The following is a 47642-nucleotide window of genomic DNA, read 5'->3' on the forward strand; positions in this document are numbered from 1 at the left end:
CACACGAACGTGAGCCCTCCATCGATCGTGTTCCCCCTCTGGGAACACACCCGGAGCGGGATTCACGAACACCTCCGTTCGAAACAAGAAAGCAGCACAATAGTGACGCGCACTTATACCCCCAAAGCAAGCGAAGTCCAGCACGACTGGGTCGTCATCGACGCCACAGACATCGTGCTCGGTCGTCTTGCCAGCCACGCCGCCATTCTCCTTCGGGGAAAGCACAAGGCCACGTTCTCTCCCCACATGGACATGGGAGATTTCGTCATCATCATCAACGCCGAGAAGATTGCCCTCACCGGCAAGAAGCTCGACCTGAAAATGGCATACCGCCACTCCGGTTACCCGGGCGGCCTCACGGCCACCAACTACTCGGAGATGCTCGAAAAGCACCCGACCCGTGCGGTCGAGAAGGCCATCCGCGGCATGCTGCCGAAGAACACGCTCGGCCGCGCCCAGCTGGCCAAGCTCAAGGTCTACGCCGGCCCCGAGCACCCGCACGCCGCGCAGCAGCCCAAGCCGTACACCCTCGCCCAGGTCGCTCAGTAGCGCCGGCCTCCAGACTTTTCGATTCTAAGAAAAAAGGATTCACACCATCGTGGCGAAAATCGCAGATCAGATTGACCAGGCTCCGGAGAGCTACTCGACCGAGACTCCGGCCGAGACTGAAACCAAGGCGCCCCGCGCCATTCTCAACGTTCCCGGCGCAGCCGTCGGCCGTCGCAAGCAGGCCATCGCCCGCGTGCGCATCGTCCCCGGCTCGGGAACCATCACGGTCAACGGCCGCGAGTTCTCGGACTACTTCCCGAACAAGCTGCACCAGCAGCTGATCAACGACCCGTTCAAGGTGCTCGACCTCATGGGCAGCTACGACGTCATCGCGCGCATCACCGGCGGTGGCCCCTCCGGCCAGGCCGGCGCCCTGCGTCTCGGCATCGCGCGTTCGCTGAACCAGATCGACGAAGAGAACAACCGCGCCATCCTGAAGAAGAACGGCTTCCTCAACCGTGACGCTCGCGTCAAGGAGCGCAAGAAGGCCGGACTCAAGAAGGCCCGTAAGGCTCCTCAGTTCTCCAAGCGTTAAGTCGATCGGCACCGTAGAAAAATGCCTCGACTATTTGGCACGGACGGCGTCCGAGGTCTGGCCAACCGTGATCTCACGGCTGGACTGGCCCTGGACCTCGCCCAGGCCAGTGCGGCGGTCCTGACTCAGGGCCGCCGCGCGGAGTTGCGTCGCGCAGAGGGCCGTCGGCCCGTCGCGGTGCTCGCCCGGGATCCCCGAATCTCCGGTGAATTCATTTCGGCCGCGGTTGCGGCCGGCCTGGCGAGTTCCGGCGTGGACGTGCTCGACGCGGGCGTCATCCCGACGCCCGCCGCAGCGTTCCTGATCGCCGATATCGGCGCTGACTTCGGCGTGATGATTTCCGCCTCGCACAATCCCGCCCCCGACAACGGCATCAAGTTCTTCGCCTTCGGGGGAACCAAACTTCCCGACGACGTCGAGGATCGGATCGAAGAGCACCTGTCGTTCGGCAAGCTCACGCCGATCGGCGGCGACGTCGGTCGCATCAGCCGCTTCGCGGATGCCGAAGACCGTTATGTCGTGCACCTCCTCGGCACGCTGCCGCACCGCCTCGACGGCATCCACGTCGTGCTCGACTGCGCACACGGCGCCGCCGCCGGCGTCTCGCCGCAGGTCTTCACGGATGCCGGAGCCACGCTCACGGTCATCGGCGCCGACCCGGACGGCAACAACATCAACGACGGCGTGGGCTCCACCCACCTCGACAACCTGGCCCGAGCCGTGATCGCAGCCGGCGCCGACGTCGGCATCGCCCACGACGGCGACGCGGACCGGTGCCTGGCCGTCGACCGCGACGGCAACATCGTCGACGGCGACCAGATCATGGCGATCCTCGCCGTCTCGATGGCCGAACGCGGCGTGCTGAAAGACCGCACCCTCGTGGCCACGGTGATGAGCAACCTCGGCTTGCGCAAAGCCATGGCGGCCCACGACATCCGCATGATCGAGACCAAGGTCGGCGACCGCTACGTACTCGAAGCGCTCAACATCGACGGGCTGTCCCTCGGCGGCGAACAATCGGGCCATGTGATCATGACCAAGTTCGCCACGACCGGTGACGGCATCCTGACCGGGCTGCACCTGGTCGCCGAGATGGCCCGCACCGGCAAGACCCTCGCCGAGCTCGCCTCGGTGATGACGGTCTTCCCGCAGATCCTGGTCAATGTGCGCGGCGTCAACCATCACGGGCTGAACTCGAACGAGATCATCGCGGAGGCCGTCCGGGCAGCCGAGGCCGAACTCGGTGACACCGGCCGGGTGCTGCTGCGCCCGTCGGGCACCGAGCCCATGGTGCGCGTCATGGTCGAAGCGGCCGACCAGGGCACCGCCGACCGGCTCGCGAACCAGCTGGCCGACACCGTCCGCCTGCAGCTCGCTCTCTAGGCCCTTCCGAGCCCGACGGCGCCCCGCCCCGCGCCGAGGCCGTCGCGTGTGCCCGTTCCCGGTCACACCTTGCGCAGCAGCACCTTGGACACGGCGTGGTTCGGGTCCTTCCGCAGCACGAGGGTCGCCCGGGAGCGGGTCGGCCGGATGTTCCGCAACAGGTTGGGTTCGTTGATCTCGGTCCAGATATCCCGGGCCCGGCTCCGTGCCTCGGCCTCGGTCATGCTCGCATACCGGTGGAAATACGACTTCGGGTTGCTGAACGCACCGCGCTGCAGTTTGAGGAAGCGCTCCTCATACCAGCGGGCGATGTCCTGCGTACGGGCGTCCACGTACACGGTGAAGTCGAACAGGTCGCTGACGGCAAGCCCGTGGCCCGGCCCGGGCGGCTGCAGCACGTTGAGGCCCTCGACGATCAGGATGTCCGGCTGCCGCACCACGATCTGCGCATCCGGAACAATGTCGTAGCTGAGGTGTGAATAGAACGGCGACCGCACCTCGGCGGCGCCGCTCTTGACCGCGGCCACGAAGCGCAGCAGGGCACGCCGGTCGTAGGACTCGGGGAACCCCTTCCGGTCCATCAGTCCCCGGCGGGAGAGTTCCGCGTTGGGCAGCAGGAAGCCGTCGGTGGTCACCAGCTCCACCCGCGGCGTGTCTTCCCAGCGGGCCAGCAGCTCTCGCAGCAGACGGGCGATGGTGGACTTGCCCACCGCGACAGACCCGGCGACCCCGATCACGAACGGCGTGCGCTGGGCGCGCTCCCCGAGGAAGTCGCTCGTGGCACGGTGCAGCTGCCGTGCACCGGCGGCGTACAGGTTGAGCAGGCGGCTCAGCGGCAGGTAGACATCCGTGACCTCATTGAGGTCCAGCGGCTCTCCCAGCCCCCGCAGCTGCACGATCTCCGTCTCCCGCAGCGGAAGCCGGGTGGTCGGCGCGAGGGCGGCCCAGTCTGCCCGGTCCAATTCGACGAAGGGAGTGCTGTGGTCGTTGTTCCAGGGACTCGCAACCGGATCGGACATTTCACCGAGCTTACTCGGACTAAAATCGGAACCATGTGTGGAATCGTGGGATACGTAGGAGACAACAAGAGCGTCCAGGTCCTGATGGGAGGGCTGCGGCGGCTTGAATACCGGGGGTATGACTCCGCGGGGATCGCCGTCATCGACGGCGAGGGCACCCTCAACACCGCCAAGCGAGCGGGCAAACTGGCCGTTCTGGCCGCCGAACTCAAGGCGAACCCGATCAACAACGGGAACACCGGGATCGGGCACACCCGGTGGGCGACCCACGGGGCACCGAACGACCTGAACGCTCACCCGCACCTGGGTGACAACGGCAAGCTCGCCCTGATCCACAACGGCATCATCGAGAACTTCTCCGTGCTCAAGGACGAACTCCTCGCCGAGGGTTTCACCTTCGAGAGCGAGACCGACACCGAGGTCGCGGCCATCCTGCTCGGTCGTGAGTACCAGCGCGTCGGCGACCTGGGCGACGCGTTCCGCGCCGTCGTGTCCCGCCTCGACGGCGCCTTCACCCTGCTTGCCGTGCACCAGGACCAGCCCGGCATCGTCGTCGGCGCCCGCCGCAACTCCCCGCTCGTGATCGGCCTGGGCGACGGCGAGAACTTCCTCGGCTCCGACGTCGCGGCGTTCGTCGAGTACACCCGCCGGGCGGTGGCCATCGGCCAGGACCAGATCGTCACCATCACGCCCGACCTCGTGACCGTCACCGACTTCGCCGGCAACGCCGTCGAGGTGGAAGAGTTCGACATCGCCTGGGACGCGTCGGCGTCCGAGAAGGGCGGCTGGTCCAGCTTCATGGCCAAGGAAGTCTCCGAGCAGCCGGATGCCGTGCGCAACACCCTGCGCGGCCGCATCCACGAGGGCCAGGCCGTCGTTCCCGAGCTGACCGAATTCGGAGACGACGTACTCGCCGGCATCCGTCGCATCGTGGTCGTCGCCTGCGGCACCGCCGCCAACGCCGGCTACGTCGCCAAGTACGCCATCGAGAAGTGGACCCGGGTTCCGGTCGACATCGAACTCAGCCACGAGTTCCGTTACCGCGACCCGGTGCTGAACGCCGAGACCCTGGTCATCTCGATCAGCCAGTCCGGCGAGACCATGGACACGCTCATGGCGGTCAAGTTCGCCCGGGAATCGGGTGCGAAGGCCATCTCGATCTGCAACACCCAGGGTGCCACCATTCCCCGCGAGTCGGACGCCGTCATCTACACCCACGCCGGCCCCGAGGTCGCCGTGGCGTCGACGAAGGGCTTCACCGCCCAGATCGCCGCCCTGTACCTGTTCGGCCTGCACCTCGCCCGGGTGCGCGGCAGCCTCAGCGAGGCGGAGTGCGCCGTGCAGATCGCCGAACTCCAGGCCATCCCGGACAAGCTGGCGACCACACTGCTGCAGGAATCGACCGTGCACGAGCTGGCCACCTGGATGGCCGACACCCGCGCCGTGCTGTTCCTCGGCCGCCACGTGGGCTTCCCGATCGCGCTCGAGGGCGCGCTCAAGCTCAAGGAGCTCGCCTACATCCACGCGGAGGGTTTCGCCGCCGGCGAGCTCAAGCACGGCCCGATCGCGCTGATCGAGCCCGGCCAGCCGGTCTTCGTCGTTGTGCCGAGCCCGCGCGGCTCCGCGCACCTGCACCCCAAGGTGGTCTCCAACATCCAGGAGATCCGGGCCCGCGGCGCCCGCATCATCGCGATCGCCGAAGAGGGGGATGTCGCGGTGCTGCCGTTCGCGGACACCGTCATCCGCATCCCGCTGGCGGCGCCGCTGTTCGAACCGCTCCTGGCGGTCGTTCCCCTGCAGATCTTCGCCATGGAACTCGCCACGGTGAAGGGACTCGACGTCGACCAGCCCCGCAACCTGGCGAAGTCCGTCACGGTCGAGTAGCTCGAGCCGCGAGTCGAAGTAGCCGGAGGATGCAGCACAGGGTGCACAGGGTGACCGGATGATCCGGGGCATCGGGGTCGACATCGTCGACCTCGCCCGCTTCGAACGGCAGGTCCTGCGCACGCCGGGGCTCATTCCCCGGCTCTTCACGGAGGCGGAGCGTGGGCTGCCGGTGCACTCCCTGGCCGCGCGCTTCGCGGCCAAGGAGGCCCTGATCAAGGCGCTCGGCGACAGTGCCGGCACCAGTTGGCAGGAGATGGACGTCGTCACCGACGCCCACGGCAACCCCGGCTTCGTGCTGGCCGGAGCCACCGCGGCGGCCGTGACGGCCCGCGGCATCGACACGGTGCACCTGACCATGACCCACGACGCCGGCGTGGCCTGCGCGTTCGTCGTCACGGAGGGCACCGCATGACCGGTTACCGGGAAGCCGTCGTCGACCTGGGCGCGGTCTACGCCAACGTTGGGCACCTGCGGCAGGTGGCCGGCACCCCCCACCTGATGGCCGTCGTCAAGGCGAACGCCTACGGGCACGGGGCCGTGCCGGTCGCCCGCACCGCGCTCGCCGCCGGCGCCGACTGGCTCGGGGTGGCCGACATCGACGAGGCACTCGAACTGCGGGACGCCGGCATCGACGCGCCCGTCCTGGCCTGGCTGCATGATCCGGATGCCGATTTCGCCGCCGCCCTCGCGCGGAACATCAGCCTCGGGCTCTCGTCGGCGCGGCAGCTGCACCAGGTCGCAGGCGCCGCCGCCGCTCTCGGCCGCGTGGCGGACGTACACCTCAAGTTGGAGACCGGGCTCAACCGCAACGGCGTGGACGAACCGGACTGGGCCGAGACGTTCGCTCTGGCGGCCCGGCTCGAGCGGGCCGGCCGCCTGAGGGTGACCGGGATTTTCAGCCACCTGTCGAACGCGTCCCCCGTCGACGACGCCGAGGCGATCGAGAGCTTCGAACGCGGTGTGGCCCTCGCCGGCACCGCCGGGCTGACCCCGCCGCTGATCCACCTGGCGTCCACCGCTGCGGCGCTCCGCACGCCGGCCGCCCGCTTCACCATGGTGCGGGTGGGCATCGGCATCTACGGGCTGTCGCCGTTCGCCGACCAGACCTCGCACGAGCTGGGCCTCACCCCGGCGATGACGTTGCGGGGGCGCGTCGCCGCGGTGCGCCGCGTGGCCGCCGGTGCCGGGGTTTCCTACGACTACCTCTGGCGGGCGCCCGTCGACGGCTGCCTCGCCCTCGTGCCGCTCGGCTACGCGGACGGCGTGCCGCGCTCGGCCACGGGAACCGCGCGGGTCGACATCGATGGGCACCCGCATCCGCTGGTCGGGCGCATCGCCATGGACCAGTTCGTCGTGAGCGTCGGCCAGCAGAGCGTGGCGGTCGGCGACGACGTCGTGCTGTTCGGCAACCCGGAGACGGGGGTGCCGAGCGCCACCGACTGGGCCGACGCGGCCGGCACCATCAACTACGAGATCGTGACCCGGATCGGCCGCCGGGTTCCCCGCAGCTACCGAGGCGGGGTCGGCGACGAGGCCGGCGGGGGTCCAATCTGATGCGCACCGTCATCCCCGACGCCGCAGCAATGCACGAGTTCGGCCGCACGGTCGCGGGCCTGCTGCGGGCCGGCGACCTGATCGTGCTGACCGGGCCGCTCGGCGCCGGGAAGACGACCTTCACCCGCGGCCTGGGGGAGGGGCTGCAGGTGCGCGGCTCTGTCACGAGCCCCACCTTCGTGCTCGCCCGCACCCACCCGAGCACGGTCGGCGGGCCCCCGCTCGTGCACGTCGACGCCTACCGTCTCGGGAGCGCCCTCGAGCTGGACGACCTCGACATCGATTTCGCCCGGTCGATCGTCGTGGTCGAGTGGGGCCGCGGGATGCTCGACGGTATCGCCGACTCCTGGCTCGACATCGAGATCGAACGGCCGGTCGGGGCCTCGCAGGCGGCAGCATCCGTCACCGCCGACCCGACCGAGGTGCTCGACGCGACCGAGGTGTTCGACCTCGACGAGCCGCGCACGGTCACGGTCACCCCGCACGGCCCCCGCTGGGCTGACTCGGGCGAATTCAGCGAATAGGCTGGTGAGGTGCTTCTCGCCATCGATACTTCCGCCGGAACGAGCGTCGCGGTCGTGGATCTCGCCCGCGGCGTCATCGCCGAACACTCCACCGACGACACCATGCGCCACGCCGAGGTGGTCGGCCGCCTGATCGCCGACTGCCTCACCGACGCGGCCGTTCCGATCAGCGGCCTTTCCGCCGTGGTTGGCGGCATGGGGCCCGGACCCTTCACCGGCCTGCGCGTGGGCATCGCCGCCGCGCGGGTCTTCGCGCTGGGTGCCGGGGTGCCCTTCATGCCCGTCGTCAGCCACGACGCGCTCGCCTTCGGCCGCTACCAGGCCGGCCACAGCGGCCCGCTCGTCGTCGTCACCGACGCCCGCCGCCGCGAGGTGAACTGGTCCGTGTACAGCGGGGCGGATGCCGCGGGTCTCCCGATCCGGGTCGACGGCCCGGGCGTGGCCCGGCCGGCCGTGCTGCAGGAGCCCGACTGGGAGCACGCGCGGGTGCCCCGCTTCGACGCGGTCGCCGTGTCCGCCGGGGAGCTGGGGCTGGTCGCCGAGCTGATGTGGGCCCACCGGCATCCGTTCGCCGCCGACGAGGCGCTCTACCTGCGCTCGCCGGACGTCACCCTGTCCAACGGTCCGAAACGGGTCAGCTGATGACCTGGCAGCTGCGCCGCGCCCGAGCCGCCGATGTGGACGCCATCATGGCGCTCGAGACCCGGATCTTCGTCAACGACGCGTGGTCCGCCGAGGCGATGGCCCAGGACGTGGCCAACCCGAACTGCTACTACCTGGTCGCCTTCCCGCCCGATGAGCCCGACCGGATCGAGGCCTACGCCGGGCTGCAGGCCCCGCGCGGAGCGCACGAGGGTGACGTCCAGACCATCGCGGTCACCGAACAGGCTCGCGGGCACGGCCTCGGCCGAACGCTGATGCTCAGCCTGATCGCCGAGGCCCGGAAACGGGGTGTGCGGGAAGTGTTCCTCGAGGTGCGCGCCGACAACCCGTCGGCCCAGGCGCTCTACCTCCGCCTCGGCTTCGAGGAGCTGGGCCTGCGCCGCGGCTACTACCAGCCCGACAATGTCGACGCGATCGTGATGAGACTGCACGTGCCCGACCCCGAGATGCAGATGACACCGGCAGAGGCCGCAGCGGAGGCCACCGAATGAAGACCCGGAACGACACGACCGATCTGACCACGACCGATCTGCCTACGACCACCCTGAACCGCGTCGACCCGCTCGTGCTCGGCATCGAAACGTCCTGCGACGAGACCGGCATCGGGATCGTGCGCGGCACGACCCTGCTTTCCAACACGATCGCGTCGTCGATGGACGAGCACGCCCGCTACGGCGGAGTCGTCCCGGAGGTGGCCGCGCGCGCCCACCTCGAGGAACTCGTTCCGGCCATCCGAGCGGCGACGCTGGAGGCCGGCATCCGTTTGGAAGAGATCGACGCGGTGGCCGTGACCTGCGGCCCCGGCCTGGCCGGCGCGCTCATGGTCGGGGTCGGCGCGGCCAAGGCGCTCGCCATCTCGCTCGGCAAACCGATCTACGCGGTCAACCACCTCGTCGGCCATGTGGGCGCCGACGTGTTGCGCCTCGGCGCGGACGACACCACGGAGGCACTGGAGTACCCCACGATCGCGCTCCTCGTCAGCGGCGGTCACACCTCTCTGCTCCTGGTGCGCGATCTGGTCTCCGACGTCGAACTGCTCGGCGAGACCATCGACGACGCGGCCGGCGAGGCCTTTGACAAGGTGGCCCGCCTGCTCGGCCTGCCCTACCCGGGCGGACCCCAGATCGACCGGGCCGCTCTGGACGGCGATCCCACCGCCATCCGTTTCCCCCGCGGTCTCAGCCAGACCAAGGACATGGCGAAACACCGTTACGACTTCTCGTTCTCCGGACTCAAGACGTCGGTGGCCCGGTGGGTCGAGCAGAAGCGCGACGCGGACGAGCCGGTGCCGCTGGCCGACGTGGCCGCCAGCTTCCGGGAGGCGGTCGTCGACATCCTTCTGACCAAGGCCGTGGCGGCCTGCGTCGACCACGGGGTGCCGCGGCTCCTGCTCGGGGGCGGCGTGATCGCCAACGCCCGGCTACGCCAGGTGGCCCAGGAACGCACGGATGCCGCCGGCATCGCCCTGCGCGTCCCGCCTTTGTCGCTCTGCACCGACAACGGTGCCATGATCGCCGCCCTCGGGGCGCAACTGATCATGGCCGGGCATGCGCCCTCCTCGCTGGAGTTCGGCGCGGATTCCACCCTCCCGGTCTCCGACATTCAGGTCTGAAACCCCCTCCGACATTCAGGTCTGAAACCCCCTCCGACCGGTATTTCGCCCGGGGGCGAGTATCCTGACTTCGGCAGGCGCCGATCTCCGGCGAACCCAACACACCCAGTCCGGTCGTGAGCCGGTCCGGTAGCCCAGACGCACCATTCTCGAAGGAGCAATCGCCATGACCGACCCCGACCAGACGCCGGTTAACCCGCCCATCTACCAACCGCCGGCTGCGCCCGCGAATCCCGCGGCACCCGGGAGCCCGGCGCAATCCGGCCCGGCCTACGCCGCGCCGGGCTACCAGCAGCCCTACGCGCAGCAGGTTCCCTCCGAGAAGTACAACGTGCTGTCCATCGTGTCGCTGGTGACCTCGATTCTCGGGATCTCCCTGGTCGGCATCATCACCGGCCACATCGGGCTGGGCCAGATCGGCAAAACCGGAGAAAAGGGCCGAGGGCTCGCCATTGCCGGCCTCATCATCGGTTATCTGGGCATCCTGATCTCGATCATCGCCCTGGTCGTCTTGATCCCGATCATGATCGCGATTCTCAACGATCCGGCCATGGTCGACAGCTTCTGACCCCTCTGACCCTGTGGCCGGCGGGCCGAAACCCCGGGCCGCCAGCCGGTGACCCGATACAAATCTGCGACGCACAGCTCGTCGTCCGGAAAGGAATGAATTCGCATGAGCGATTCGAACATCCCCAGCAACCCCGACGTTCCTCAGGTGCCCGACGTGCCGCAGGTGCCTGACGTGCCCCAGGTCCCCGACATCCCGCGCAACGAGGGGGGAACGCCGTCCGCGCCGCCGATTCCGCCGCCCGCGTACGGTGCGCCGGCCGCGCCGCCCGCGTACCGTGCCCCGACCTCGCCGCCCGCGTACAGTGCCCCGACCTCGCCGCCCGCGTACGGCGCGCCGGCCCAAGCCCAGGCTGAGGCCCAGGCGCCGGCCTACGGCACCCCGTATTCGGCGCCCTACGGCGCGCCCGCCGCGAAGCAGCCCATTTTCAGCATCCTGGCGCTGGTCGCCGGCATCCTCGGCGTGCTCGGCTCGCCGATCGTGTTCATCCCGATTGTGGGCGGCATCCTCGGGCTGTTCATTCCCGCCGCCGCCGTCGTTCTGGGCTTCCTCGGCAAGTCGAAGGAGCCGCAGGCGAGGGGCTTCTGGCTGACCGGGATCATCACCGGGTTCATCGGCGTCGGTCTGGCGCTGATCAGCATTGTGATCTGGGCTGTCCTGTTCGCCACCCTGCCCGCCGACTATTCCTCGTTCTGAGCCGGAGGCAGTAGCAGGGATGGCTGGGGAGGAACGGGGCCCGTTCCACGACGATGACTTCCGGGTCGACCTCACCCGGCCGCCGGCGCCCGCCCCGGGCGAATTGGATTACGCGTCGACCTTCACGGCTCCCACGGAATGGGTGCCGTACGTCTACACCGACAGCGAGCTGACCGCGCAGGCGGGTCGGAGGGGGCTGTCCATCGCGTCGCTCGTCTTCGGGCTGGTCGGGCTGCTGATCGCCCTCTTCGGTGTCTGGGGTGCGGCGCTCTCGACCGCCGCAGTCGTGCTGGCCGTGATGGCCCGCATGACCGAGCGCCGGGCCGGCACCGTGTGGGCCTACGGGCTGGTGACCGGGCTGGCCGGACTGGTCCTCGCGGTCGGGTGGGTGTTGATCGTCACGCAGGTGCTGACGATCGTGCCCGACTGAGCACGTCCGACTGAGCACGTCGGGCTGAGCCCTTCGGGCCGAGCCGGTCCGGCCTCAGGCGAGCGGCGGAATCCGCTCCACCAGCAGGGCCACCCGCTGCCCGGCCGCCCGGGTGAGTACGAGCGTCGCCGACTCGGATCCCTTGAGCTTCAGACGTGTGCGCAGCGTGGCCGGATCGACATCCACGCCGCGTTTCTTGATCTCGAGCGTGCCGATGCGGCGCTCCTGCAGTGCCAGCCGCAACTTCTTCTCGTCGACGGGCAGCATCTCGAGCACCCGGAACGCGGTGGCGAAGGGGGTGCGCTGCAGGTCCCGGGAGGTGAGGTAGGCGATCCCCTCGCTCAGCATCCGCGCGTCGAGCGACCGGGCCAGGTCCCCGATCAGGCGGGCACGGATGATCGCGCCGTCGGGCTCGTAGATGTAGTCGCCCAGCACCCCCACCGGGGCGTCCTCGCTATCGCGGGGTGCGGTCAGCTCGTTCGTCCCGGTCCGGCCGAGCAGCAGGGCGGAGCGACGGATGCCGGGGCGCGCGAGGGCCCCGAACCACAGCCCCATCTCCACGAGCTTGCCGTCCACGGACACCCACTGCGCTTCGGCCTCCGCGGGGATCAGGTCGCGATCGTGCCCGGGGCCGAGCTTGACGCCGATGGGCATCCGTTCACTGAGACCGAAGACGAAATCGAGGTGCGGGGAGTAGTCCTCCGGCCGGGTCAGGCGCGAGGTGTTGGAGTGCCCGGCGGTGCGCCGGGCCGGGTCGAGCCAGGCGGCGTCGAAGCCGGACAGGTCGACGTCTTCCGCGGCCGACTGCAGCACGCTCGCGTTCTCGAACGGAGCCAGGTTGTAGCTGGCGACGCTCGCGGTCACCTCGTCGGCGTCCACCCCCGTCACCGTGAGGTCCATGGCGGCCAGGGCCATGGCGTCGCCGCCGATGCCGCAGCCGAGGTCGACGACCCGGTTCAGGGACGCGCCCGCGAAGCGACCGGCGTGCAGCGCCGCCACCCGCAGCCGGGTGGCCTGCTCGAGGCCGGCCTCCGTGAACAGCATGCGGCCGGCGAACTCGCCGAACTTGGGCACGGCCTTGGCGCGGAGCCGCGACTGGCCGAGCACCGCGGTGACCAGGTCGGGGCTGTGCCCGGCCTTGCGAAGTTCGCTGACCACCCGCACGACGTCGGCGGCCGGGTCGTACGGCGGCAACGAGTCCAGCAGGCGCAAACCGCCCGGCGATAACAGCTCGACGAGCTCTGAACGTTCCATCGTGCAAACCTATCAACCCTCCGCATCTGGCACTCACGTTGCGTGAGTGCCAGATGCGCCCTAAACTCGACTTGGCACTCTCGCTGTGAGTCTGCTAACTATGTCTTAGCTAAGAAAGAGGTCAACCGTGTCGGTCTCCATCAAGCCGCTCGAGGATCGCATCGTCATCAAGCAGGTCGACGCAGAGCAGACCACCGCATCAGGTCTGGTCATTCCTGACACCGCCAAGGAAAAGCCCCAGGAGGGCGAAGTTGTCGCAGTCGGCCCCGGCCGCATCGACGACAACGGCAACCGCATTCCGCTCGACGTCGCCGTCGGCGACAAGGTGATCTACTCCAAGTACGGCGGAACCGAAGTCAAGTTCGGTGGCGAGGACCTCCTCGTCCTGTCGGCTCGCGACGTGCTCGCAGTCGTCGTTCGCTAGTCACTTCCACTGATCGGTAGAATCCCGGATGGCCAGGCCATCCGGGATTCGTCGTTAAGAAAGGCCCGCCCGTGGAGCCAAGCCCTTCCTCGCCCGGGAAACCCCGCTCGGCCCGCCCGGAGCGGTCGGAGCAGAGCAAAGGACTGATCTACGCGGTCCTCGCCTACGCCCTCTGGGGCGCGTTGCCGCTCTACTTCCTGCTCCTCGCTCCGAGCGGCGCCTTCGAAATCGTGGCCTGGCGGGTTCTCTTCTCCCTGGTGTTCTGCGTTCTGCTGATCATGGTCACCCGCAAATGGCGGTCCTTTCGCGCCCTGCTGCGACGGCCCCGCATCGTCTTCACCATGGGCCTGGCCGGCCTGCTGATCTTCGTCAACTGGCAGACCTATGTCTTCGCTGCGCTCAGCGGCCACGTGGTCGAGGCTGCCCTCGGCTACTTCATCAACCCGATCGTCACCGTGTTCCTCGGCGTCATCCTGCTGCGCGAGAAGCTGCGCCTGTTGCAGTGGGTGGCGGTGGGCATCAGTCTCGGGGCCGTCGTCGTGCTCACCGTCGGTTACGGATCGCTGCCTTGGGTCTCGCTCATCCTCGCGTTCTCGTTCGGTTTCTACGGCCTGATCAAGAAGCGGGTCGGCCGCGATGTCGATGCCGTCGCCGGTCTCACCCTCGAAACGGTCTGGCTTGCACCCATCGCCGTCGTGCAGCTGATCGTGGTGGCGTCCGTCTCCGGCCTCACCTTCGGCACCGTCTCGACCTGGCACACCGTGGGATTGCTGGCGGCCGGCGTGGTGACCGCCGTCCCGCTGCTGTTCTTCGCCGCCGCGGCCCGGCGCCTGCCTCTGACGTACATGGGCCTGATCCAGTACTTCGCTCCGATCCTGCAATTCCTGGTCGGTGTCTTCGTGCTGCTCGAGCCCATGCCGCCCGAACGGTGGGTCGGTTTCGGCCTGGTCTGGCTGGCGCTGGTCGTTCTCACGACCGATATGGTCCTCACCGGTCGTGCGCCCCGGCGTGATTCCCTGGAACCGGCCTAAACCACCGGCGGTGTCACCGGCCGCGGATCGTAACGATTTGGTCTGCGTTACCCGGATGTAACACGGTTGTCTTGTTTCGCGCCAGTCCTGTCAATAATGTGACAGAACGGCAGTCAATCGACCGCCGGCATTTCTCATTCCTAGTCCCAAGGAGCAACATGAGCGTATTCGCGAAGGCCTCGGCCTCCCGCTCAGTCCGGGCCGTTGTCACTGGAGTCGCCATGGTCGGCGTCAGTGCGCTTCTGCTCACCGGATGCAGCAGCAACGCTGCAGAGCCGGCTGAATCGGAAGCCCCCGCCGCCAGCGGAGACGCGCAGGCCATCACGGCCGGCGACCGCGACCTCACCCTGAAGATCGGCACGATCCTTCCCCAGAGTGGTGCCCTGGCTTTCCTCGGCCCGCCCGAAGAAGCCGGTGTCGCACTGGCCGTGAAGGACATCAACGACGCGAAACTCGGACTCACCGTTGAGGCCATCTTCCGTGACTCCGGCGACACCACGACGGACACCGCGACCGGTTCGGTGACCGACCTCCTCTCGCAGGACGTCTCGGCCATCATCGGTGCGGCATCCTCCGGCGTCTCCAAGACCGTGATCGACCAGATCACCGGTGCGGGCGTTGTGCAGTTCTCCCCGGCCAACACCTCGGCGGACTTCACCAAGTACGCCGACAAGGACCTCTACTGGCGCACCGCCCCGTCCGACCTGTTGCAGGGTGAAGTCCTGGGCACACAGATCGCCGACGACGGCAACAGCACCCTCGGCCTGATCGTGCTCAACGACTCCTACGGAACCGGCCTGGCCGAATCCACCACGACGGCCTTCGAGGCTGCCGGCGGCGAGGTCGTCGCCACGTCGCTGTTCAACGAGGGTGACTCCAACTTCGCCGCGCAGATCTCCGAAGTGACCGCCGCCAACCCCGACGCGATCGCGCTGATCACGTTCGACCAGGCCAAGGTCATCACCCCCGCACTGGTCGGCTCCGGCTACCCGGGCGGCAATCTCTACTTCGTTGACGGCAACCTGGCTGACTACAGCAAGGACTTCGACGCGGGCATCATCACCGGAGCGAAGGGCACGCTGCCCGGGCTCGACGTGGGAACCCTCGGCGACTTCACCGACCGTCTCAAGGAGATCGACCCCACCCTGACCGACTACAGCTACGCGGCCGAGTCCTACGACGCCGTCATGCTCGTCGCGCTGGCTGCCTACGCGGCCAACGACGTCTCGGGAGAGGCCATTTCCAAGTACCTCCGCCAGGTTTCGGGTGGAACCGGCGACGGCAAGGAGGTCACCGACTTCACCGCGGGGGCCGAAGCCCTCGCGGCCGGCGACCAGGTCAACTACGACGGCTTCTCCGGCCCGGTCACGTTCGACGAGAACGGCGACCCGACCGAGGCGACCATCGGCGTTTACGAGTACATCGAAGACAACACGTTCAAGCGCATCAACTAGTCGCTGACCGGTCCGTGACCGGGCACTGATGAGGCAAGGGCCCCGACTTCGGTCGGGGCCCTTCTTCGTGCGCCCGGCGCCCAGTCCAGACCCGGCGACTGTCGTCAAGCGGAGACGTCCCCGGCCGGATGTCGCCCCGGATGCCCGCGGCTCAGGTTGTGGAAGCGGGCGCACGTCAGAGCGTGCGCCACGAGCCGTAGCATGCGCCATGAGCCGCGCGGGAGCCGGGAGCACGCGCCGGGAGCGGCGTGGAGCCGGCGACGTCGCACCGGGCACGCAGAAGCGGCGCCCGAGGATCTCGGGCGCCGCTTCTGCGTGCGGGTCGTGCGGGTCGTGCGGGTCGTGCGGGTCGTGCAGGTGAAGGAGGCAGTCCCGGCTAGTCGTCCTGGCCGAGGGTGCCGAGGTAGAGACCGATCACCTTGGGGTCGTTCAGCAGCTCCCGGCCGGTGCCCGTATAGGCGTCGCGGCCCTGGTCGAGCACGTAGCCGCGGTCACAGATCTGCAGGCAGCGACGGGCGTTCTGCTCCACCATGATCGTGGTCACGCCGGCCTTGTTGATCTCCTTGACCCGCAGGAACGCCTCGTCCTGGCGCACGGGGGAGAGCCCCGCGCTCGGCTCGTCGAGCAGCAGCACGTGCGGGCCCATCATCAGCGCCCGCGACATGGCCACCATCTGGCGTTCGCCGCCGGACAGCGAGCCGGCGCGCTGCTGGAGCCGTTTCCTGAGCTCCGGGAAGATCTCCGTGACGAACTCGAGGCGCTCGGTCAGACCCTTCGGCTTCAGGAACATGCCCATCTCCAGGTTCTCCTGGATGGTGAGCGTGGGGAAGACGTTGTTGGTCTGGGGCACGAAGCCGACGCCCTTGGCCACGAGCTTGTTCGCCCTGAGGTTGGTGATGTTCTCGCCGCGAAGCAGGATTTCTCCCTCCCGCACCTTGACCTGGCCGAAGATCGACTTGAGCAGCGTGGACTTGCCCGCGCCGTTCGGGCCGATGATCCCGATCAGCTCGCCGTCGTAGGCGGTCAGGGAGCACGCGTTGAGGATGTTGACGCCCGGCAGGTAGCCGGCCGTCACCGTCTTGACCTCGACGACGGCCTGCCCGGTGGGGGTGTAGGCCGGCGCAGGGGCAGGGCTAGAGTTCGTCAATCGAGCAGCTCCTTAATGGCTTCGACATGTTCGGTTTCGGCGGTCGGATCCTCGCCGAGGTCCTCGTCGTGGTGCTGGCCCAGGTAGGCGTCGATCACGGCGGGGTTGCGCATCACCTCGTGCGGGTCACCCTCGGCGACCACGCGGCCCTCGGCCATCACGATGACCCAGTCGGCGATGTGGCGCACCATGTGCATATCGTGTTCGACGAACAGAACCGTCATGCCCTCCGCCTTCAGGTTGAGGATGTGGTCCAGCAGCGACTGGGTCAGCGCCGGGTTCACCCCGGCCATCGGCTCGTCCAGCATCACCAGGCTCGGCTCGCTCATCAGCGCCCGCGCCATCTCGAGCAGCTTCCGCTGCCCGCCGGAGAGGCTGGCGGCGTAGTCGTCCTTCTTGGTGTCGAGCTTGAAACGTTCGAGGATGTCGAGGGCCCGCACCCTGTTCGCCTCCTCCTGCTTGCTCCAGAAGAAGGGGAAGACCGCCCGGAACAGGTTCTCGCCCGCCTGGCCCTTGGCGCCGAGCAGCATGTTGTCCATCACGGTCAAAAGCCCGAGCGCCTTGGTGAGCTGGAAGGTGCGGACCTGGCCCATCCGGGCCACCTTGAACGCGGGCATCCCCGACAGGGGGCGGCCCTCGAAGGTCCACGACCCGGTGTCGGGCTTGTCGAAGCCGGTCAGCAGGTTGAACAGGGTGGTCTTACCTGCTCCGTTGGGCCCGATCAGCGCCGTGATGGCACCGCGCGGAATCTCGACGTGGTCGACATCGACGGCCTTGAGACCGCCGAAGGTGCGGCTCACGCCGTCCGCGACCAGGATCGGGTCGCGCTTCTTGCAGCCCGGGGAGGCCTCGCCGAGGTGCAGGTCGGTCGACTTGACCGGCTTGCCGCTGGGAACGGTGTTATTTGACAAAGGCCAACTCCTTCTTGTTTCCGAAGATGCCCTGCGGTCTGAAGATGACTATGAGCATGATCGCCACTCCCACCAGGATGAATCGCAGCTGCCCGGCCTGGATGCTGCTCATGAACGGAATCCAGCCGGCCTCCACCGCACGGGCGATGAACCCGGAGAAGAAGGAGAGCAGGACCCAGAAGACCATCGAGCCGATGACCGGACCGAGGATCGTCGACGCGCCGCCGAGGAGGAGGATCGCGTAGATGAAGAACGTCAGGGACGTCTGGTAGTTCGAGGGAACCACGGCACGGGGGAGCACGAAGATCATGCCCGCGATCGTGCCGAACACGCCGCCGAGGATCAAAGACTGCATCTTGTAGGAGTAGACGTTCTTACCGAGCGCGCGCACGGCATCCTCGTCTTCACGGATCCCCTTGATCACGCGACCCCACGGGCTGCGCATGATCTGCCAGGTGAACAGGCAGGCGAGAACCACGATCGACCAGGCCACGATCCGCAGCCACCAGTCGTACTCGTTGTACTCGAAGGGGCCGAAACCGTAGCGGCCCTCCGGGATCGGGTTGAGGCCCGCGAAACCGCCCTTGTACCCGCTCAGCCCGTTCGCGGAACCGGTCAGGGACTGGAACGTGTTCGTCGTGAACAGGAGGCGCACGATCTCGGCGGCGGCGATCGTCACGATCGCGAGGTAGTCCGCCCGCAGGCGGAGGGTCGGAATGCCCAGGATCAGGGCGAAGATGACGGATGCGCCGATCCCCACCAGCACGGCACCCCAGACGGGGAAGCCGAAGCTGAGGGTGGAGATGGCGAAGCCGTAGGCGCCGAGGGCCATGAAGCCGGCCTGGCCGAAGTTCAGAAGGCCGGTGTATCCGAAGTGGATCGCCAGCCCGAGCGCCGCGAGGGCGTAGGCGGCGGTGGTCGGGCTGATCAGCTCGACGGCTGCGTTGCTAAAGATTGCTCCCCAGTCGATCATCGGATGCCCTTCTAGCCAATTCTCTCTTTGCGACCCAGGATGCCTTGCGGCCGAAGCAGCAGCACCAGGATCAACACGACAAGTGCACCGACGTATTTAAGGTCGGAGGGAAGCCACAGCGTCGACAGCTCGACGAACAGGCCGACGATGATCGAACCGATCAGGGCGCCGAAAGCGGTACCGAGTCCGCCGAGGGTCACGGCCGCGAATACGAGCAGCAGGATCTGGAAACCCATGTCCCAGCTGACGCCCGGCCGGAAGTAGGCCCAGAGGATGCCGCTGAGGCCCGCGAGGGCTCCACCGAGCACCCAGACGATCCGGATGACGCCGTCGACGTCGATCCCGCTGGCCGAAGCCAAGCTGGGATTGTCGGAGACCGCGCGGGTGGCCTTGCCGATGCGGGTGCGCAGCAGGAAGAAGGAGACGGCCAGCAGCACCACGATGCTGATGCCCATGCTGGCCAGGTCGATCAGCGAGAGCCGGATCGGACCGAACTTCAGGTCGGCCAGGCCGGAGCCCGGAAGCTGGCTGGTTCCGCCGCCGACGAAGATCTGGAACAGGTAGCGCAGGGCGAGGGAGAGCCCGATGCTCACGATCATCAGCGGGATCAGACCCACGCCCTTGCGCCGCAACGGTTTCCAGATCACCGCATCGAGGCTCCAGCCGAGGCCCGCGCTGAGCGCGACCGCGACGATGATCGCCAGCCAGATCGGCACCCCCAGGGTGACCGAGAAGAGCAGGGTCATCAACGCACCGAAGGTGATCATCTCCGCGTGCGCGAAGTTGCTCAGCCCGGTGGTGCCGAAGATCAGGGACAGCCCGATGGCGGCCAGGGCCAGCAGCAGGCCGAAGTTCAGCCCGTTGACGAAGCGGTTGATGAACTGGTCGAAGAAGCTGACCGTGGTGCGTGTGCCCTCGCCGAGGAAGAAGTTGACCGACTTCACCTTGGTGAGCGCGAACTCCGCCTCGATGACGCTGCCGCCCTTGGCGACGACAACGCCCTTCGGGAGGGTGTCCTCATCGAGGGTGACGGTGTAGGTGGCCTTTTCGGGCACCCCGACCTTCCATTTGCCGTCGACGCCCGTTTCCACGGATGCCTCATAGCCGGCCCCCTCGACGGTGATCAGCACGTTGTCGAGCGGTTTCTGGTCGAACTGCACATTGCCGGTGAGGACGTAGTCGTACTCGTCGGTTCCGACCTCGTCCGCGTGAGCCGGACCGGCGGACACGGTGGCGAATGTGGACATCGTCAAGGCTGCGAAGAGCAGGCCGAGAAAGATCACCAGCATCCTGGGTGAGAATCTGCGAACAGCTTCAGTGGAATTCACTGCACCTCCATGGCGGCACCGTTGGGTTTGTGACCGAGCGTGCCCCGGGTCTCACCTACCAACATCTTTGTTGACAGTAATTGACGATTATGTCGCAGAAGTCACGACGGCGGTCGGAACTGCCTAGATTCTCTGCCGAGGAATGCGCGGAGCGCAACGTCGCTTAACATTGACAAGCCGGCAATCGAGTTGGTTTGCCGGGTTTTTTCCACTTTCCTGCATCTGTAAAAGGGGTTTCATGGATCAGCCAGATCCGTTCGGTTTCACCGGGCTCACCTACGACGACGTCCTGCTTCTCCCGGGGCACACCGACGTCATTCCCAGTGAAGCCGAGACTATGTCTCGGTTGACGCGCCGGATCAGTGTGGCCACGCCGCTGCTGTCCAGTGCGATGGACACCGTCACCGAGACCCGGATGGCCATCGCGATGGCTCGCGAAGGCGGCCTCGGTGTGCTGCACCGCAACCTCTCGATCGCGGACCAGGCCGAGCAGGTCGACCTCGTCAAACGCAGCGAATCGGGCATGATTACCAATCCGGTAACAACTTCGCCCGACGCCACCGTTGCGGAGGTTGACGCCCTCTGCGGGCAGTACCGCATCAGCGGTCTTCCGGTCGTCGACGCCGACGGCGTGCTCGTGGGAATCATCACCAACCGGGACATGCGCTTCGTGTCGAGCACCAAAAAGCACACGACGCTCGTGCGCGAGGTGATGACGAAAGGCCCGCTGATCACGGGCAAGGTCGGCATGGCGCCGATGGATGCCGTCGCCATTTTCGCCACCCACAAGATCGAGAAGCTTCCGCTCGTCGACGACCGCGGCCGCCTCACCGGCCTGATCACGGTCAAGGACTTCGACAAGAGCGAGGAATACCCCTTCGCCACCAAGGACGACGCCGGCCGCCTGCGCGTCGGCGCGGCCATCGGCTTCTTCGGCGACGCCTGGCAGCGCGCGACCGCCCTGCTCGAGGCGGGCGTCGACGTGCTCGTGGTCGACACCGCCAATGGCGACAGCGCCGGGGTGCTCGAGATCATCCGTCGCCTGAAGTCCGATCCCGCGTTCGAGGCGGTCGACGTGATCGGCGGCAACGTGGCCACCCGCTCCGGTGCCCAGGCCCTCATCGACGCCGGCGCGGACGCGATCAAGGTCGGCGTCGGCCCCGGTTCCATCTGCACCACCCGCATCGTCGCCGGCGTCGGCGTGCCGCAGATCACCGCGGTCTACCAGGCGTCGCTCGCCGCCAGGGAAACCGGCATCCCGGTGATCGCCGACGGCGGACTGCAGTACTCCGGTGACATCGCCAAGGCGCTGGTCGCCGGCGCGGACACCGTCATGCTCGGATCCCTGCTCGCGGGCTGTGACGAGAGCCCCGGGGAACTCGTCTTCGTCAACGGCAAGCAGTTCAAGACCTACCGCGGCATGGGATCGCTGGGCGCGCTGCAGAGCCGCGGCACGAAGACCTCCTATTCCAAGGACCGCTACTTCCAGTCGGATGTCCCCTCCGACGACAAGCTCATCCCGGAAGGAATCGAGGGCCAGGTCCCGTATCGCGGACCGGTGTCCGCCGTGGCCTACCAGCTGATCGGCGGCCTGCGCCAGTCCATGTTCTACGTGGGTGCGCGCACCATCGACGAGCTCAAGCAGAAGGGCAAATTCGTCCGGATCACGTCCGCCGGGCTGAAGGAGTCGCACCCGCACGACGTGCAGATCGTGGTCGAGGCACCCAACTACCGCCGCTGAGGGGTGTGAGATCGGCTAGGCGGCGGCCAGCCGGGAGACCGCTTCCGCGAGCACCTCGGGCGAACACCCGAAGTTGAGTCGCGCGAAGCCCCGGCCCGGTTCGCCGAACATCGGGCCGGGGCTGAGCGCGACCCGGGCCCGCTCGAGGGCGATCAGGGCCGGGTCGTCACCCCAGCCCAGGCTCCGCAGGTCGAGCCAGGCCAGGTAGCCGGCGCCGGGCGGCCGGTAACCGACCCCGGGCAGCTGCGCGTCGAGCAACAGGGTGAGCCGCCGACGGTTGCCGTCGAGGGCCGCGAGCACCCCGTCCAGCCACGGCTCCCCGTCGCGAAACGCCGCGATCCCGGCGATCAACCCGAACTGGCTCGTGCGCCAGGACACCTCCTGGGGCAGGGCAGCGAGCTCGGCGCGCATCCGTTCACCGGCGGTGACGATGAGCGCGCATTTGAGGCCGGCCAGGTTCCAGGCCTTGCTCGCGCTCGTCACGCAGACGCCGTGGTCGGCGGCTGCGGGGGAGACGGTCAGGTAGGGCGTGAAATCGGCGTCGGCGTAGGTCAGCGGGGCGTGCACCTCGTCGCTGATCACCGTGACGCCGTGCTGGGCGGCGAGGCCGGCCAGCGCCGTGAGGTCTTCGACGGTGTGCGGATGCCCGACCGGGTTATGCGGGTTGCAGAGCAGCACGCAGCGCAGGCCCGCCTGGAACGCGCGCTCGAGGCCGTCCAGGTCGAGGCTCCAGCCGGTCTGGCCGGACAGGAGCGGCACGGCGTGCACCACCCCGCCGGCCTCGGGCACGAGGTCGAAGAACGGCGGGTACACCGGGGGAGTGATCACGACCCGGTCGCCGGGCCGGATCAGCATCCGCAGGGTCTCCACGATGGCCACGCTGACATCCGTCGTGGTGGTCACCTGCTCCGGGTCGACCTGCCAGCCCCAGCGGCGGCCGGCGAACCCCGCGAAGGCCGCGCCGAGATCGTTGACCGGCGCGACGTAGCCGGTGTCGCTGCGCCGCACCGCCGCGGCCAGCGCGTCCTGGACGGGTTCGGCCAGCGGGAAGTCGGACTCGGCGACGAACAGCGGCAGCACATCGGCGGGAAAGCTGCGCCATTTCATGCTCGTGCGTTCGCGGAGGAGGAACAGCGGGTCGGCGGTGACATCCATCACCACAGGATGCACCTCGCGGCATCCGTCGTCGAGGAGCCCCGCGGCATCTAAACTGGAATCATGGAAATCGAGATCGGCCGCTCCAAGCGCGCCCGCCGCGTATACGCCTTCGACGACATCGCGATTGTGCCCAGCCGGCGCACCCGCGACCCGGAGGATGTGTCGGTCAGCTGGACCATCGACGCGTACCAGTTCTCGATCCCGTTCCTCGCGGCGCCGATGGACTCCGTGGTGTCCCCGCAGACGGCCATCATGATGGGCCAGCTCGGCGGTGTCGGCGTGCTCGACCTCGAGGGTCTCTGGACCCGGTATGACAACCCCGAACCCCTCCTCGCCGAGATCCGTCAGCTGCCCGCCGACCGGGCAACCGCGCGCATGCAGGAGATGTACTCCGAGCCGATCAAGCCTGAGCTCGTCACCGAGCGCCTCGCCGAGATCCGCGCGGCCGGCGTGACCGTGGCCGGCGCCCTGTCGCCGCAGCGCACGCAGGAACTGTACGAGACCGTCGTCGCCGCCGGCGTCGACCTGTTCGTGATCCGCGGCACCACCGTTTCCGCCGAACACGTCTCGCAGAACCAGGAACCCCTCAACCTCAAGAAGTTCATCTACGAGCTCGACGTGCCCGTGATCGTGGGCGGGGCGGCGACGTACACCGCGGCCCTGCACCTAATGCGCACCGGCGCGGCCGGCGTGCTCGTCGGCTTCGGCGGCGGCGCGGCCTCGACCACGCGCGCCTCCCTCGGCATCCACGCGCCGATGGCCACGGCCGTGGCCGATGTCGCCGGCGCCCGCCGGGACTACATGGACGAGTCCGGCGGACGCTACGTGCACGTCATCGCCGACGGCGGCCTGAACACCTCCGGCGACATCGTCAAGGCCATCGCCTGCGGCGCCGACGCCGTCATGCTTGGCACCGCGCTGGCCCGGGCGACGGATGCCCCCGGCGGCGGCTTCCACTGGGGTGCCGAGGTGCACCATCCGAAGCTGCCCCGCGGCAAGCGGGTGGAGGTGGGCGCCCTCGCGCCGCTCGAAACCATCCTCTACGGCCCGACGCCGATCGCCGACGGCACCGCGAACCTCGTCGGCGGGCTGCGCCGGTCGATGGCCACGACCGGCTATTCCGACCTGAAGGAGTTTCAGCGCGTCGAGGTCGTCGTCGCCCCCTACCGGGGGAACTAGGCGGTTGTCGCGCCGCGCCGAGTGAACTAGCGTCAGGTCAACACGACACCACCCGGAACGGGAGTGAGCACATGGCAACAGGTACTTCTGCGGCGCGGTCCACGAAACTGGGACCGGAAGAACGGGCTTCCGCCCTCGAACGGCTGAAGGGCAAAGAGCTCGACATCCTGGTGGTCGGCGGCGGGATCGTCGGCGCCGGGGCCGCCCTGGACGCGGTCACCCGCGGCCTGAGCGTGGGCATCCTCGAGGCCAGGGACTGGGCGTCGGGCACGTCGAGCCGGTCGTCCAAGCTGGTGCACGGCGGCATCCGTTATCTGGAACAGCTGGACTTCCGGCTGGTGCGCGAGGCGCTGACGGAGCGCGGACTCCTCCTGCAGCGCATCGCCCCGCACCTGGTGAAGCCGGTGCGGTTCCTGTACCCGCTCACGAAGCGGGTCACCGAGCGCGTCTATGTTGGCGCCGGCATGCTGCTCTACGACCTGTTCTCCTACACCGGCGGGCGCCCCGGCGTGCCGCACCACCGCCACCTGTCCAGGCGGCAGGTGAAGGGGCTCCTGCCGAGCCTGAACACGGACACGATCGTCGGCGGCATCACCTACTACGACGCCCAGGTCGATGACGCGCTCTACGTGGCGTCGCTCGTGCGCACCGCGTCGTTCTACGGCGCCCACGCGGCCAGCCGAGTGCGTGTCGAGGGATTCATCAAGGTCGGAGAGCGGGTGGTCGGCGTGCACGCCCGCGACCTGCAGACCGATGAACGGTTCGAGGTGCGGGCCCGCCAGGTTGTGAACGCGACCGGCGTCTGGACCGACGACACGCAGCGCATGGTCGGCGAACGCGGCACGTTCAAGGTGCGCGCGTCGAAGGGCATCCACCTGGTCGTGCCCCGGGACCGGTTCCAATCGGCCATGGGGCTGCTGCTGCGCACCGAGAAGAGCGTTCTGTTCGTGATCCCGTGGGGACGGCACTGGCTGATCGGCACGACCGACACCGACTGGCACCTCGACAAGGCGCACCCGGCCGCCACCGCCGCCGACATCGACTACCTGCTCGAGCACGTGAACGCGGTGGTACGGGTGCCGCTGACCCGGGAAGACGTCGAGGGGGTCTACGCGGGCCTCCGGCCGCTCCTGGCCGGGGAGTCGGAGAGCACCTCGAAGCTGTCCCGCGAACACCTGGTCGGGCATTCCGTGCCCGGCCTGGTGGTGATCGCGGGCGGAAAATGGACCACCTACCGGGTGATGGCGAAGGATGCGATCGATGCGGCCGTCGACGCCTTCGACGAACGGGTCCCGGCCTCCACCACGGCCACCATCCCGCTGCTCGGCGCCGAGGGGTACCAGGCCGCCTGGAACAAGCGCCGCCGGATTGCCCGGGCGTTCGGCCTGCACACCGTGCGCGTCGAGCACCTGCTCAACCGTTACGGCACCCTGACCGACGAGCTGCTCGACCTGATCCGCGGCACCCCGTCGCTCGCGGACCCGCTGCCGGGGGCCGACGACTACATCGAGGCGGAGGTGGTGTACGCGGCCTCGCACATGGGAGCGCTGCACCTCGAGGACGTGCTGGCCCGCCGCACCCGCATTTCGATCGAGGCCTGGGACCGCGGCGTTTCGGCGGCGCCCGTGGCCGCCCGGCTGATGGCCGGGGTGCTCGGCTGGGACGAGGAGCGGCAGGCGCGCGAGGTGGGCCACTACCTCAAGCGGGTGGCGGCGGAACGCGCGTCGCAGCAGCAGCCCGACGACGAGTCCGCCGACCGGGTGCGGCTCGAGGCTCCGGACATCGCCGCCACGACGTAGGAGCCGCCCGCCGGCATCCGAGTGGCACGCGAACCCGCTCCGGTAGACTGGGCTGACTGCCCACAAACCTCAGGAGTCGCACCATGGTTGATGTTCGGCGGGTCAAACTTCCCGGTGTGGGAGTGCTGCACACCTTCATCACGGATGACGGCGGCAAAGTGGGCGTCATCGCCCACCGCTCGGGGCACAGCGACCTCATCACCTTCGCGGACGATGAGGGTGGCCCCGATGCCGCCAAGGTGTCCCTGCGCCTGAGCGAAGACGAGGCGCACACCCTCGCCGAGCTCCTCGGCGGAACCCAGATCACCGAGTCGCTCACTGCGCTCGACCAGATTCCCGGCCTGAGCATCGACTGGTTCACCGTGGACTACGAGGACCACATCGCCGGCCAGGCGCTCGGCAACCCCGCCGACCGCGGTATCGCCGGCCTGACGGTCGTGGCCGTGGTGCGCGGCGAGTCCGCCAACCCGGCGCCCGCCCACGACTTCCGCGTCTTCCCCGGCGACACGCTCGTCGTCGCCGGCTCTCCCGAGAAGGTCGCGAAGGCTTTCGCGTTCTTCCGCACCGGTGCGGTCCAGGCCAAGTCCGTCGACGCGCCGCCCGGGGGGTAGCCATGCATCTCGGCGAAGACCTCATCACTCTTGGCATCCTGCTCGTCGTCGCCTATCTGCTCGGTCGGGCCGGGAAGCTGATCGGGCTGCCGTCCATCCCGATCTACATGATCGTCGGGCTGCTGGCGAGCCCGAACACCGGCTGGTTCCCGTTGGACTTCCAGTCGGCGGACATCGAACTGATCGCCATTTTCGGGCTGATCCTGCTCCTGTTCAGCCTGGGCCTCGAATTCGACCAGGAGGCGTTCTTCGGCGACGCCGGCAAACTCCTGATCTCCGGCGGCTCCTACGTCCTGATCAACATGGGCGTCGGCTTCGCGTTCGGCCTGATGGTCGGCTGGGGCAGCCGGGAAGCCCTTGTGATCGCGGGCATGACCGGGACATCCTCGAGTGCCATCATCACCAAGCTGCTGATCGAACTGCGCCGCCTCGCCAACAAGGAAACTCCGATGATCCTCGGCGTGACCGTCGTCGGCGACATCTTCATCGCGGTCTACCTGGCGATCGTCTCCGTCGTGCTCAGCGGCAAGACCGAGGTCTGGCCGATCGTGCTGCAACTGAGCATCGCCTTCCTCTTCCTCGTCGTGATGTTCTCCGTCGCCCGCTGGGGGGCCAAAGTCGTGTCCCGGCTGATGCGCACCAAGGACGACGAACTGTTCACCATCCTCTTCTTCGGGCTCGCCGTTCTCTTCGCCGGGATCGGCGAGATCATCGGTGTGACGGATGCGATCGGGGCCTTCCTGATCGGGGTGGTGCTCGGCGCGAGCACCTATCGCGGCCGGATCGAGCGCGTCGCCGTGCCCCTGCGCGACGTGTTCGGGGCGTTCTTCTTCCTCAACTTCGGACTCGCGCTGAACGTGGCCGATTTCGGGTCCGTGATCACCATCGTCCTCGCGGCCGTGGGCATGACGTTCGTGCTCAGCCTGATCTCTGGCATGCTGATGGCCAGGCTGCACGGCATGGGCCCGCGGGAAGGCCTCAACACCGCGGCCATCTTCGTCAATCGCGGCGAGTTCACGCTGATCCTGGCGACCCTGTCGGTGACCGCGGGTCTCGACCAGCGGCTGCAGCCCTTCGCCGGGCTCTACGTGCTCACCATGGCGATCGTCGGACCGCTCTTCGCGGCGAACTCCGAGAAGATCGGCGCGGCGCTGCGGCGACGCCGGAACGCCGCTCCGGCGCGGACACGCGCCCACGACGTGATGCTGGCCGAGGAAATCGCCCTGGTCGAGGCGGCCACCGCCGCCGGAACCGGAACGGATGCCCAGCGCGCCGCCGACCGGCTCCTCGCCGACCGGCTCCTCGCCGACCAGCGCAAGCGCCCGGCCTCCCACGCCGACACCGACGCCGACACCGACACCGACGCCCACGCGGACGCGCTCGCCGACGGCGGCTCGGAGGCGGACGAGTCGGGGTCCGCGGACCGGGACTCGATGCTCGACTTCATCTCCGGCCGGCTTCCGGCCGAAACCGGCCCGGCCGACAAACCGGCGCGCGACACCGCTTCAGGGGACTACTCATGATCAAGACCATGCTCCGCCCGCGCTGGCTGCTCGCGCTGCTTCTGGCGCTCGCGATCGCCGCGGCCTTCGCCCTGCTCGGCCGGTGGCAGCTGGAACGCGCCATCGCGTCCGGTGAGGTCGTGGAGCGCAGCACCGAGACCGTTCAGCCGCTGCCCGACGCGGTCTCGCCGGACGGGCCGCCGCGCGAGTCCGCGACCGGCCAGCTGGTCGCCGTGGACGGCTCGTTCGTGCCGGGCGACGACGTGCTGATCAGCGAACGCCTCAACGAGGGCGAGCGCGGTTTCTGGGTGGTGAGCCGGTTTGCGACCGTAGCGACGGCATCCGTGCCCGTCTCCACCATCGCCGTGGCCCGCGGCTGGGCCGCCACGGAGGCGGAGGCCCGGGCGGCGATCGCGGAGCTCTCGGCCCAGACGGCCGGGTTGCAGCAGACCGTGACCGGCCGCTTCGTGCCCTCCGAGGCCCCGGCCGTGCCGGACGAGGACGCCGACCCGCGCACCCAGACCACCGTCTCCACCGCCGCGCTGATCAACCAGTGGGCGGACTTCACCGACCAGTCCGTCTACGCCGGCTACATCGTCGACACGGATGCCGCCGCGAACCTCACGGTGATCGACTCGCCGGTGCCGTCGAGCGACGCTGCGGTCAACTGGCTGAACATCTTCTACGCCCTCGAGTGGGCCGTCTTCGCCGGCTTCGCCGTGTTCCTCTGGTACCGCCTGGTGCGCGACGACTGGGAGCGGCGTGAGGAGCAGGCCGCCATCGACGCGGCGGAGGCCGTCTAGAATTGGCCCATGCCACTTGACCCCAAGCCTGCCGACATCCCCAAAATCCCCGGTGCGCTCCGGCTGTACAAGGTCTCCTCGGTCATCACCGGTGTCTTCCTGCTGCTGCTGTGCGTCGAGGTCTTCCTGAAGTTCGTGCTGCAGCTCGAAATCGAGGTCGGCGGCCCGAACGGGATCATCGCCCTCGTCGCCCGGGACTCGGTGACCGCAGTCAACCTGAGCACCGGCATCCTGATCGTGCACGGCTGGCTGTACGTGCTCTACCTGTTCAGCGACTTCCAGCTCTGGAGCCTGATGCGCTGGTCATTCCCCAAATTCCTGCTGATCGCACTCGGAGGCATCATCCCAACCCTGTCCTTCTTCCTCGAGGTGCGCGTTGCGCGCGAGGTCAACGCCTTCCTGGCGACGCACGCCGCCGCGTCCTCCGCCGCTCCGGCCGAGGCCCGCCCGTGAGCGCCGCGGCGAACGCGTCGACCGGTGCCCGTCCCGTTCTGGTGGTCGACTTCGGCGCGCAGTACGCGCAGCTGATCGCGCGCCGGGTGCGCGAGGCATCCGTCTACTCGGAGATCGTGGCCCACTCGATCACCGCGGCCGAGGTCGCGGAGAAGAACCCGCTCGGCATCGTGCTCAGCGGCGGGCCGTCCAGCGTCTACGCCGAGGGTGCCCCGACCTTCGACCCGGCCATTTTCGACCTCGGCATCCCCATTCTGGGCATCTGCTACGGCTTCCAGGTGATGGCGACGACCCTCGGCGGCGAGGTGGCCCACACCGGCCAGAGTGAGTACGGCGCGACCCCGGTCAGAGTCACCGACAGCGGCAACGCGTTGCTGGCCGGCCAGCCGGCCGAGCAGACCGCCTGGATGAGCCACGGCGATTCCGTGTCGAAGGCCCCCGCGGGCTTCACCGTGCTGGCGTCCACCGCGTCCACCCCGGTCGCCGCGTTCGCGAACGACGAGCGCCGGCTCTACGGCGTGCAGTGGCACCCCGAGGTCAAGCACTCCGACTTCGGCCAGCAGGTGCTCGAGAACTTCCTGCACCGCGCCGCCGGCATCCCCGCCGACTGGAACAGCGGCAACGTGATCGCCGAACAGGTGGCCCGGATCCAGGCCCAGGTCGGCACCGGCAAGGTCATCTGCGGCCTCTCCGGCGGCGTCGACTCTGCCGTGGCCGCCGCCCTCGTGCACAAGGCCATCGGTGATCAGCTCGTCTGCGTGTTCGTCGATCACGGCCTGCTGCGTCAGGACGAGCGCCGCCAGGTCGAGGAAGACTACGTCAAGGCCACCGGCGTGCGTCTGGTCACCGTCGACGTGCGCGAACAGTTCCTGACCGCCCTCGAGGGTGTCAGCGACCCGGAGACCAAGCGCAAGATCATCGGCCGCGAGTTCATCCGCACCTTCGAGCAGGCCCAGGCCGAGTTGATCCGGGAAGCGGCCGAAACGGATGGCGACCCGATCCGCTTCCTCGTGCAGGGCACCCTCTACCCGGACGTGGTCGAGTCCGGCGGCGGCAGTGGCACGGCCAACATCAAAAGCCACCACAACGTCGGCGGCCTGCCGGAAGACCTGCAGTTCGAACTGATCGAACCGCTGCGCACCCTGTTCAAGGACGAGGTGCGCGCGATCGGCGCCGAGTTGGGACTGCCGGCGGAGATCGTGCAGCGTCAGCCGTTCCCCGGACCCGGCCTCGGCATCCGCATCGTGGGCTCGATCACCCAGGACCGGCTCGACCTGCTGCGCCACGCGGATGCGATCGTGCGCGCCGAGCTGACGGCCGCGGGCCTCGACCGGGAGATCTGGCAGTGCCCGGTGGTGCTGCTCGCCGACGTGCGCTCCGTGGGCGTGCAGGGCGACGGCCGCACCTACGGGCACCCGATCGTGCTGCGGCCGGTGTCGTCGGAGGACGCGATGACGGCCGACTGGACGCGCCTGCCGTACGACCTGCTGGCGCGGATCTCCAACCGGATCACGAACGAGGTGGACGGGGTGAACCGCGTCGTGCTTGACGTCACGTCCAAGCCGCCGGGCACCATCGAATGGGAGTAGTCGCCCGCGCCTGACTTCTCCCGCGAGTTGCGGACAAAACACCCTCATTCCCAGAATGAGGGTGTTTTGTCCGCAACTCGCGGGGAGACGGGGGTGCACGGGTGCCCGGGGAGTGGGCGTGGCACTCCTCAGTGCAGACGATGGGCGGCGGAGCCCGGAACGACGGAAGGGCCGCTCCTGTGGGGGCGGCCCTTCTGCGTGCGGTTGTGCGGTTATGCGGTGGTGCGGAGCGGTGCTACTCGCGGGCGATGGCGAAGATGCGCAGCATCTCGACGTAGAGCCAGACGACGGTCAGCATGATGCCGAAGGCGCCGGTCCAGCCGTACTTGCGCGGGGCGCGGTTGTTGACGCCGCGCTGGATGAAGTCGAAGTCGAGCACCAGCGAGTACGCGGCCATGATCACGGCGAGGACGCCGATCAGGAGGCCGATCGGGATGCCGAAGATCTCGGCGCTGCGGAGGCCGAACGCGTTGTCGGTCGCACCGAAGACCATCATGCCGAAGTTGACCAGCGAGAACACGCTGTAGCCGATCATGGCGATCAGGAAGACCTTGGTGGCCTTGGCCGACGCACGGATCTTGCCGCTGGCGAACAGTGCCAGGGTGACGCCGACGACGACGAGCGTCGCGAGCACGGCCTGGGTGACGACGCCCGGGTAGATCTGCTCGAAGACGATCGAGATGCCACCGACGAAGAGGCCCTGGGCCGCCGCGTAGGCGAGGATCAGGGGCGGCGACGGCTCCTTCTTGAACGCGTTGACCAGTCCGAGGACCAGGCCCGCGATCGCGCCGACGATGAGCGGCAGCATCGTCACCGGGGTGACGATCCAGCCGATGGCCGCGGTCACCAGCAGCAGGGCGAAGCTGAGCACCGTCTTGCGGATGGTGTCGTCGTAGCTCATCCGGTCGGTGTCCTGAGATCCGGCGGAGGGAGCGTTGAACATGCCCTGCAGGTCGCTGTCGGAGAGCACCTTGCCACCTGCAGTGGCGCCAGGAGCGCCGAACGCGGCGTTTCGGGAGAATGCGGGGTTGGAGGATGCCATGGTTGCCGTAGCTCACAATCAAGTGGGTAGGTAGTGCGGAGCCAACACCGGTAAGTGCTGGACAGTTCCTAGATTCTATTCAGATCTGCTGGGGATCCGCCGAATTTGACGCCCGCGGCTCGCGATGACCGGGGACGGCGCCCCGCCGACCAGCCGGCCAGCCACCAGGCGAGCCAGGCGGCGGCCGCCGTGGTGAGGAAACCGACCAGGTAGCCGACCCAGTTCTGGTCGTAATCGTTCAGGGTGTCCTTGAGCAGAAAACTCATCCCGATCGACGGGATCAGGGCGAGGTAGCTCAACCACGGGCGGTGCCGGACGAGCAGCCAGCAGGCCAGGAACACGGCGAAGACCCCGTTGAAGTCGGCGCCGCCCAGCAAGAGGATGCTCGAGAAGAGGGCCGGAACCAGAACCGTGAGCCGCCGCCACAGCGCCCCGGGCAGAGTCAGCCATCCCAGCACCTGCAGGGGCGGGCCGATGGCCAGGAAGAACAGGCTGTAGGTGCTGGTGAAGTTCGTGGCGAGCACCCCGAGCACGACCAGCGTCAGCCCGGTCACGTAGCGGGCGCGGAAGCGGCCCCACCGGTGCAGGCGGGTCGGGGGAACGGTCCAGGGTGTCATCGCCTCGATTCTGGCAGTTGCACGCGTAGGGTTGGCAAATGCAGCCCATTGTGATCGGTCACCGCGGGGCGAGCGGGTACCGGCCAGAGCACACCCGTTCCGCCTACGAACTGGCCGTTGCCCTCGGGGCGGACGCGGTCGAACCCGACATCGTCGCCACCCGCGACGGTGTGCTGGTGGTGCGCCACGAGAACGAGATCGGGTCGACGACGGATGTCGCGGCGCACCCCGAGTTCGCCGCCCGCCGGGCGACCAAGGTGATCGACGGCATCCGGCTCACCGGCTGGTTCACCGAGGACTTCACGTGGGCCGAACTGCGCACCCTGCGCGCCCGGGAACGGCTGCCCGAGGTGCGCAAGACCAGCGCCACCTTCGACGACCGGTTTCCGCTGCTGCGCCTGCGGGACGTGTTCAAACTGATGGACCGGCTCTCCGGCCGGGTGCGCCGGCCCATCGGCGTCGTCGCCGAGCTCAAGCACGCCACCTACTTCCAGTCGATCGGGCTGCCGCTGGACGAGCTGTTCGCCGCCGAGGTGAACGACGCCGGCTGGAACGCCGGTGACGGCCGCCTCACCATCGAGAGCTTCGAGCGCAGCCTGCTCGACAAGGTCTACGCGCGCGGCATCTACGGCAAGCGCATCTTCCTGCTCGAGGCGCGCGGGAAACCCTACGACGAGGTCGCGCTCCTCGGGCCGAAAGCGCCCCACTACGCCGACTACCTCTCCGACACCGGGCTCTACGGGCTCAGCGGCAAGGTCGACGGGATCAGCGTGCCCAAATCGCTGATCCTGGCCACGGATGCCGACGGTCACGTGTCCGGCGCCTCCGACCTGGTCGACGCCGCCCACGCCGCGGACCTGGAGATCTACTGCTGGACGCTGCGGCCGGAGAACCGGTACCTCGCAAAAACGTTCCGCCGGGGACGGCTGCGAGCCGACTTCGGCAACTGGCAGGCCGAGTTCCGCACCATCCTGGGCACCGGGATCGACGGGGTCTTCGCCGACCACCCCGACCTGGCGGTGCTCGTGCGGGACGAACTGGCCGCGGAGGACTGACCCGGGCGCTGCGCCGGACCGGGGCGGTGCCCCCGGGCCGGGGCTCTGTCAGACGCAGCACCTAGAATTGGGAGCGATATGACGACCCTCTTCGACCCGGATCACCCGCCCGCCCGCCAGGTCCCGTCCGCGGTGCCCATCATCCTGGACGGAGCGGCACCCCAGGGCCACGAGAGCCCGCTGCTCGAAGGGCTCAACCCGCAGCAACGCGAGGCCGTGCTGTACCGCGGCCCGGCGCTGCTGATCATCGCCGGCGCCGGCTCCGGCAAGACCAGCGTGCTCACCCGTCGCATCGCCAGCCTGCTGGAGAGCCGTGAGGCCTGGCCGAGCCAGATCCTCGCCATCACCTTCACCAACAAGGCCGCGGCGGAGATGCGCGAGCGGGTGCGGGCGATCCTCGGCCAGGGGGCCGACGGCATGTGGATCTCAACCTTCCACTCCTCCTGCGTGCGCATCCTGCGCCGCGAAGCCGAAAGCGCGGGCCTTTCCGCCACGTTCAGCATCTACGACTCGGCCGACACCAAGGTCACGCTCAAGCGCATCATCAAGGCCCTCGACGCCGACACGCTCGGCTTCACGCCCGGCAACGCGTCCGCGAAGATCTCCAAGCTCAAGAACGAGCTCGCGGATGCCGACTCGTACGCCCGCAACGCGAACATGAGCGACCCGCAGGAGGTCATGTTCGTCGAGATCTTCCGGCAGTACACCCACCGGCTGCGCGCGGCCAACGCCCTCGACTTCGACGACCTGATCGGCGAGACGGTCTACCTGTTCCGCGCGTTCCCGAAGGTCGCGGCCCTCTATCGGCGCCGGTTCCGCCACATCCTGGTCGACGAATACCAGGACACCAACCACGCGCAGTACTCGCTGGTGCGCGAGCTGACCCGTCCCGTCGAGCCCGACCTGGCCGAGGAGATGGAGGCGACCGGTGTGCACGTGCGCAACCTGCGCGACGAAACCGGCGGCATCCCGGGCGCCTCACTCACCGTGGTCGGCGACTCCGACCAGTCGATCTACGCCTTCCGCGGCGCGGACACCCGCAACATCAGCGAGTTCGAGCGCGACTTCCCGGGCACCAAGGTGATCCTGCTCGAGCAGAACTACCGCTCGACCCAGAACATCCTCTCGGCCGCCAACGCCGTGATCGGCCACAACTTCGACCGCAAAGACAAGAAACTGTGGAGCGCGGGCGGCGACGGCGAGAAGATCGTCGGCTACACCGCGTACTCCGGCCACGACGAGGCCCAGTTCGTCTCCGACGAGATCGAGGTGCTGCACCGGGCCGGCATGGCCTACCGCGACATGGCCGTGTTCTACCGGACCAACGCGCAGACCCGCGCGCTGGAAGAAATTCTGGTGCGCTCCGCGGTGCCCTACCGGGTCGTCGGCGGCACCAAATTCTACGAGCGGGCCGAGATCAAGGATGCGCTGGCGTACCTGATCGCCGTGGCGAACCCGAACGACGAACTGGCCCTGCGCCGCATCCTGAACACCCCCAAGCGCGGGATCGGCCCGGCCACCGAGACGGCGTTGGCGAGCTTCGCGGAGGCGAACCAGATCAGCTTCCGGCAGGCGATGCGCGACTCCGCGTCGCTCGGGCTGGGCCCGAAGGTGACCGGGGCCATCCTGAAGCTCGCGACCCTGCTCGACGAGGCGGCGCTGAAGCTCGACCCGGAGAACCCGGCCGGCACGGCCAACGTGTCCGAGCTGCTCACCTTCCTGCTCGACGGCAGCGGACTGCTCAGCCTGCTGCGAAACAGCCGCGACCCGCAAGACGAGGCGCGCGCCGAGAACATCGAGGAACTCGTCGCCCAGACCAAGGACTTCAACAAGGAGAACCCCGATTCGGGGCTGGTCGACTTCCTCACCCAGGTGTCCCTGGTCGCCGCCGCCGACGACCTCGACGACGCCTCCGGAACGGTGTCGTTGATGACCCTGCACACGGCCAAGGGACTCGAATACGAGGCCGTGTTCCTGACCGGTGTCGAGGAGGGCCTGCTGCCGCACCAGATGTCGGCCAACGAGCCCGGCGGGCCCGCCGAGGAGCGCCGCCTGTTCTACGTGGGCATCACCCGCGCCCGCCAGAGGCTCTACCTCTCCCTGGCCATGACCCGGGCCCAGTTCGGCGACATCAACGTGGCCATGCCCAGCCGCTACCTGCAGGAGATCCCCGTAGACCTGATCGACTGGAAGCAGTCCCCTGGCATGGCGAACTCCCGCGGCGGCACCCAGCCCCGGGCGCTGAACGCCCGGCGTGACGGCTTCGGCGGCGGGTTCGCGGGGCGCGGCGAACCGCAGGCGCTGCCGCCTGCACCGAAGAAGAAGACCGAATGGGCCAGCCGGGTGCCGAGCCAGGTCCGCGACAACGGCGACCTCACCCTTGCGTCGGGCGATCGCATCCGTCACGTCGATTTCGGCGACGGCCGCGTCAACCAGGTCACCGGTGACGGCACCAAGCGCATCGCGCACGTTCAGTTCGACACGGCGGGCGCGAAGAAACTCCTGATCAAGATCGCGCCGATCGAGAAGATCTAGTGGCGGGCCCGGCAAGCCGGCCGGAGACCCTGTTCGAACGCGTGAAATCGCTGCGCACCCTCGACCTCGAGGTGGCGTCCCGGGCCAGCCTCGCCGTCGTCGTGCCGCTCTCGGTGCTGGTTCTGGCCGGCCGGATCGACTGGGCGGCCTACGCGTCGTTCGGGGCGATGACGTCGCTCTACGGCCGGAGCGAGCCGTACCGGCTGCGCGCGCGCACGGTCAGCGTCGCCGCGGCCTGCCTGGTGGTCAGCGTGGCCGCCGGGCTCGCGATGAGTGTGACCGGGGCGGCCCTGCCGGCGCTGGTGCTCGGGCTGATGCTGGTGATCACGGCGGGCATCCTGGTGGCGTCGACGTACGGCCTGTTCCCCGGCACGCCGATCTTCTTCGTCTTCGCCTACCTGGTCTGCGCCCAGGTGCCCGCGCCGGAGGACGAGGTGCTGCCACGCCTGCTGGTCGCCGTGGCCAGTGCCGCGCTGGCCTGGCTGCTGACCATGTCGGGGTGGGCGGCCCGGCGCCTGGCCGGGGACCGCTCAGGCGACCTGTTCAAGGAGCTGCCCCGCACGCCGCTGCTATGCCCGGCCGCCTACCGGGACGCCCAGGTGTGGCTCACCATCCTGCAGAACCTGGTCGGCGTGCTGCTGGCCGGCGGGCTCGCCCTCGCCTGGGGAATCGGGCACCCCTACTGGGCCGTGGTGAGCGTGGTCGCGGTGCTTCCGCCGCCGCGCGCCGCGCACTCCCTCTCCCGGGCCGGGCACCGCATCGTCGGAACGGTGCTCGGGGTGGTGGTGACGGGCCTGGTGTTGCTGCCCGGGCCATCCGTCTGGGCGCTGATCGTTGTGATCGCGGTCGGGCAGTTCGGCGCGGAAATCCTGATCGGCAAGCACTACGGGGCCGCACTGCTGTTCGTCACCCCGCTGGCCCTGACGGTGGCCTACCTGGCCAGCCCCGTCGCCGTGCCGACGCTGCTGGTCGACCGGGTGGTGGAGACGGCGCTCGGCGGCGTGGTCGCGGTGCTGATCGTGCTCGCGGCGCGGGGCGCGGCCCGGCGGCGTTCGCGCCGGCCCGACTGACCGCTTCCGTTCCGCCCGTCGCGCCGGCGCGGAGCGGTGGGCGCTGCGCCCGGTCGCAACCTTGTCGCTTGCCTTGTCGCCGGCGGCCGGGGAGCGTAGCGTTGCCGCCGCGGGGATGCCCAGCGGGGGCGGCTCCCATCGAACTGGAGGTGTCATCATGGCGAGCGACCCGGACGGACTCTGGCCGCGGCGAGCGGATGCCGCGAGTGACGGACTCGACGAAAACCGCGCGATCGATGACATCGAACTGACCCTCGCGGAGGATTCGCCGATCATCGAGGAAGAAGACCCGGAGTGGATGGCCGACGCCGACCAGCGTGCGGTCGAACAGGGCGACGAGGACGACGACCGCGAAGCCGAGGAGCCCGTCGAGCCCGAGCCTCGGGAGTAACCGAAGCGGTTCATCACGGGCGGAGCACCGTGCCCGGCGTTGAACCAATTCGACGGAGATTCTCGCGAAAATCAGCTATTTCGGCGTGTACAGGGCTGCGTTAGGCAAAATCTCCGTCGAATTCGTTCGGGACGGAGGCGCTTGCGAACCCCGGACACGACAGGCGCATGCCGGTGCCGGTGCCGGCGTGGCTACACGAGAGCGCGGGTGCGCGCCTTCCGGCGGCGGAGGAGCACGGCGAGGCCGCGCCAGCCGAGCAGGAACACCCCGAGCACGATGGTCGTGACGACGACGAAGCTGAACTCCGTGCCCTGCCCGCTCACGGTGCGAAGCAGCATCCCGACGCCGACCGCGAAGAGCCAGATGCCGGTGCCCGTCCAAATGATTTTCTGCGGGCTGCGCCAGGCGCGCATGACGAGCCAGCCCACGAGGAGGCCGCCGAGGAACGGCAACCCGGTGACCAGGGTACCGAGGAGACCCTCGCCGTGGCTGGCCCGGCCGATCAGCACGAACAGCAGTACCAGGGCGATGTCGAGCCCCGCCGCGAGGAGGAGGCCGGACCGCGTGCTCTGCTGGATTGCCATGATTCCAGCCTACGTGCCGCCGGCCTGGACGGCGGCCCGGAGGGTCAGACCGCGGTGGTCAGACCGCGGTGCCGATCAGGGAGCCGATCGCCCAGGTGACACCGAGCGCGAGCAGGCCACCGATCAGCACCCGGGCGATCGCGCGGTTCTTCGGGCTGCCGCCGAGGTAGGAGCTCAGCCAGCCGGTGATGACCAGGGCGATCGCGACGGCGAGGAAGGTGGCCGGCAGGCGCCACTCCGGCGGCGGCAGCAGGACCGCCAGCAGCGGCAGGATCGCACCGACGGTGAAGGCGATGGCGGAGGCGTAGGCGGCGTGCCACGGGTTCGACAGCTCGTCGGCACCGATGTGCAGTTCCACCTCGAGGTGCGCGCCGAGGGCGTCGTGCGCGGTCAGTTCGATCGCCACCTGCTTCGCCGTCCGGGCGGTGAGCCCCTTCGCCTGGTACAGGCCGGCCAGTTCGGCGAGCTCCTGCTCGGGCATGTTCTCGAGTTCCCAGGTTTCCTTGGCGATCAGGGCCCGCTCCGTGTCGCGCTGGCTGCTCACCGACACGTACTCGCCCAGGGCCATCGAGATCGCGCCGGCGAGCAGGGCGGCGACGCCCGCGATCAGGATCGCCGAGGCATCCGTGGTCGCCGCCGCGACGCCGACCACCAGGGCCGCCACCGACACGATGCCGTCGTTGGCTCCGAGCACGCCGGCCCGCAGCCAGTTGAGTCGTGAGGCGTGGTCGGCGGAGTGGGGATCGACGCCGTGCTCCGGTTCAGTCATGACTGAATCCAAGCAGGCGGATGCGTGCCGCGCCAGCCGGACTCGCTGGTTTCACGGCGGCGACCGCTCCCGGCGGCATCCGGCGGTTCGTGAGGCCGGCGGGGACCGATAGAGTTTCAAATGGTACGTATGTCTTGATGTCGAGCTATCTGCGGCGCGGGCATCCGTGCCCTTGCCCCTCAAGACCTTGCAGGAACGCTACGACGCGGATTGGAAGAGCAGCGTGGATCTTTACGAATATCAGGCACGAGACCTGTTTGAACAGTATGGAGTCCCGGTTCTTCCGGGCATCATCGCGGACACTCCGGAGGAGGTGCGTGCGGCCGCCGAGAAACTCGGTGGCGTGGTAGTCGTCAAGGCCCAGGTCAAGGTCGGCGGACGCGGCAAGGCCGGCGGCGTGAAGGTGGCGAAGACCCCGGACGACGCCGAAGCCGCCGGGCGCGCCATCCTCGGACTCGACATCAAGGGCCACACCGTCAACCGGGTCATGGTTGCCGGCGGCGCCCGCATCGCTCAGGAGTTCTACTTCTCCGTGCTGCTGGACCGCACCAACCGCTCCTACCTCTCGCTCGCGAGCTACGAGGGCGGCGTGGAAATCGAAGTCCTCGCCGTCGAGAAGCCCGAAGCGCTTGCCTACACGGCCATCGACCCGATGACCGGGATCGACCTGGCCCTGGCCCGTCAGATCGCGGTCGACGCGAAGTTCCCGGCCGACCTGGTCGACAAGGTCGCGCCCGTCTTCGTGCAGCTCTACAACGTGTTCACGAGTGAAGACGCGACCCTGGTCGAGGTCAACCCGCTCGTGCTCACCGAAGAGGGCGACGTCATCGCCCTCGACGGCAAGGTCACGATCGACGAGAACGCCGGCTTCCGTCACCCGAAGCACGCCCTCCTCGAGGACGCCGCAGCGGCCGACCCGCTCGAGGCGAAGGCCAAGCAGAACGACCTCAACTACGTCAAGCTCGACGGCGAAGTGGGCATCATCGGCAACGGCGCCGGACTCGTCATGAGCACCCTGGACGTCGTCGCCTACGCCGGCGAAAACCACGGCGGCGTCAAGCCGGCCAACTTCCTCGACATCGGGGGCGGAGCATCCGCCGAGGTCATGGCCGCCGGCCTCGACGTCATCCTCGGCGACCCGCAGGTCAAGGCCGTGTTCGTCAACGTCTTCGGCGGCATCACCGCCTGCGACGCCGTCGCCAAGGGCATCGTGGGTGCGCTCGCCGAACTCGGCAGCGCCGCCAACAAGCCGCTCGTTGTGCGCCTCGACGGCAACAACGTCGAGGAAGGCCGTCGCATCCTCGCCGAGGCCAACCACCCGCTCGTCACACTGGCCGCCACCATGGACGAGGGCGCCGACAAGGCCGCCGAACTCGCCCACGCCGCGAAGTAAGGGATTTTCGAACATGTCAATCTTCCTCAACAAGGACTCCAAGGTCATCGTGCAGGGCATCACCGGAGGTGAGGGCACCAAGCACACCGCCCTCATGCTCGCGGCCGGCACCCAGGTCGTCGGCGGCGTGAACGCCCGCAAGGCCGGCACCACCGTGCTGCACGGCCACGTGGAACTGCCCGTCTTCGGCACGGTCGCCGAAGCCATCGAAAAGACCGGCGCGGATGTCTCGATCGCCTTCGTGCCGCCGGCCTTCACCAAGGTGGCCGTCATCGAAGCCATCGACGCCGGCATCCCGCTGCTCGTCATCATCACCGAGGGCGTGCCGGTGCAGGACTCGGCCGAGTTCTGGGCCTACAACAAGGCCAAGGGCAACAAGACCCGCATCATCGGGCCGAACTGCCCCGGCATCATCACCCCCGGTGAGGCGCTCGTGGGCATCACGCCGGCGACCATCACCGGCAAGGGCCCGGTCGGCCTCGTCTCCAAGTCGGGCACCCTGACCTACCAGATGATGTACGAACTGCGGGACCTCGGATTCTCCACCGCCATCGGCATCGGCGGCGACCCCATCATCGGCACCACGCACATCGACGCGCTCGAGGCGTTCGAGGCTGACCCCGAGACGCTCGCCATCGTCATGATCGGCGAGATCGGCGGCGACGCCGAGGAGAAAGCGGCCGAGTACATCAAGGCGCACGTGACCAAGCCTGTCATCGGCTACGTCGCCGGCTTCACCGCCCCCGAGGGCAAGACCATGGGCCACGCCGGCGCCATCGTCTCCAACGGGGCCGGAACCGCCCAGGGCAAGAAGGAGGCCCTCGAGGCCGCCGGGGTCAAGGTCGGCAAGACGCCGAGCGAGACCGCCACCCTGCTGCGTGAGGTTCTCGCGGCGCTGTAACCGGCACCGTCGCACCCCCGCACCACCAGTTCCGAACGAAAGGGCCCGCCTCGCCAGGGGGCCCTTTCGCGTTGTCGGCGGTCGGCATCCGTGCCCGTGCCCGTGCTTGTGCCCGGCTGCCCGAACGAAATCGACGGAGATTCTGCCGGAATCGGTCCGACCCGCCGTCCAGACGGCCACAGGGAGCAGAATCGCCGTCGAATTCGTCAGGGCGCGGCGGGGGCAGGGAGACCGGGGCGCGGGAAACGGTAAGCTCCGATCGGATGAAACGCTCAACAACCGCCCTGCTCGCCGCGCTCGACGCGCTCATTGTCGTCGCCATCGGGGTCGGCATCGCGCTCGTTCCGCTCACGGTTCTGTGGGCCACGCAGTTCGGCCTGGCCGTCAACTGGCTCGTGTTCTGGCGCGCCGCGGTCGACGTCTGGCTCGTCGGCAACGGGGTCGACCTGGTCATCCAGCTGGACCCGAGCCTCGTCGCCGCCCTGAACCTGCCCGGCTCGGACGTCCCGTTCCCGATCACGATCGGTCTGCTGGGCTTCGCCCTGATGGCCGTGCTCTTCGGCGTGCGCACCGGCCGTCGGGCGGCGGAAACCCCCTACCGCTGGGTCGGGGTGACGGGCGCCGTTCTCAGCTACGCGCTGCTGACGGCCCTGCTCCTGTTGTCGGCAGGCACGGATGCCGTGCGCCCCGTGGCCGCGCAGGGCCTGCTGCTGCCTCCGCTCATCTTCGCCGCCGGGGTGCTGATCGGCGCCGGTCCGGGCCAGCTGGGCCGCCTGCTCGGCAGCATCCCCGGTCTGCCCGGGCGTTTCCCGGGAGTGTTCCGGGGCGCGGGCAGCACCGCTGACGCCGGCACCGGCGCCGGCAAAACCATCCCCGGCACCGGTTCCGGTACCGGCCCCAGCTCGGCGGTCGACCTGCTCCCGGTCGAAATGCGCGCGGGCGCCGCCGCGGCGCTGCGGAGCGGAACCGCCGCGGCCGCCGGCATCCTCTGCGTCGCCGGGATCACCGTGTTCGTGCTGATCCTGACCCACTACGCCACCATCATCGGACTCTACGAGACCGTGCAGGCCGGCATCCTGGGCGGTCTCTCGCTCACGATCGTGCAGCTGGCCCTGATCCCGAACCTGGTGATCTGGGCAGCGTCCTGGTTCGTCGGCCCCGGCATCGCGGTAGGCGTGGGCACCAGTGTGTCCCCGGTCGGCACCACGCTCGGCACGGTTCCGGGACTGCCGATCCTCGGTGTGCTGCCGCAGGGCAGCCTGGCGTTTGGCTTCGTCGGCCTGCTCGTGCCGCTGCTGGTCGGCTTCCTCGCCGCGGTCATCCTCAGACCGCGTGCCGCCGCGGATGTCCCGCCGCCCTCCCTCACGGAACGGCTCCTCACGGGGCTCGGCACCGGTGTCGTCGCCGGCGTGCTGCTCGGGCTGCTGGCCTGGTGGTCGGGCGGAGCCGTCGGCCCGGGGCGTCTGGCCGTGGTCGGCCCGAACCCGCTGCTGGTCGGGGCGCTCACCGCCGCCCTGGTCGGCTTCGCGGCCTGCCTCGGCCTCCTGGCCCCCGCGCCGCCGGTGCGCCACAACGGCTCCGGGCGCGGCAGCGCGACGGGCACGGCGCCGGGAACGGCCGGACGCGCCGCCCGCAGTGGGTCGACCAGTGCCGGCCGTCTCCTCGGCCGGCTGCGCGACGCGCTCCCTCGCCGGTAGGCTTCTCCCGTGTTGAACTTGGTCGTATTGATCTCCGGTGCGGGATCCAACCTTCGCTCCCTGCTCGAGGCCTGCCGCGACGCCGAATACCCGGCCCGCGTGGTGGCCATCGGCGCCGACCGGGATGCCGACGGGCTCGAACTCGGCGAGGAATACGGCATTTCCACGTTCACGGTGCCGTTCACGTCGCATCCGTCGCGGGAGGCCTGGGGCGATGAGCTCCTGGCCCAGATCCAGCTGTGGGATGCCGACCTCGTCGTGCTCAGCGGCTTCATGCGCCTGCTGCCGCCCCGGGTCGTGGCGGCGCTGACTCCGAATCTGCTCAACACGCATCCGGCGTACCTGCCCGAATTCCCCGGGGCGCACGGCGTGCGTGACGCCCTCGCCGCCGGGGTCGCCGAAACCGGCGCCAGCCTAATCGTGGTCGACACCGGTGTCGACGACGGACCGGTCATCGCACAGGAACGGGTGCCGGTGCTGCCAGGCGACACCCAGGCCTCCCTGCACGAACGCATCAAAATCGTCGAGCGTCGCCTGCTGGTGCAGGCCGTGCTCGATATCGCCAACGGACACGTCGATCTCAAGGAGCATTCCCACATATGAGCGGTCCCACCAACGCCCCGAGCCTGTACCGCCACCGCGACGTCGTGCCCGTACAGCGCGCCCTGATCTCGGTGAGCGACAAGACCGGTCTGGTCGAACTGGCCGCTGCCCTCGCGGCGACCGGCGTCGAAATCGTGTCGACCGGGTCGACCGCCGCCGCCATCCGCGCCGCCGGCCACGACGTGACGGATGTCTCCGCCGTCACCGGCTTCCCCGAATCCCTCGACGGCCGGGTCAAGACTTTGCACCCGGGAGTGCACGCCGGCATCCTCGCCGACCTGCGCCTCGAGGCGCACGAGGCGCAGCTCGACGACCTCGGCATCGCCGCGTTCCAGCTCGTCGTCGTGAACCTGTACCCGTTCGTCGAGACCGCCCTGTCGGGCGCGGCCCCGGCCGACGTGATCGAGCAGATCGACATCGGCGGCCCGGCCCTCGTGCGTGCCGCGGCCAAGAACCACGCCAACGTCGCCATTGTGGTGGATCCCGACGACTACGACGAGGTCGTCGCCGCCATCCAAACCGGCGGCACCCCGTTGACGCTGCGCCAGAAGCTGGCCTCGCTCGCCTTCGAGCACACCGCCGGCTACGACCTCAGCGTCTCCGCCTGGTTCACCGAGAACGTCTACGACCAGTGGCAGGACGACGCCGCGGCCCTCGACGAGGACATCCTGGAGGAGTTCGACGCCGTGATCGGCGACACCCTCTCCGTCGAGATGCCGTTCCCCGAGACCCTCGTGATCGAGGCCACCCGCAGCGCGGTGCTCCGCTACGGTGAGAACTCGCATCAGGCCGCGGCGCTCTACCTGGGCGAGGGCGGCGAGGGCATCGCGCAGGCCGTGCAGCTCCACGGCAAGGAGATGTCCTACAACAACTACGTCGACGCGGATGCCGCCGTGCGCGCCGCCTACGACTTCGCGGAACCGGCCGTGGCCATCATCAAGCACGCCAACCCGTGCGGCATCGCCATCGCCAACCCCAAGGCGCCCGACGCGATCGCCTCCGCGCACCACCGCGCGCACGACTGCGACCCGATCTCCGCGTTCGGCGGCGTCATCGCGGCCAACCGACCGGTCACCCTCGGCATGGCCGAGACCGTCAGCCAGATCTTCACCGAGGTGCTCGTCGCCCCGGGCTTCGAACCGGCCGCGTTCGAACTGCTCAGCGCCAAGAAGAACATCCGCCTGCTCGAGCTGCCGGCCGACTACCACCGTTCCTCGCTCGAACTGCGCCAGATCTCCGGCGGCCTGCTCGTGCAGGAGTCCGACACCTTCGACAACCTCGACTCGTCGACCTGGACCCTCGCGGCCGGCGACGAGGTCGACGCGGCCACCCGGGCGGACCTCGAGTTCGCGTGGAAGGCCTGCCGCTCCGTGAAGTCGAACGCCATCCTGCTGGCGCGCGGCGGGGCATCCGTGGGCGTGGGGATGGGCCAGGTGAACCGGGTCGACTCCTGCCACCTCGCGGTGCTGCGCGCCGGCGACCGGGCGGCCGGCTCGGTTGCCGCCTCGGACGCGTTCTTCCCGTTCGCGGACGGCCTGCAGGTGCTGCTCGACGCCGGCGTCACCGCGGTCGTTCAGCCCGGCGGCTCGGTGCGGGACGCCGAGGTCATCCGGGCGGCCGCGGATGCCGGCGTCACCATGTACTTCACCGGGGAGCGCCACTTCTTCCACTAGGTGTTCACCGGGGGCAGCCCCGGCGCGGCCACGGAGTCTGGCACGATTGAAGGGTCCGCGGCTGCACCAGAACCGTCCCGGCAGGAAGGGGCCTCGTGCCAGATCTTGAGGGATTCATCCAGACCGACTACCTGATCGCGCTCGCGGTCGCCGTCGTGGCCGCCATGGGCATCACGGCGATCACCGCCCTGGTGTTCCGGGTGGCCGGTCGCAAGAAGACCTGGGCCCGGACCCTGGTCGGCTTGGTCAGGGTGCCGTTCCGGCTGACCCTGCTGGTCGGCGCGATCTGGTCGGTCAACACGCTGTTCCTGCAGAGCTCCGCGGAGATCGAGCGTCTCGTCGACTTCATCTTCCGGGCCCTGTTCATCGCCGCGGCCACCTGGCTGGTCTGCGCGCTGCTCTACTTCGTCGAGGAGGTCGCCGCGACCCGCTACCGGGTGGACGTGCGGGACAACCGCGTCGCCCGGCGCGTGCGCACCCAGCTGCGGATGCTGCGCCGCATCGGCGTCGTCGTGATCATCATCTGCGCGATCGGGGCGGTGCTGCTCAGCATCCCCGGCGCGGCGACCCTGGGCGCGAGCCTGTTCGCCTCCGCCGGACTGCTCAGCGTCGTGGCCGGTCTGGCCGCGCAGTCCACGCTCGCGAACGTGTTCGCCGGCATCCAGCTGGCCTTCAACAACGCCCTGAGAGTCGACGACGTCGTGATCGTCGAGACCGAGTGGGGCAAGATCGAGGAGATCACCCTCACCTACGTGGTCGTGCACATCTGGGACGACCGGCGCATGGTGCTGCCCTCGACCTATTTCACGACCAACCCGTTCCAGAACTGGACCCGGCACAACAGCGAGCTGCTCGGCGCGGTCGAATTCGACCTCGACTGGCGGGTCGACCCGGCCGGCATGCGGGCGGAACTGGACCGCATCGTCGCGCAGACCGAGCTCTGGGACGGCCGCGTGGTCGTGCTCCAGGTGACGGATGCCGTGGGCGGCTTCGTGCGCGTGCGCGTGCTGGTCTCCGCCGCCGACGCACCCACCCTGTTCGACCTCCGCTGCCTCGTTCGGGAGAACCTGATCGACTGGCTCAACACCCACAACCCGGAAGCGCTGCCGGTGGGCCGCATGGAACTGCGGCGGGAACCCCCGCGTTCGGCGGTGCCCTCGCGCGCCGCGCAGCCGGCCCACCCCGTCACCGCGCCCGTCGGGCTGTTCTCCGGCGACGAGAACGCCAAGGCGCGGGCAGCCGAGTTCACCGCGACCATCCCCGTGCAGGAGGGACCCGCGGAGGAGCGCTGACGCGCCGCCGGTCACGGCGAGCACTCGCGGTCTCGCGCGGCTATTCTGGTGCAGTCGACGCGCCATGACCCCGTCGACACAGCCAGCCCACAAGGCCGACCAGCGAGGAGAACCACCCCATGACGCTCACGCACCCCACCACCTCGCTGGACGCCCTGATCGGCATCCCGTTCACGCACGAGCGCGTGCTGATCACCACCGGCATCCGGTCGGGCCTTGTGATCACCGTGGCCGTGCACTCCACCCGGCTCGGCCAGGCCCTCGGCGGCGCCCGCCTGTGGCAGTACGAGAACTGGACGGATGCCGTCGCCGACGCCCTGCGCCTGTCCGCGGCCATGACCCTGAAGAACGCGGCCGCCGGGCTGAACCTCGGCGGCGGCAAGTCCGTCATCCACCTGCCGTTCGACACCGAGCTGAGCGAGGCGGAGCGGCGCGACGCGATGCTCGACCTCGGCGACGCGATCGAGAGCCTCAATGGTGCGTACATGACGGCCGAGGATGTCGGCACGAACGCCGAGCTGATGGCCGTCGTGAAGGAACGCACCGACCACGTCTGCGGTCTCCCCGCCGCGAGCGGCGGCGTGGGCGAACCGGCCGACGCGACCGCCGCCGGCGTCTACGCCAGCGTGCTCGCCACCCTCGACGCCCTGTTCGGCAGCCGCGAGGTGTCCGGCCGGCACATCGTCATCTCCGGCCTCGGCCAGGTCGGCGGACGCCTCGCCACCGCGCTCGCCACCGCCGGCGCCCGCCTCACGGTCAGCGACGTCAACCTCGACAAGCAGCAGGTCGCCGCCGGCCTCGGCGCGGCCTGGGTTCCCGTCGACGAGGTGCACCACGTGCCGGCCGACCTGTTCGTTCCCTGCGGGTTGGGCGGGGTGCTGACCGCCCGGGTGATCGGGGAACTCAACGTTCTCGGGGTCGTCGGTGCCGCCAACAACCAGCTCGCCCAGCCGGAGGGAGCCGCCCAGCTGGACGCGCGCGGCATCCTCTGGGCGCCCGACTTCGTCGTGAACGCCGGCGGCGTCATCTACCTGGCCCTGGCCTCGGAGCCGAATGCCGACCTGGCCGTCGTCGCCGAGCGGGTCGACGCGATCGGCGACGTCGTCGCGCAGATTTTCACGGATGCCCGCGAGCAGGGCATCACGACGCTCGCCGCCGCCGAGCGCTTGGCTGCCGCGCGGCTGGACGCCGCCCGGCCCGAGTAGCCGCCCGGTGCGCGTCGCCGGTGCGCGTCGCCGGGGCT

The 47642-nt window shown here is 68.9% G+C and carries 46 protein-coding genes; 35 read left to right on the forward strand and 11 right to left on the reverse strand.

Annotated features, from left to right (window positions below; genetic code table 11):
• Positions 1 to 102: 102 nt before the first annotated feature.
• The 3 genes from rplM to glmM are packed head-to-tail and all read left to right on the forward strand — an operon-like array spanning position 103 to position 2467.
• Positions 103 to 549: a 50S ribosomal protein L13 gene (gene rplM, locus E3T23_RS04945; RefSeq protein ID WP_104100940.1), complete on the forward strand. Its 447-nt coding sequence runs from the start codon at positions 103 to 105 to the stop codon at positions 547 to 549.
• 49 nt (positions 550 to 598) lie between these two features.
• Positions 599 to 1084 carry a 30S ribosomal protein S9 gene (gene rpsI / locus E3T23_RS04950; protein ID WP_134369279.1) on the forward strand — a complete coding sequence of 162 codons (486 nt, stop codon included), beginning with the start codon at positions 599 to 601 and terminating at the stop codon, positions 1082 to 1084.
• A 21-nt stretch (positions 1085 to 1105) separates the two neighbouring features.
• A complete protein-coding gene (gene glmM / locus E3T23_RS04955) occupies positions 1106 to 2467 on the forward strand; it encodes a phosphoglucosamine mutase (RefSeq protein ID WP_134369280.1) in 1362 nt (453 codons plus the stop codon).
• 62 nt (positions 2468 to 2529) lie between these two features.
• Here the strand turns inward: glmM and coaA are convergent, their stop codons facing one another.
• Positions 2530 to 3486, reverse strand: coding sequence for a type I pantothenate kinase (coaA, locus tag E3T23_RS04960; RefSeq protein WP_134369281.1), 957 nt, complete (start codon positions 3484 to 3486; stop codon positions 2530 to 2532).
• 33 nt (positions 3487 to 3519) lie between these two features.
• On the opposite strand from coaA, the gene glmS reads away from it, so the two are divergent.
• The 10 genes from glmS to E3T23_RS05010 all read left to right on the forward strand — a co-directional run bounded on the left by glmS (position 3520) and on the right by E3T23_RS05010 (position 11420).
• A complete protein-coding gene (glmS, locus tag E3T23_RS04965; RefSeq protein ID WP_134369282.1) occupies positions 3520 to 5370 on the forward strand; it encodes a glutamine--fructose-6-phosphate transaminase (isomerizing) in 1851 nt (616 codons plus the stop codon).
• Positions 5371 to 5428: 58 nt separating this feature from the next.
• Positions 5429 to 5785 (forward strand): holo-ACP synthase, encoded by a 357-nt coding sequence (locus E3T23_RS04970; RefSeq protein ID WP_134369283.1) that lies wholly within the window; start codon positions 5429 to 5431, stop codon positions 5783 to 5785.
• On the forward strand, positions 5782 to 6927 hold the full coding sequence (gene alr, locus E3T23_RS04975) for an alanine racemase (RefSeq protein WP_134369284.1): 1146 nt from the start codon (positions 5782 to 5784) through the stop codon (positions 6925 to 6927). Before E3T23_RS04970 ends, alr begins: the two co-directional genes overlap by 4 nt.
• On the forward strand, positions 6927 to 7451 hold the full coding sequence (gene tsaE / locus E3T23_RS04980; protein WP_134369285.1) for a tRNA (adenosine(37)-N6)-threonylcarbamoyltransferase complex ATPase subunit type 1 TsaE: 525 nt from the start codon (positions 6927 to 6929) through the stop codon (positions 7449 to 7451). The genes alr and tsaE overlap by 1 nt, the downstream gene beginning before the upstream one ends.
• A 9-nt stretch (positions 7452 to 7460) precedes the next feature.
• Entirely contained in the window at positions 7461 to 8093 is a 633-nt protein-coding gene (gene tsaB, locus E3T23_RS04985) for a tRNA (adenosine(37)-N6)-threonylcarbamoyltransferase complex dimerization subunit type 1 TsaB (protein ID WP_134369286.1), read from the forward strand.
• The gene (gene rimI, locus E3T23_RS04990) at positions 8093 to 8605 is read left to right on the forward strand and encodes a ribosomal protein S18-alanine N-acetyltransferase (RefSeq protein ID WP_134369287.1); all 513 of its coding nucleotides are present in this window, start codon (positions 8093 to 8095) and stop codon (positions 8603 to 8605) included. Before tsaB ends, rimI begins: the two co-directional genes overlap by 1 nt.
• Positions 8602 to 9726, forward strand: a complete 1125-nt coding sequence (gene tsaD, locus E3T23_RS04995; protein WP_134369288.1) for a tRNA (adenosine(37)-N6)-threonylcarbamoyltransferase complex transferase subunit TsaD — start codon at positions 8602 to 8604, stop codon at positions 9724 to 9726. Before rimI ends, tsaD begins: the two co-directional genes overlap by 4 nt.
• Positions 9727 to 9892: 166 nt before the next feature.
• A complete protein-coding gene (locus tag E3T23_RS05000) occupies positions 9893 to 10294 on the forward strand; it encodes a DUF4190 domain-containing protein (protein ID WP_134369289.1) in 402 nt (133 codons plus the stop codon).
• Between the two features lie 105 nt (positions 10295 to 10399).
• Positions 10400 to 10990 carry a DUF4190 domain-containing protein gene (locus E3T23_RS05005; protein ID WP_134369290.1) on the forward strand — a complete coding sequence of 197 codons (591 nt, stop codon included), beginning with the start codon at positions 10400 to 10402 and terminating at the stop codon, positions 10988 to 10990.
• A 19-nt stretch (positions 10991 to 11009) separates the two neighbouring features.
• Positions 11010 to 11420 carry a DUF4190 domain-containing protein gene (locus tag E3T23_RS05010; protein WP_134369291.1) on the forward strand — a complete coding sequence of 137 codons (411 nt, stop codon included), beginning with the start codon at positions 11010 to 11012 and terminating at the stop codon, positions 11418 to 11420.
• Between the two features lie 54 nt (positions 11421 to 11474).
• On the opposite strand, the gene E3T23_RS05015 is transcribed toward E3T23_RS05010, so the two are convergent.
• On the reverse strand, positions 11475 to 12674 hold the full coding sequence (locus E3T23_RS05015) for a class I SAM-dependent methyltransferase (RefSeq protein WP_134369292.1): 1200 nt from the start codon (positions 12672 to 12674) through the stop codon (positions 11475 to 11477).
• 127 nt (positions 12675 to 12801) lie between these two features.
• On the opposite strand from E3T23_RS05015, the gene groES reads away from it, so the two are divergent.
• The 3 genes from groES (at position 12802) to E3T23_RS05030 (ending at position 15583) form a co-directional block, all read left to right on the forward strand.
• Complete coding sequence (gene groES, locus E3T23_RS05020) at positions 12802 to 13098, forward strand: co-chaperone GroES (protein WP_066597535.1); 297 nt, start codon at positions 12802 to 12804, stop codon at positions 13096 to 13098.
• A 71-nt stretch (positions 13099 to 13169) separates the two neighbouring features.
• On the forward strand, positions 13170 to 14129 hold the full coding sequence (rarD, locus tag E3T23_RS05025; protein WP_134369293.1) for an EamA family transporter RarD: 960 nt from the start codon (positions 13170 to 13172) through the stop codon (positions 14127 to 14129).
• A gap of 158 nt (positions 14130 to 14287) precedes the next feature.
• Positions 14288 to 15583, forward strand: a complete 1296-nt coding sequence (locus E3T23_RS05030; protein WP_134369294.1) for an ABC transporter substrate-binding protein — start codon at positions 14288 to 14290, stop codon at positions 15581 to 15583.
• Positions 15584 to 15959: 376 nt separating this feature from the next.
• Here the strand turns inward: E3T23_RS05030 and E3T23_RS05035 are convergent, their stop codons facing one another.
• Genes E3T23_RS05035 through E3T23_RS05050 form a run of 4 tightly spaced genes read right to left on the reverse strand, consistent with a single transcriptional unit; the run spans position 15960 to position 19903 of the window.
• Positions 15960 to 16730, reverse strand: a complete 771-nt coding sequence (locus tag E3T23_RS05035; protein ID WP_134369295.1) for an ABC transporter ATP-binding protein — start codon at positions 16728 to 16730, stop codon at positions 15960 to 15962.
• Positions 16727 to 17641, reverse strand: coding sequence for an ABC transporter ATP-binding protein (locus tag E3T23_RS05040; protein ID WP_134369296.1), 915 nt, complete (start codon positions 17639 to 17641; stop codon positions 16727 to 16729). The genes E3T23_RS05035 and E3T23_RS05040 overlap by 4 nt, the downstream gene beginning before the upstream one ends.
• The gene (locus E3T23_RS05045; protein WP_134369327.1) at positions 17631 to 18611 is read right to left on the reverse strand and encodes a branched-chain amino acid ABC transporter permease; all 981 of its coding nucleotides are present in this window, start codon (positions 18609 to 18611) and stop codon (positions 17631 to 17633) included. Before E3T23_RS05045 ends, E3T23_RS05040 begins: the two co-directional genes overlap by 11 nt.
• A gap of 14 nt (positions 18612 to 18625) precedes the next feature.
• A complete protein-coding gene (locus E3T23_RS05050; RefSeq protein WP_134369297.1) occupies positions 18626 to 19903 on the reverse strand; it encodes a branched-chain amino acid ABC transporter permease in 1278 nt (425 codons plus the stop codon).
• 277 nt (positions 19904 to 20180) lie between these two features.
• On the opposite strand from E3T23_RS05050, the gene guaB reads away from it, so the two are divergent.
• Positions 20181 to 21683, forward strand: a complete 1503-nt coding sequence (gene guaB, locus E3T23_RS05055; RefSeq protein WP_134369298.1) for an IMP dehydrogenase — start codon at positions 20181 to 20183, stop codon at positions 21681 to 21683.
• 15 nt (positions 21684 to 21698) lie between these two features.
• Here the strand turns inward: guaB and E3T23_RS05060 are convergent, their stop codons facing one another.
• Complete coding sequence (locus tag E3T23_RS05060; RefSeq protein WP_134369299.1) at positions 21699 to 22838, reverse strand: MalY/PatB family protein; 1140 nt, start codon at positions 22836 to 22838, stop codon at positions 21699 to 21701.
• 63 nt (positions 22839 to 22901) lie between these two features.
• On the opposite strand from E3T23_RS05060, the gene E3T23_RS05065 reads away from it, so the two are divergent.
• The 7 genes from E3T23_RS05065 (at position 22902) to guaA (ending at position 30777) form a co-directional block, all read left to right on the forward strand.
• Positions 22902 to 24020 carry a GuaB3 family IMP dehydrogenase-related protein gene (locus tag E3T23_RS05065; protein ID WP_134369300.1) on the forward strand — a complete coding sequence of 373 codons (1119 nt, stop codon included), beginning with the start codon at positions 22902 to 22904 and terminating at the stop codon, positions 24018 to 24020.
• A 71-nt stretch (positions 24021 to 24091) separates the two neighbouring features.
• Complete coding sequence (locus tag E3T23_RS05070) at positions 24092 to 25819, forward strand: glycerol-3-phosphate dehydrogenase/oxidase (protein ID WP_134369301.1); 1728 nt, start codon at positions 24092 to 24094, stop codon at positions 25817 to 25819.
• A gap of 83 nt (positions 25820 to 25902) precedes the next feature.
• The gene (locus E3T23_RS05075; RefSeq protein WP_134369302.1) at positions 25903 to 26430 is read left to right on the forward strand and encodes a cation:proton antiporter regulatory subunit; all 528 of its coding nucleotides are present in this window, start codon (positions 25903 to 25905) and stop codon (positions 26428 to 26430) included.
• Positions 26431 to 26432: 2 nt separating this feature from the next.
• Positions 26433 to 27953, forward strand: coding sequence for a cation:proton antiporter (locus E3T23_RS05080; protein ID WP_134369303.1), 1521 nt, complete (start codon positions 26433 to 26435; stop codon positions 27951 to 27953).
• Positions 27950 to 28735 carry an SURF1 family protein gene (locus E3T23_RS05085; RefSeq protein WP_134369304.1) on the forward strand — a complete coding sequence of 262 codons (786 nt, stop codon included), beginning with the start codon at positions 27950 to 27952 and terminating at the stop codon, positions 28733 to 28735. Before E3T23_RS05080 ends, E3T23_RS05085 begins: the two co-directional genes overlap by 4 nt.
• A gap of 9 nt (positions 28736 to 28744) precedes the next feature.
• Positions 28745 to 29188, forward strand: coding sequence for a DUF3817 domain-containing protein (locus E3T23_RS05090; protein WP_134369305.1), 444 nt, complete (start codon positions 28745 to 28747; stop codon positions 29186 to 29188).
• Positions 29185 to 30777, forward strand: a complete 1593-nt coding sequence (guaA, locus tag E3T23_RS05095) for a glutamine-hydrolyzing GMP synthase (protein WP_134369306.1) — start codon at positions 29185 to 29187, stop codon at positions 30775 to 30777. The genes E3T23_RS05090 and guaA overlap by 4 nt, the downstream gene beginning before the upstream one ends.
• 235 nt (positions 30778 to 31012) lie before the next feature.
• Here the strand turns inward: guaA and E3T23_RS05100 are convergent, their stop codons facing one another.
• Together E3T23_RS05100 and E3T23_RS05105 are read right to left on the reverse strand one after the other, a co-directional pair.
• Positions 31013 to 31819 (reverse strand): Bax inhibitor-1/YccA family protein, encoded by an 807-nt coding sequence (locus E3T23_RS05100; RefSeq protein ID WP_134369307.1) that lies wholly within the window; start codon positions 31817 to 31819, stop codon positions 31013 to 31015.
• 68 nt (positions 31820 to 31887) lie between these two features.
• Entirely contained in the window at positions 31888 to 32436 is a 549-nt protein-coding gene (locus E3T23_RS05105; protein ID WP_134369308.1) for a hypothetical protein, read from the reverse strand.
• 38 nt (positions 32437 to 32474) lie between these two features.
• Between E3T23_RS05105 and E3T23_RS05110 the strand changes: the two genes are divergently transcribed.
• The 4 genes from E3T23_RS05110 to E3T23_RS05125 all read left to right on the forward strand — a co-directional run bounded on the left by E3T23_RS05110 (position 32475) and on the right by E3T23_RS05125 (position 37487).
• On the forward strand, positions 32475 to 33491 hold the full coding sequence (locus E3T23_RS05110; protein WP_134369309.1) for a glycerophosphodiester phosphodiesterase family protein: 1017 nt from the start codon (positions 32475 to 32477) through the stop codon (positions 33489 to 33491).
• A 78-nt stretch (positions 33492 to 33569) separates the two neighbouring features.
• The gene (locus E3T23_RS05115) at positions 33570 to 36026 is read left to right on the forward strand and encodes an ATP-dependent helicase (protein ID WP_134369310.1); all 2457 of its coding nucleotides are present in this window, start codon (positions 33570 to 33572) and stop codon (positions 36024 to 36026) included.
• Entirely contained in the window at positions 36026 to 37096 is a 1071-nt protein-coding gene (locus E3T23_RS05120) for an FUSC family protein (RefSeq protein WP_241977602.1), read from the forward strand. Before E3T23_RS05115 ends, E3T23_RS05120 begins: the two co-directional genes overlap by 1 nt.
• A 157-nt stretch (positions 37097 to 37253) precedes the next feature.
• Positions 37254 to 37487, forward strand: a complete 234-nt coding sequence (locus E3T23_RS05125) for a hypothetical protein (RefSeq protein WP_134369311.1) — start codon at positions 37254 to 37256, stop codon at positions 37485 to 37487.
• A gap of 191 nt (positions 37488 to 37678) precedes the next feature.
• Here E3T23_RS05125 and E3T23_RS05130 read toward each other — a convergent pair whose 3' ends face one another.
• Complete coding sequence (locus tag E3T23_RS05130) at positions 37679 to 38071, reverse strand: DUF3054 domain-containing protein (protein WP_134369312.1); 393 nt, start codon at positions 38069 to 38071, stop codon at positions 37679 to 37681.
• Positions 38072 to 38129: 58 nt separating this feature from the next.
• A complete protein-coding gene (locus E3T23_RS05135) occupies positions 38130 to 38840 on the reverse strand; it encodes a VIT1/CCC1 transporter family protein (RefSeq protein WP_134369313.1) in 711 nt (236 codons plus the stop codon).
• A gap of 223 nt (positions 38841 to 39063) precedes the next feature.
• On the opposite strand from E3T23_RS05135, the gene sucC reads away from it, so the two are divergent.
• The 7 genes from sucC (at position 39064) to E3T23_RS05170 (ending at position 47604) form a co-directional block, all read left to right on the forward strand.
• Entirely contained in the window at positions 39064 to 40233 is a 1170-nt protein-coding gene (gene sucC, locus E3T23_RS05140; protein ID WP_134369314.1) for an ADP-forming succinate--CoA ligase subunit beta, read from the forward strand.
• A 13-nt stretch (positions 40234 to 40246) separates the two neighbouring features.
• The gene (gene sucD / locus E3T23_RS05145; protein WP_134369315.1) at positions 40247 to 41134 is read left to right on the forward strand and encodes a succinate--CoA ligase subunit alpha; all 888 of its coding nucleotides are present in this window, start codon (positions 40247 to 40249) and stop codon (positions 41132 to 41134) included.
• A 263-nt stretch (positions 41135 to 41397) separates the two neighbouring features.
• Positions 41398 to 42831 (forward strand): cell division protein PerM, encoded by a 1434-nt coding sequence (locus E3T23_RS05150; protein WP_174843840.1) that lies wholly within the window; start codon positions 41398 to 41400, stop codon positions 42829 to 42831.
• A gap of 9 nt (positions 42832 to 42840) precedes the next feature.
• Positions 42841 to 43434, forward strand: a complete 594-nt coding sequence (purN, locus tag E3T23_RS05155; RefSeq protein WP_134369316.1) for a phosphoribosylglycinamide formyltransferase — start codon at positions 42841 to 42843, stop codon at positions 43432 to 43434.
• Positions 43431 to 45107, forward strand: a complete 1677-nt coding sequence (gene purH, locus E3T23_RS05160; RefSeq protein WP_134369317.1) for a bifunctional phosphoribosylaminoimidazolecarboxamide formyltransferase/IMP cyclohydrolase — start codon at positions 43431 to 43433, stop codon at positions 45105 to 45107. Before purN ends, purH begins: the two co-directional genes overlap by 4 nt.
• Before the next feature lie 95 nt (positions 45108 to 45202).
• On the forward strand, positions 45203 to 46399 hold the full coding sequence (locus E3T23_RS05165) for a mechanosensitive ion channel family protein (protein WP_241977604.1): 1197 nt from the start codon (positions 45203 to 45205) through the stop codon (positions 46397 to 46399).
• 119 nt (positions 46400 to 46518) lie between these two features.
• A complete protein-coding gene (locus E3T23_RS05170; RefSeq protein ID WP_134369318.1) occupies positions 46519 to 47604 on the forward strand; it encodes a Glu/Leu/Phe/Val dehydrogenase family protein in 1086 nt (361 codons plus the stop codon).
• Positions 47605 to 47642: the final 38 nt, after the last annotated feature.

Source organism: Cryobacterium cheniae, assembly GCF_004403395.1.
GTDB classification, from domain to species: domain Bacteria; phylum Actinomycetota; class Actinomycetes; order Actinomycetales; family Microbacteriaceae; genus Cryobacterium; species Cryobacterium cheniae.

What these genes read in the sequence shown, in the direction of transcription:
- glmM (WP_134369280.1), top strand. Translation starts at nt 1,106, where the DNA reads ATGCCTCGACTATTTGGCACGGACGGCGTCCGAGGTCTGGCCAACCGT.
- coaA (WP_134369281.1), bottom strand. Translation starts at nt 3,486, where the DNA reads ATGTCCGATCCGGTTGCGAGTCCCTGGAACAACGACCACAGCACTCCC.
- glmS (WP_134369282.1), top strand. Translation starts at nt 3,520, where the DNA reads ATGTGTGGAATCGTGGGATACGTAGGAGACAACAAGAGCGTCCAGGTC.
- E3T23_RS04970 (WP_134369283.1), top strand. Translation starts at nt 5,429, where the DNA reads ATGATCCGGGGCATCGGGGTCGACATCGTCGACCTCGCCCGCTTCGAA.
- alr (WP_134369284.1), top strand. Translation starts at nt 5,782, where the DNA reads ATGACCGGTTACCGGGAAGCCGTCGTCGACCTGGGCGCGGTCTACGCC.
- tsaE (WP_134369285.1), top strand. Translation starts at nt 6,927, where the DNA reads ATGCGCACCGTCATCCCCGACGCCGCAGCAATGCACGAGTTCGGCCGC.
- rimI (WP_134369287.1), top strand. Translation starts at nt 8,093, where the DNA reads ATGACCTGGCAGCTGCGCCGCGCCCGAGCCGCCGATGTGGACGCCATC.
- tsaD (WP_134369288.1), top strand. Translation starts at nt 8,602, where the DNA reads ATGAAGACCCGGAACGACACGACCGATCTGACCACGACCGATCTGCCT.
- E3T23_RS05000 (WP_134369289.1), top strand. Translation starts at nt 9,893, where the DNA reads ATGACCGACCCCGACCAGACGCCGGTTAACCCGCCCATCTACCAACCG.
- E3T23_RS05005 (WP_134369290.1), top strand. Translation starts at nt 10,400, where the DNA reads ATGAGCGATTCGAACATCCCCAGCAACCCCGACGTTCCTCAGGTGCCC.
- E3T23_RS05010 (WP_134369291.1), top strand. Translation starts at nt 11,010, where the DNA reads ATGGCTGGGGAGGAACGGGGCCCGTTCCACGACGATGACTTCCGGGTC.
- E3T23_RS05015 (WP_134369292.1), bottom strand. Translation starts at nt 12,674, where the DNA reads ATGGAACGTTCAGAGCTCGTCGAGCTGTTATCGCCGGGCGGTTTGCGC.
- E3T23_RS05030 (WP_134369294.1), top strand. Translation starts at nt 14,288, where the DNA reads ATGAGCGTATTCGCGAAGGCCTCGGCCTCCCGCTCAGTCCGGGCCGTT.
- E3T23_RS05050 (WP_134369297.1), bottom strand. Translation starts at nt 19,903, where the DNA reads ATGCTGGTGATCTTTCTCGGCCTGCTCTTCGCAGCCTTGACGATGTCC.
- guaB (WP_134369298.1), top strand. Translation starts at nt 20,181, where the DNA reads ATGGATCAGCCAGATCCGTTCGGTTTCACCGGGCTCACCTACGACGAC.
- E3T23_RS05060 (WP_134369299.1), bottom strand. Translation starts at nt 22,838, where the DNA reads ATGGATGTCACCGCCGACCCGCTGTTCCTCCTCCGCGAACGCACGAGC.
- E3T23_RS05065 (WP_134369300.1), top strand. Translation starts at nt 22,902, where the DNA reads ATGGAAATCGAGATCGGCCGCTCCAAGCGCGCCCGCCGCGTATACGCC.
- E3T23_RS05070 (WP_134369301.1), top strand. Translation starts at nt 24,092, where the DNA reads ATGGCAACAGGTACTTCTGCGGCGCGGTCCACGAAACTGGGACCGGAA.
- E3T23_RS05075 (WP_134369302.1), top strand. Translation starts at nt 25,903, where the DNA reads ATGGTTGATGTTCGGCGGGTCAAACTTCCCGGTGTGGGAGTGCTGCAC.
- E3T23_RS05080 (WP_134369303.1), top strand. Translation starts at nt 26,433, where the DNA reads ATGCATCTCGGCGAAGACCTCATCACTCTTGGCATCCTGCTCGTCGTC.
- E3T23_RS05085 (WP_134369304.1), top strand. Translation starts at nt 27,950, where the DNA reads ATGATCAAGACCATGCTCCGCCCGCGCTGGCTGCTCGCGCTGCTTCTG.
- E3T23_RS05090 (WP_134369305.1), top strand. Translation starts at nt 28,745, where the DNA reads ATGCCACTTGACCCCAAGCCTGCCGACATCCCCAAAATCCCCGGTGCG.
- E3T23_RS05100 (WP_134369307.1), bottom strand. Translation starts at nt 31,819, where the DNA reads ATGGCATCCTCCAACCCCGCATTCTCCCGAAACGCCGCGTTCGGCGCT.
- E3T23_RS05105 (WP_134369308.1), bottom strand. Translation starts at nt 32,436, where the DNA reads ATGACACCCTGGACCGTTCCCCCGACCCGCCTGCACCGGTGGGGCCGC.
- E3T23_RS05110 (WP_134369309.1), top strand. Translation starts at nt 32,475, where the DNA reads ATGCAGCCCATTGTGATCGGTCACCGCGGGGCGAGCGGGTACCGGCCA.
- E3T23_RS05115 (WP_134369310.1), top strand. Translation starts at nt 33,570, where the DNA reads ATGACGACCCTCTTCGACCCGGATCACCCGCCCGCCCGCCAGGTCCCG.
- E3T23_RS05125 (WP_134369311.1), top strand. Translation starts at nt 37,254, where the DNA reads ATGGCGAGCGACCCGGACGGACTCTGGCCGCGGCGAGCGGATGCCGCG.
- E3T23_RS05130 (WP_134369312.1), bottom strand. Translation starts at nt 38,071, where the DNA reads ATGGCAATCCAGCAGAGCACGCGGTCCGGCCTCCTCCTCGCGGCGGGG.
- E3T23_RS05135 (WP_134369313.1), bottom strand. Translation starts at nt 38,840, where the DNA reads ATGACTGAACCGGAGCACGGCGTCGATCCCCACTCCGCCGACCACGCC.
- sucD (WP_134369315.1), top strand. Translation starts at nt 40,247, where the DNA reads ATGTCAATCTTCCTCAACAAGGACTCCAAGGTCATCGTGCAGGGCATC.
- E3T23_RS05150 (WP_174843840.1), top strand. Translation starts at nt 41,398, where the DNA reads ATGAAACGCTCAACAACCGCCCTGCTCGCCGCGCTCGACGCGCTCATT.
- purH (WP_134369317.1), top strand. Translation starts at nt 43,431, where the DNA reads ATGAGCGGTCCCACCAACGCCCCGAGCCTGTACCGCCACCGCGACGTC.
- E3T23_RS05170 (WP_134369318.1), top strand. Translation starts at nt 46,519, where the DNA reads ATGACGCTCACGCACCCCACCACCTCGCTGGACGCCCTGATCGGCATC.